The organism is Streptomyces sp. NPDC050121 (assembly GCF_044460385.1).
In the GTDB taxonomy this organism is placed as follows: Bacteria; Actinomycetota; Actinomycetes; order Streptomycetales; family Streptomycetaceae; genus Streptomyces; species Streptomyces soliscabiei.
This window is the reverse complement of sequence record NZ_JBITJV010000049.1, coordinates 1-56,260: the sequence shown is the minus strand read 5'-3', so window position 1 is coordinate 56,260 and position 56,260 is coordinate 1. Positions and strand designations below refer to the sequence as shown.

At 71.8% G+C, this 56,260-nt stretch carries 54 protein-coding genes, 1 pseudogene and 1 riboswitch (1 of these 56 cut by a window edge); of the genes and pseudogenes, 32 read left to right on the top strand and 23 right to left on the bottom strand.

What is annotated here, in order from left to right:
* On the bottom strand, positions 1-576 hold the 5' portion of the coding sequence (locus ACIBTS_RS43060; RefSeq protein WP_399326566.1) for a TetR/AcrR family transcriptional regulator. It extends 120 nt beyond the left edge of the window; only the first 576 of its 696 coding nucleotides appear in the window; it begins with the start codon at positions 574-576; its stop codon lies beyond the left edge, outside the window.
* 120 nt (positions 577-696) lie between these two features.
* On the opposite strand from ACIBTS_RS43060, the gene ACIBTS_RS43055 reads away from it, so the two are divergent.
* Complete coding sequence (locus ACIBTS_RS43055; RefSeq protein ID WP_399326564.1) at positions 697-1,884, top strand: cytochrome P450; 1,188 nt, start codon at positions 697-699, stop codon at positions 1,882-1,884.
* On the opposite strand, the gene ACIBTS_RS43050 is transcribed toward ACIBTS_RS43055, so the two are convergent.
* From ACIBTS_RS43050 to ACIBTS_RS43030, 5 genes are all read right to left on the bottom strand, one after another.
* Complete coding sequence (locus tag ACIBTS_RS43050) at positions 1,881-3,239, bottom strand: cytochrome P450 (protein ID WP_399326562.1); 1,359 nt, start codon at positions 3,237-3,239, stop codon at positions 1,881-1,883. The two genes, ACIBTS_RS43055 and ACIBTS_RS43050, sit on opposite strands and share 4 nt — an antisense overlap.
* 81 nt (positions 3,240-3,320) lie before the next feature.
* Entirely contained in the window at positions 3,321-4,682 is a 1,362-nt protein-coding gene (locus tag ACIBTS_RS43045; RefSeq protein ID WP_399326560.1) for a cytochrome P450, read from the bottom strand.
* A gap of 10 nt (positions 4,683-4,692) precedes the next feature.
* Positions 4,693-5,610, bottom strand: coding sequence for a terpene synthase family protein (locus ACIBTS_RS43040; RefSeq protein WP_079662857.1), 918 nt, complete (start codon positions 5,608-5,610; stop codon positions 4,693-4,695).
* The gene (locus ACIBTS_RS43035; protein WP_399326558.1) at positions 5,607-6,674 is read right to left on the bottom strand and encodes a polyprenyl synthetase family protein; all 1,068 of its coding nucleotides are present in this window, start codon (positions 6,672-6,674) and stop codon (positions 5,607-5,609) included. The genes ACIBTS_RS43040 and ACIBTS_RS43035 overlap by 4 nt, the downstream gene beginning before the upstream one ends.
* A gap of 242 nt (positions 6,675-6,916) precedes the next feature.
* Complete coding sequence (locus ACIBTS_RS43030; RefSeq protein WP_399326556.1) at positions 6,917-8,083, bottom strand: cytochrome P450; 1,167 nt, start codon at positions 8,081-8,083, stop codon at positions 6,917-6,919.
* Positions 8,084-8,322: 239 nt separating this feature from the next.
* Here ACIBTS_RS43030 and ACIBTS_RS43025 point away from each other — a divergent pair, with 239 nt between their 5' ends.
* Positions 8,323-9,474: an acyl-CoA dehydrogenase family protein gene (locus ACIBTS_RS43025; RefSeq protein WP_399326554.1), complete on the top strand. Its 1,152-nt coding sequence runs from the start codon at positions 8,323-8,325 to the stop codon at positions 9,472-9,474.
* Positions 9,475-9,594: 120 nt separating this feature from the next.
* Here ACIBTS_RS43025 and ACIBTS_RS43020 read toward each other — a convergent pair whose 3' ends face one another.
* A complete protein-coding gene (locus tag ACIBTS_RS43020; RefSeq protein ID WP_399326552.1) occupies positions 9,595-10,341 on the bottom strand; it encodes a rhomboid family intramembrane serine protease in 747 nt (248 codons plus the stop codon).
* 317 nt (positions 10,342-10,658) lie between these two features.
* Between ACIBTS_RS43020 and ACIBTS_RS43015 the strand changes: the two genes are divergently transcribed.
* The 8 genes from ACIBTS_RS43015 (at position 10,659) to ACIBTS_RS42980 (ending at position 19,427) form a co-directional block, all read left to right on the top strand.
* Positions 10,659-10,898 carry a hypothetical protein gene (locus ACIBTS_RS43015; RefSeq protein ID WP_319671884.1) on the top strand — a complete coding sequence of 80 codons (240 nt, stop codon included), beginning with the start codon at positions 10,659-10,661 and terminating at the stop codon, positions 10,896-10,898.
* A 37-nt stretch (positions 10,899-10,935) separates the two neighbouring features.
* Complete coding sequence (locus ACIBTS_RS43010) at positions 10,936-12,279, top strand: NYN domain-containing protein (RefSeq protein WP_399326549.1); 1,344 nt, start codon at positions 10,936-10,938, stop codon at positions 12,277-12,279.
* A gap of 212 nt (positions 12,280-12,491) precedes the next feature.
* On the top strand, positions 12,492-13,532 hold the full coding sequence (locus tag ACIBTS_RS43005; RefSeq protein WP_399326547.1) for an NlpC/P60 family protein: 1,041 nt from the start codon (positions 12,492-12,494) through the stop codon (positions 13,530-13,532).
* A 269-nt stretch (positions 13,533-13,801) separates the two neighbouring features.
* A complete protein-coding gene (locus tag ACIBTS_RS43000) occupies positions 13,802-14,821 on the top strand; it encodes an NlpC/P60 family protein (RefSeq protein WP_399326545.1) in 1,020 nt (339 codons plus the stop codon).
* 39 nt (positions 14,822-14,860) lie between these two features.
* Positions 14,861-16,051 carry a hypothetical protein gene (locus tag ACIBTS_RS42995; RefSeq protein WP_399326543.1) on the top strand — a complete coding sequence of 397 codons (1,191 nt, stop codon included), beginning with the start codon at positions 14,861-14,863 and terminating at the stop codon, positions 16,049-16,051.
* 378 nt (positions 16,052-16,429) lie between these two features.
* Positions 16,430-16,567 (top strand): hypothetical protein, encoded by a 138-nt coding sequence (locus tag ACIBTS_RS42990; RefSeq protein ID WP_399326541.1) that lies wholly within the window; start codon positions 16,430-16,432, stop codon positions 16,565-16,567.
* Positions 16,568-16,593: 26 nt separating this feature from the next.
* On the top strand, positions 16,594-17,736 hold the full coding sequence (locus tag ACIBTS_RS42985) for a glycosyltransferase family 4 protein (protein WP_399326539.1): 1,143 nt from the start codon (positions 16,594-16,596) through the stop codon (positions 17,734-17,736).
* Between the two features lie 104 nt (positions 17,737-17,840).
* Positions 17,841-19,427, top strand: a complete 1,587-nt coding sequence (locus ACIBTS_RS42980) for a GMC oxidoreductase (protein WP_399326574.1) — start codon at positions 17,841-17,843, stop codon at positions 19,425-19,427.
* Positions 19,428-19,470: 43 nt separating this feature from the next.
* Here ACIBTS_RS42980 and ACIBTS_RS42975 read toward each other — a convergent pair whose 3' ends face one another.
* Positions 19,471-21,267 (bottom strand): AMP-dependent synthetase/ligase, encoded by a 1,797-nt coding sequence (locus tag ACIBTS_RS42975; RefSeq protein WP_399326537.1) that lies wholly within the window; start codon positions 21,265-21,267, stop codon positions 19,471-19,473.
* A gap of 347 nt (positions 21,268-21,614) precedes the next feature.
* Between ACIBTS_RS42975 and ACIBTS_RS42970 the strand changes: the two genes are divergently transcribed.
* The 6 genes from ACIBTS_RS42970 (at position 21,615) to ACIBTS_RS42945 (ending at position 26,833) form a co-directional block, all read left to right on the top strand.
* Positions 21,615-22,370, top strand: a complete 756-nt coding sequence (locus tag ACIBTS_RS42970) for a metallophosphoesterase (protein WP_399326572.1) — start codon at positions 21,615-21,617, stop codon at positions 22,368-22,370.
* 139 nt (positions 22,371-22,509) lie between these two features.
* A complete protein-coding gene (locus tag ACIBTS_RS42965) occupies positions 22,510-22,953 on the top strand; it encodes an SRPBCC family protein (RefSeq protein ID WP_399326535.1) in 444 nt (147 codons plus the stop codon).
* A gap of 162 nt (positions 22,954-23,115) precedes the next feature.
* Positions 23,116-24,300 (top strand): ArsA family ATPase, encoded by a 1,185-nt coding sequence (locus tag ACIBTS_RS42960; protein ID WP_399326533.1) that lies wholly within the window; start codon positions 23,116-23,118, stop codon positions 24,298-24,300.
* Between the two features lie 97 nt (positions 24,301-24,397).
* On the top strand, positions 24,398-24,904 hold the full coding sequence (locus ACIBTS_RS42955) for a DUF5304 domain-containing protein (RefSeq protein WP_319671896.1): 507 nt from the start codon (positions 24,398-24,400) through the stop codon (positions 24,902-24,904).
* 67 nt (positions 24,905-24,971) lie between these two features.
* The gene (locus ACIBTS_RS42950) at positions 24,972-25,925 is read left to right on the top strand and encodes an ROK family glucokinase (RefSeq protein WP_399326531.1); all 954 of its coding nucleotides are present in this window, start codon (positions 24,972-24,974) and stop codon (positions 25,923-25,925) included.
* A gap of 161 nt (positions 25,926-26,086) precedes the next feature.
* The gene (locus ACIBTS_RS42945; protein ID WP_399326529.1) at positions 26,087-26,833 is read left to right on the top strand and encodes an endonuclease/exonuclease/phosphatase family protein; all 747 of its coding nucleotides are present in this window, start codon (positions 26,087-26,089) and stop codon (positions 26,831-26,833) included.
* Between the two features lie 196 nt (positions 26,834-27,029).
* Here ACIBTS_RS42945 and ACIBTS_RS42940 read toward each other — a convergent pair whose 3' ends face one another.
* Together ACIBTS_RS42940 and ACIBTS_RS42935 are read right to left on the bottom strand one after the other, a co-directional pair.
* Positions 27,030-27,680, bottom strand: coding sequence for a hypothetical protein (locus tag ACIBTS_RS42940; RefSeq protein ID WP_399326527.1), 651 nt, complete (start codon positions 27,678-27,680; stop codon positions 27,030-27,032).
* A complete protein-coding gene (locus ACIBTS_RS42935; RefSeq protein WP_399326525.1) occupies positions 27,673-28,461 on the bottom strand; it encodes an alpha/beta hydrolase in 789 nt (262 codons plus the stop codon). The genes ACIBTS_RS42940 and ACIBTS_RS42935 overlap by 8 nt, the downstream gene beginning before the upstream one ends.
* Positions 28,462-28,620: 159 nt before the next feature.
* Between ACIBTS_RS42935 and ACIBTS_RS42930 the strand changes: the two genes are divergently transcribed.
* The 4 genes and pseudogenes from ACIBTS_RS42930 to ACIBTS_RS42915 form a co-directional block, all read left to right on the top strand.
* The gene (locus tag ACIBTS_RS42930) at positions 28,621-29,499 is read left to right on the top strand and encodes a lysophospholipid acyltransferase family protein (RefSeq protein ID WP_399326569.1); all 879 of its coding nucleotides are present in this window, start codon (positions 28,621-28,623) and stop codon (positions 29,497-29,499) included.
* A 30-nt stretch (positions 29,500-29,529) separates the two neighbouring features.
* The gene (gene macS / locus ACIBTS_RS42925; protein WP_399326523.1) at positions 29,530-30,762 is read left to right on the top strand and encodes a MacS family sensor histidine kinase; all 1,233 of its coding nucleotides are present in this window, start codon (positions 29,530-29,532) and stop codon (positions 30,760-30,762) included.
* A complete protein-coding gene (locus ACIBTS_RS42920; protein ID WP_399326521.1) occupies positions 30,759-31,445 on the top strand; it encodes a response regulator in 687 nt (228 codons plus the stop codon). Before macS ends, ACIBTS_RS42920 begins: the two co-directional genes overlap by 4 nt.
* Positions 31,446-31,505: 60 nt before the next feature.
* Positions 31,506-31,972: pseudogene (locus ACIBTS_RS42915) on the top strand (6-phosphofructokinase); the annotation flags it as partial.
* Between the two features lies 1 nt (position 31,973).
* On the opposite strand, the gene ACIBTS_RS42910 reads toward ACIBTS_RS42915, so the two are convergent.
* A complete protein-coding gene (locus ACIBTS_RS42910) occupies positions 31,974-33,854 on the bottom strand; it encodes an anthranilate synthase family protein (protein ID WP_399326519.1) in 1,881 nt (626 codons plus the stop codon).
* Between the two features lie 101 nt (positions 33,855-33,955).
* Positions 33,956-34,012 (bottom strand): trp operon leader peptide, encoded by a 57-nt coding sequence (locus ACIBTS_RS42905; protein ID WP_071528813.1) that lies wholly within the window; start codon positions 34,010-34,012, stop codon positions 33,956-33,958.
* A gap of 96 nt (positions 34,013-34,108) precedes the next feature.
* On the opposite strand from ACIBTS_RS42905, the gene ACIBTS_RS42900 reads away from it, so the two are divergent.
* A complete protein-coding gene (locus tag ACIBTS_RS42900; RefSeq protein ID WP_399326517.1) occupies positions 34,109-35,461 on the top strand; it encodes a class II 3-deoxy-7-phosphoheptulonate synthase in 1,353 nt (450 codons plus the stop codon).
* A 122-nt stretch (positions 35,462-35,583) separates the two neighbouring features.
* Positions 35,584-35,823, top strand: coding sequence for a bacterioferritin-associated ferredoxin (locus ACIBTS_RS42895; RefSeq protein ID WP_079662885.1), 240 nt, complete (start codon positions 35,584-35,586; stop codon positions 35,821-35,823).
* 11 nt (positions 35,824-35,834) lie between these two features.
* On the opposite strand, the gene bfr is transcribed toward ACIBTS_RS42895, so the two are convergent.
* A complete protein-coding gene (gene bfr, locus ACIBTS_RS42890; RefSeq protein ID WP_399326514.1) occupies positions 35,835-36,314 on the bottom strand; it encodes a bacterioferritin in 480 nt (159 codons plus the stop codon).
* Positions 36,315-36,499: 185 nt separating this feature from the next.
* Between bfr and ACIBTS_RS42885 the strand changes: the two genes are divergently transcribed.
* Positions 36,500-37,132, top strand: coding sequence for a sulfite oxidase-like oxidoreductase (locus ACIBTS_RS42885; RefSeq protein ID WP_099937536.1), 633 nt, complete (start codon positions 36,500-36,502; stop codon positions 37,130-37,132).
* 46 nt (positions 37,133-37,178) lie between these two features.
* On the opposite strand, the gene ACIBTS_RS42880 is transcribed toward ACIBTS_RS42885, so the two are convergent.
* From ACIBTS_RS42880 to thiO, 5 genes are all read right to left on the bottom strand, one after another.
* Entirely contained in the window at positions 37,179-38,093 is a 915-nt protein-coding gene (locus tag ACIBTS_RS42880) for a deoxyribonuclease IV (protein WP_399326512.1), read from the bottom strand.
* Positions 38,094-38,127: 34 nt separating this feature from the next.
* Positions 38,128-40,071 carry a Stk1 family PASTA domain-containing Ser/Thr kinase gene (pknB, locus tag ACIBTS_RS42875; RefSeq protein WP_399326509.1) on the bottom strand — a complete coding sequence of 648 codons (1,944 nt, stop codon included), beginning with the start codon at positions 40,069-40,071 and terminating at the stop codon, positions 38,128-38,130.
* A 140-nt stretch (positions 40,072-40,211) separates the two neighbouring features.
* Positions 40,212-41,006 carry a thiazole synthase gene (locus ACIBTS_RS42870; protein ID WP_399326507.1) on the bottom strand — a complete coding sequence of 265 codons (795 nt, stop codon included), beginning with the start codon at positions 41,004-41,006 and terminating at the stop codon, positions 40,212-40,214.
* Between the two features lie 5 nt (positions 41,007-41,011).
* Entirely contained in the window at positions 41,012-41,212 is a 201-nt protein-coding gene (gene thiS, locus ACIBTS_RS42865; RefSeq protein ID WP_399326505.1) for a sulfur carrier protein ThiS, read from the bottom strand.
* Complete coding sequence (gene thiO / locus ACIBTS_RS42860; protein WP_399326503.1) at positions 41,209-42,375, bottom strand: glycine oxidase ThiO; 1,167 nt, start codon at positions 42,373-42,375, stop codon at positions 41,209-41,211. Before thiO ends, thiS begins: the two co-directional genes overlap by 4 nt.
* Positions 42,373-42,484, bottom strand: a riboswitch (TPP riboswitch). Its footprint overlaps the gene before it by 3 nt.
* 52 nt (positions 42,485-42,536) lie before the next feature.
* Between thiO and ACIBTS_RS42855 the strand changes: the two genes are divergently transcribed.
* From ACIBTS_RS42855 to ACIBTS_RS42830, 6 genes are all read left to right on the top strand, one after another.
* Positions 42,537-42,887 (top strand): hypothetical protein, encoded by a 351-nt coding sequence (locus ACIBTS_RS42855; RefSeq protein ID WP_399326501.1) that lies wholly within the window; start codon positions 42,537-42,539, stop codon positions 42,885-42,887.
* A gap of 32 nt (positions 42,888-42,919) precedes the next feature.
* Positions 42,920-44,167: an NAD(P)/FAD-dependent oxidoreductase gene (locus ACIBTS_RS42850; RefSeq protein ID WP_399326499.1), complete on the top strand. Its 1,248-nt coding sequence runs from the start codon at positions 42,920-42,922 to the stop codon at positions 44,165-44,167.
* A 59-nt stretch (positions 44,168-44,226) separates the two neighbouring features.
* The gene (locus ACIBTS_RS42845) at positions 44,227-44,592 is read left to right on the top strand and encodes an Rv2175c family DNA-binding protein (protein ID WP_079662893.1); all 366 of its coding nucleotides are present in this window, start codon (positions 44,227-44,229) and stop codon (positions 44,590-44,592) included.
* 76 nt (positions 44,593-44,668) lie between these two features.
* Positions 44,669-45,316, top strand: a complete 648-nt coding sequence (gene thiE / locus ACIBTS_RS42840) for a thiamine phosphate synthase (RefSeq protein ID WP_399326497.1) — start codon at positions 44,669-44,671, stop codon at positions 45,314-45,316.
* 107 nt (positions 45,317-45,423) lie between these two features.
* A complete protein-coding gene (metF, locus tag ACIBTS_RS42835; RefSeq protein ID WP_399326495.1) occupies positions 45,424-46,347 on the top strand; it encodes a methylenetetrahydrofolate reductase [NAD(P)H] in 924 nt (307 codons plus the stop codon).
* Between the two features lie 56 nt (positions 46,348-46,403).
* The gene (locus ACIBTS_RS42830; protein WP_399326493.1) at positions 46,404-47,465 is read left to right on the top strand and encodes a hypothetical protein; all 1,062 of its coding nucleotides are present in this window, start codon (positions 46,404-46,406) and stop codon (positions 47,463-47,465) included.
* A 46-nt stretch (positions 47,466-47,511) separates the two neighbouring features.
* On the opposite strand, the gene ACIBTS_RS42825 is transcribed toward ACIBTS_RS42830, so the two are convergent.
* The 5 genes from ACIBTS_RS42825 to ACIBTS_RS42805 all read right to left on the bottom strand — a co-directional run bounded on the left by ACIBTS_RS42825 (position 47,512) and on the right by ACIBTS_RS42805 (position 53,621).
* Positions 47,512-48,984, bottom strand: coding sequence for a phytoene desaturase family protein (locus ACIBTS_RS42825; protein WP_399326491.1), 1,473 nt, complete (start codon positions 48,982-48,984; stop codon positions 47,512-47,514).
* 60 nt (positions 48,985-49,044) lie between these two features.
* Positions 49,045-49,671: a DUF4126 domain-containing protein gene (locus ACIBTS_RS42820; RefSeq protein WP_319676864.1), complete on the bottom strand. Its 627-nt coding sequence runs from the start codon at positions 49,669-49,671 to the stop codon at positions 49,045-49,047.
* 416 nt (positions 49,672-50,087) lie between these two features.
* A complete protein-coding gene (locus ACIBTS_RS42815) occupies positions 50,088-50,714 on the bottom strand; it encodes a TetR/AcrR family transcriptional regulator (RefSeq protein WP_319677383.1) in 627 nt (208 codons plus the stop codon).
* A gap of 44 nt (positions 50,715-50,758) precedes the next feature.
* A complete protein-coding gene (locus ACIBTS_RS42810; RefSeq protein ID WP_399326489.1) occupies positions 50,759-52,843 on the bottom strand; it encodes a YhgE/Pip family protein in 2,085 nt (694 codons plus the stop codon).
* Positions 52,815-53,621, bottom strand: a complete 807-nt coding sequence (locus ACIBTS_RS42805; RefSeq protein WP_399326487.1) for an ATP-binding cassette domain-containing protein — start codon at positions 53,619-53,621, stop codon at positions 52,815-52,817. The genes ACIBTS_RS42810 and ACIBTS_RS42805 overlap by 29 nt, the downstream gene beginning before the upstream one ends.
* Before the next feature lie 176 nt (positions 53,622-53,797).
* Between ACIBTS_RS42805 and ACIBTS_RS42800 the strand changes: the two genes are divergently transcribed.
* The 3 genes from ACIBTS_RS42800 to ACIBTS_RS42790 all read left to right on the top strand — a co-directional run bounded on the left by ACIBTS_RS42800 (position 53,798) and on the right by ACIBTS_RS42790 (position 56,106).
* Positions 53,798-54,421, top strand: a complete 624-nt coding sequence (locus tag ACIBTS_RS42800) for an SAV_6107 family HEPN domain-containing protein (RefSeq protein ID WP_399326485.1) — start codon at positions 53,798-53,800, stop codon at positions 54,419-54,421.
* Between the two features lie 212 nt (positions 54,422-54,633).
* Positions 54,634-55,425 (top strand): methyltransferase, encoded by a 792-nt coding sequence (locus ACIBTS_RS42795; RefSeq protein WP_399326483.1) that lies wholly within the window; start codon positions 54,634-54,636, stop codon positions 55,423-55,425.
* Positions 55,426-55,701: 276 nt separating this feature from the next.
* Positions 55,702-56,106: a DUF3040 domain-containing protein gene (locus tag ACIBTS_RS42790; RefSeq protein ID WP_334580880.1), complete on the top strand. Its 405-nt coding sequence runs from the start codon at positions 55,702-55,704 to the stop codon at positions 56,104-56,106.
* Positions 56,107-56,260: the final 154 nt, after the last annotated feature.

Sequence of the window (56,260 nt, the reverse complement as noted above, 5' to 3'; positions counted from 1 at the left end):
GGGGTGGGCGGCCGCGGGACGCAGACCGTCCAGCATCAGGGCCAGGTGGCGCCGCCAGGACCCGGGGGCGGCGGGCGTGGCCCGGCCCAGCGCGGCCAGTAGGAACAGCAGGTCCTCGACGGTGAGGTCGGGGCGGATCGTGCGCTGTTCCTGGCCGCGGCGCAGCAGCGTCTCCAGCGTGTGCCGGTTCTCCTCGCGCAGGGCGTCGAGGGTGGGCACGCCCCGGATGCCAGTGGTCATCAGATCACCGGCGCCGCGGTCGGCGGCCAGCAGCGTGAAGACCCGGTCCAGGTAGGCGGTGAGGCCGCTCCAGGCGTCCGCCCGCTTCCGGGTCTCGCGGGCCGCGTCCAGGATCGGGGTCAGCGCGTCGTGGAAGACGGTCTCGATCAGTGCGGCGCGGTCGGTGAAGTGCCGGTAGAGCGTCGCGTTGCCGACCCCCGCCCGGCGGGCGATGTCGTCCAGCGGCGCGTCCACCCCGCGTTCGGCGTAGATCTCCCGGGCGGCGGCGATCAGCGTCTCACGGTTGCGGCGCGCGTCACTGCGCCGAGGTGTCCGCCGTTCGTCTCCGCCGTCCATGCGCGGCACCCTAACAGCAAAACCGGGGAGAGCTCCCCGTTTTGTTGCTAAGGTCGCGCCGTCCACCGGGGGAGCACTCCCCGCTCAGCCGCACCAGCGAGTCCGAAGCGAGGAACACCGTTGTCCGTGACGGGATTCGAAGATCTGACAGCACTCGGCCGGCCTTTCGTCGACGATCCGTATCCGGTCTACGAGCGGATGCGCGCGCGGGGGCCCGTGCACCGGGTCCGCACCGCCGCGTCGGGGGAGTTCTGGCTGGTCGTGGGCCATGCGCAGGCGCGGTCGGCGCTGGCCGACGCGCGGCTGTCCAACGACATCAGGCACTCGGCCGGGTGGCAGGACGACGGCGGCAACTCGATCGGCCTGAACATGGTGCAGACGGATCCGCCGCAGCACACCCGCCTGCGGGGGCTCGTGGCGAAGGAGTTCACCTCCCGGCGCATCGAGGCGCTGCGTCCGAAGATCCAGCGGATCGCGGACGAACTGGTGGACGCCATGCTGCCGTTGGGCCGCGCGGACCTGGTCGAGTCGTTCGCGCTGCCGTTGCCGCTCGCCGTGATCTGCGAACTGCTCGGCGTGCCGGCGAGCGACCGCAAGACCTTCCACGACTGGTATCTGGAGAGCACCGACTTCACCCGGCCCGAGGTCGCCGCCGCCGCGGCCCAGGCCATGGCGGGGTACCTCGCCGAGCTCATCGCGGCCAAGCGGCGCGAGCCCGGCGAGGACCTGTTGAGCGCGCTGGCCGGCCGCCTGGGCGAGGAGGACGGCCTCACGCCCGAGGAGATGCTGGGCATGGCCTTCGTGCTGCTGGTCGCCGGCTATGAGACGGCGGCCAACCTGCTGTCCAGCGGAACGCTCGCCCTGCTGCGCCACCCCGATCAGCTGGCGGCGCTGCGCGGCGACTGGTCGCTGTTGGAGAACGCCGTGGAGGAGATGCTCCGCTACGAGGGGCCGGTGGAGACCACGGCGTTCCGCTACGCGAAGGAGCCCGTGGAGATCGACGGCACGGCGATCGGCGCGGGCGATTCCGTGGCCGTCGTGCTGGCAGCCGCGTCCCGTGATCCGAAGCGGTTCGCCGAGCCGGACCGGTTCGACATCCGCCGCGACACCCGCGGGCACACCGCCTTCGGCTACGGCATCCACCACTGCCTGGGCGCCCCGCTGGCCCGCATGCAGGGCGCGATCGCCTTCCGCACCCTGCTGGAACGCTGCCCCGGCCTTGCCCTGGACACGGACCCCGCCGACCTGCGGTGGCGCCCCAGCCTGATGCTCCGCGGCCTGCACGCGCTCCCCGTCACCTTCCGCTAGCGCGATTCGGGCGTCATCGGCAGCGGCCCGGCCGTCAGGCTCATCTCGGCCCGGGGCGTGACGGTGGCGCCCGGCACGGGCTGCAGACGCCAGCGGGAGGCGAGGGCGGCCAGCGCGAGCGTCGCCTCCGTCATCCCGAAGACGTCGCCGATGCACTTGCGGCTGCCCGCCCCGAACGGCAGATACGAGCCACGGGTGACGTCCTTGGCGCGCTCGGGCAGCCACCGGTCCGGGTCGAAGGCCTGAGGGCGCGGGAAGAACTCCGGGATGCGGTGGATGACGTAGGGGCTGATCAGGATGTCCGTCCCGGCCGGCAGCCGGTGGCCGGCCAGTTCGGTGGGCTGGGTGGTCATCCTGGTGTACATCCAGGCCGGCGGGTACAGGCGCAGGGTCTCGGTGAAGATCCGCTGGGTGTGGGCGAGCCTCGGCACGTCGGCGTACGTCGGCGGCCGACCGCCCAGCACCTCGTCGACCTCGGCGTGCAGCCGCGCCTCCGCCTCGGGATGGGCGGCCAGCAGATGCCAGGCCCAGGTCAGGGCGCTCGCGGTGGTCTCCACGCCGGCCAGCAGCAGGGTCATGACCTGGTCGTGGACCTCCCGGTCGGTCAGCGCGCCGCCGTCCTCGTCGTCCCGCGCGGCCAGCAGCGCCGACAGCAGGTCGCCGCGGTCCTCGCCGGAGCGCCGGTAGTCCCCGACGATGCCGTCGATGAGGGTGTGCAGCCGGCCGAGGGCGGCGTCGAACTCACGGTTGGCCGCCAGCGGCAGCCTGGCGATCAGACCGGTGGGATCGAGCGCCCGGCGGAACGCGCCGCGCACCATGACGGGCAGACTGCGCTGGATCTCCGCGACGGAGTGCGGCGCCATCTCCGTCGAGAACAGCGCGCGTGCCGTCACCCGCGCGGTCAGCGCCTGCATCGCGTCACCGACGTCGACCGGCCGGCCCGGCCGCCAGGTCTCCGCGTGCGCGGCGCACTCCTCGCGCATCACCTCGGCGTACGTCGCGATGCGCGTGGCGTGGAAGGCCGGCTGGACCATCCGCCGCTGTCTGCGGTGGTCGGCCCAGTCGGAGGTGATCAGCCCGTTGCCGAGGATGGGGCGGGCCTTTTCCTTCACCGGGCCTCCGGTGTCGTAGACCCGCGCGTTCAGCAGCACGTCCTGCACCAGCTCCGGATGGCAGGGCAGATAGGTGAGCCGGGTGCCCAGCCGCAGCTCGACCAGGTCGCCCAGGGCGGGCAGCGACGAGAGGTACTCCAGCGGGCGGCGCGCCAGGTGCAGCGCGTGGCCCGCCAGCGGAAGCCGGCCCGGCGCCTTGGCGATCCGCCACCTGCGCCTGACCGGGTCGGATTGGGTCTTCATGCCGGATGCGCCCCCTGAGACGGTACGGACGGAGAGACGGGAGAGACGGGAGAAGAAGGGGGGAAGAAGGGGAAAGGCGGGTCAGCGGCGTTCCAGGACCATGGGCAGCGGGCCCGCCTCCAGGGTGGCCTTCGGCTCGGGGCGCAGCCGGCTGCCGGGGGCCGGCCGCAGCCGCCAGCGCGCGGCGACGGTCGCGACGATCAGCGCCGTCTCGGTGAGCGCGAGGACGTCGCCGATGCACTTGTGGCTGCCCGCGCCGAACGGCAGCAGCGCCCCGCGCGGCACCTGGGCCGCCCGCTCGCCCTCCCAGCGCTCCGGGTCGAAGGTCTCGGGGTCCGGGAAGAGCTCGGGATTGTGATGCAGGGCGTAGGCGCTGTACAGGATCATCGTCCGGGCGGGGATGGTCCGGCCGCCGAGTTCCACGTCCTCGGCCGCGACCCGCATCGCCATCCACGACGGCGGGTACAGGCGCAGCGCCTCGGTGATGACGTTGCGGGTGTACGGCAGCGCGGGCAGGTCGTCGTAGACCGGTGTCCGGCCCTCCAGCGCGCCGTCCACCTCGGCGTGCACCCGCTGCTCCACCTCGGGGAGCGTGCCCATCAGGTGGAAGACGAACGCCAGGGTGGAGGCGGTGGTCTCGCTGCCGGCGACCAGGAAGGTGACGACCTGGTCCAGGATCTGCGCGTCGTCCAGCTTCTCCCCGGTCTCGGGGTGCTCCGCCCGCAGCAGGGTGGACAGCAGGTCGCCGTGGTCGGTGTCGGACCGGCGCCGCAGCGCGATCATGTCCGCCACGATCTGCCGCAGCCGCGTGTTGGCGTGGTCGTAGGCGCGGTTTCCCGGTGTGGGCAGCTTCTCCAGGACGCCGAGCGGGGCGACGGTTCGCCGGTAGATGCCGTGCGAGACCGTCCGCAGACACTGCCGGGCCTCCTCGACGGTGTCCTCGTCGAGCCCGGTGGAGAACAGGGTGCGGGCGGCGACCCGCATCAGCAGGGCGTGCATGGCGTCGCCGATGTCCCGGGTCTCGCCGGCCCGCCAGCCGTCGGTGACGGTACGGGTGTCCGCGGCCACCGCAGTCGTATAGGCGGCGATCCTGGTGGTGTGGAACGCGGGCTGGATCAGCCGCCGCTGGAAGCGGTGCTCCTCGCCGCGGGATACCGACAGGCTGTTGCCGAGGAGCTGGCGCGCCTTGTCGAAGACGCCGCCCTTGTCGAAGACACGCGGGTTGAGCAGGACGTGCCGGACCAGTTCGGGGTGGGCGGCGAGATAGGCGCGGGTGGGACCGAGCCGGACTTCGACGAGGTCGCCGTGCGCCGGGAGCGAGGCGAGGAACTCCAGCGGGCGGCGCCACAGCGCGGGGACGTGTCCGAGCAGCGGAAGGGCGCCGGGCGCGGCGCCGATCCGCCAGGACCGTTCCACCGAGGGCGACCTGGGAGTGGTGGGCATCCCGGGTCCCCTACTGGATCCGTGAGTTGACGTCGTTGACCGCGGCCTGGTAGCGCCGGTCCTGGGTGGTCCACACGAAGTTGCCCTGGATGAGGTCGAGCAGCACGTCCCGGGTGAGCGGGTCGAACGCCTTGATGCACTCCATGTCCTCGGCCATGTCGTCGAGCCGGGCCTGGAAGAAGGCCTGGAAGTCGGCCTCGTCGGACATGTCGCACAGCCGGAAGCAGTTGGTGATCTGCCCGAGGGCCTGCTCGCGTTCGTAGGAGTAGAAGTCGTTGACTATGGCCAGCCCACGGGCCGTCATCCGGGCGGCCAGCCCCGTCTTGGAGTGCTCGGTCAGCTCGGGGTGGCGGTAGATCGGGTACGACATCCGCATCCAGAAGTCCACGCCGACGTCGGTGACGCGGAAGCGGAAGTACTGCTCGGGCGAGGTGCCGCAGAGCACCGTCTTGAGCTCCGAGTCACGGAACATGTGGTCGCTGGTGACGAAGGCGCGGGCGCCCTCGTAGGCGAACTCCGCGTCCTGCGGGGTGTAGTACCGCTCGCACACCGCACGCAGCTGGGGCAGGAAGAGGTCGAAGTCGTGCAGGGCCGGGTCCATGTCGTCCCACACGAAGGTCACGCAGTTGAGCACGCAGACGGCCTTGAACGCCTCCATGTCCTTGATGTGGCGGGCGCTCTGCGACCAGCGCACGACGTCCATGTAGGAGATCCAGCGCTTGTCCGAGACGCTCTTGCCGAGCGGGGCGACCGCGCGGTTGCAGGCGTCGATGACCTCGCGCAGCTCGGCGTCCGTCATCGGCGCCTTCTGGGCCTCGTACCCGACGTGCCGGTCGAAGAGGGCGGCGAACCGGTCGGTGCACTCCTGCCAGTGGCGGGCCGTCCCCGCCGGGGCCGGTGCGGCCGGTGCGGTCAGATCCGTGGTCATGAGTTCCTCCTGGTGGCCGTGGCGGAGAGGTGTTTGAGGGCGGTGACCGCGTCGGCGGTGAAGGGGGCGGCTTCCAGCACGCCCAGCGCCCGCCGGTAACGGTCGTCGATCATGCGTTCGACGGTGTCCCGGGCGCCGGTGGCCGCGAAGATCGCGCGGACCTCCTCGGCGCCGGTCTCGTCCAGGCCGGGATCGCCGATCAGCGTGCGCAGCCGGGCGCGCTGGGCCGCGTCGCCCGCGCGCAGCGCCAGCGCGACCAGAGTGGTGTTCTTGCCGGCCCGCAGGTCGTCCAGGCGGGACTTGCCGGTGTCCCGGATCTCGCCGTACACGCCCAGCAGATCGTCGCGGAGCTGGAAGGCCTCCCCGAGGGGCAGCGCGAACGCCGTGCAGGCGGCCAGGGTCGGGGCGTCGGCGCCCGCGAGGGCGGCGCCGATGTGCAGCGGCCGTTCCACCGTGTACTTGGCGGTCTTGTAGCGGTTGACGGTCAGCGTGGCGTCGACGTCGTCGGTGAGCTCGCCGGTCGCCCGCAGGTCCAGGTACTGGCCGAGCATGACCTCGGTGCGCATCTCGGTGAGGATCGGCAGCACCGCCGCCGACTGCGCGGGGGTGAGGTCGGCCGTGTGCAGCAGGTCGTCCGACCAGGCGAAGGCGAGGTCGCCCAGCAGCACGGCGCCGCCCATTCCGAAACGCTCGGTGCGGTCGTCGCCGCGTTTTCCGGCGAGTATCCGGTGGATGGTCGGACGACCGCGCCGGGTGTCGCTGTCGTCCATGATGTCGTCATGGATGAGTGCGAACGCGTGAAACATCTCGAGTGACGCGGCCACACGTACCACGGTCGTCAAGTCGTTTTCTCCGCCGGCCGCCTGCCAGCCCAGCACGGTGAGAATCGGCCGTATTCGCTTGCCGCCCACCATGAATTCTTCAAGCAATTTCACAAGATGGGTCAACTGCCGTTGCCCGGAGTTCTTTCGGTGATTGTCCAGGAAATCGAAGATGACGGTGTCCACGGCGGCCCTCGTGGCGACCGGGTCCAGTATGTCGGGAGATATGGTGTGGGTGCTCATGTTTCTGCGCTACATCCCCACTCGTAGGGCACGTCAAATCGGTTCCGCGCACAGGACGGCATACGTCGGCATCCCCGCGCCGCGCCGAGCGCTGGGCGCCCACGGCGGCAGGGGAGACGGCGTTCGGACGGAATACCGACGACGGGCCGGATGATGGGCGGGCAAAGGGACGGTCGGCCGCCCGCCGGGAAGGTCTCGGTCGGCCTGACGGGGTCCGCGGGGCCGACAGGGCCCGGCGCGCGTCAGGGGATCAGATCGACGCGGAGTTCTCTGAGTCCGCGGATGTTGACCTGCGGGCGCCAGACGACGTCCTCGCAGGCGGGTCTGATGTCGCGGTGCCGACGCAGCAGCTCGGTGAAGACCAGGCGGGCCTCGGCCTTCGCCAGCAGTGCGCCGATGCAGTAGTGCGGGCCGCCCCCGAAGGACAGCGGGCGGATGTCCGCGCGCCGCAGGTCGAGGCGGCCGGGATCGGCGTAGCGCCGCGGGTCGCGGTTGGCGGCGCCGAGCAGGATCATCACCTTGGCGCCGGCCGGGATCGCGGTGCCCCCGACCTCGATGTCACCGGTGGTGATGCGGGCCACCAGCTGGATGGGCGCGTCGTAGCGCAGCAGTTCCTCGACGGCGTTGTCGACGAGGCCGGGCTCCGCGCGCAGGGCGCGCAGCTGGTCGGGGTGGCGCAGCAGGGCGAGCATGCCGTTGCCGATGAGGTTGACGGTCGTCTCGTGACCGCCCATGAAGAACATCATGACGTTGGCGATGATCTCGTCGTCGGAGAGCTTCCCCCCGTCGAAGTCCGCCAGCAGCAGGCGGGAGATGATGTCGTCCCGCGGATCCGCGCGCCGTCGCGCCAGATGTTCGGCGATGTACGCGCCGAACTCCTCCGCCGCGTCGTTCATGGCCCGGCGGGTGGTGTCGTCGGTGGCCGGGTCGATGACATGGCCCAGCGCGTCGGTCCACTTCCGGCACAGGTCACGGTCCTCGACCGGCAGGCCGCCCAGGCCGCAGAAGACGGTCACGGGCACGAGGGCCGCGAGGGACCCGATGAGGTCGACGTCCCGGCCGTCGCCCATCTCGTCCATGATCCGGTGGACGATGCCGGTCATGCGGGGAGCCGTCTCGCGGATGGCCCGGGCGGTGAACACCGGGTTGGCCAGGCCGCGCAGCCTGCGGTGCGCCTCCCCGTCCCGCATCAGCATCCAGCTCCGGGTGGCCTGCACGATCGGGCTGTCCTGTCCGCCCCGTTGTGCCGCCCATTTCGGGTCTTGTGGATATTCACTGGATAACTCGGGCTTTCGCAGGATCGCGGCGACCTCGTCGTATCCGGAGACCACCCAGTGGCCGTACGGCGTCCGATGGACCGGTTCCGCGTCCCGGAGGCGTTTGTAGAGCGGATACGGGTCGGTGCGCAATCGCGGATCGCGCGCATTGAATAGAGGTTCGTTGCCCGGTGGTTCCATGCCAGTCTCCCCCATGAAATCGGCAGGCAGGACCGCCGGTCCGCCGAAGCGGCCGAGATCCCGGTGGTCGAATACTAGGCACATGGCGGCCGTGGGTGACAAGGCCCGCCCTCCCTGGACACTGCCCTCGACTCCGTATTACGTTCGAGTCGTTGGCGAGGACACCGATCAGAGCAGCAGGGGGATGAGCGGTGCGACGCACTGTTTTCCGGGACGAGCACGAAGCCTTCCGTACTCAGGTGCGCGAGTTAATCGAGGCGGAGGTCGTACCCGTTTATACGGAATGGGAAACCGCCGGCCGGGTGCCGCGTGATTTCTATCGCAAACTGGGCAAACTCGGCATTTTCGGGTTCGGCATCCCGGAGGAGTTCGGCGGGGCCGGCCCCAAGGGCTTCAAGTTCAACGCCGTCATCGCCGAGGAGTGCGCGCGGGCCGGGGTCACCTTCGGCGGAGCCAGCGCGCACCTGGCGCTCCCGGCCACCCTGGTGGACTACACCACCGAAGAGCAGAAGCGGCGCTGGCTGCCGGGGTTCGTCACGGGCGAGTTGATGACGGCCATCGCGATCACGGAGCCGGAGGCCGGCTCCGACGTGGCCGGCATCCGGACGGCGGCCGAGCTGTCCGAGGACGGCACGCACTACGTGCTCAACGGCAGCAAGGCCTATGTGTCCGGGGGCGCCCAGGCCGATCTGGTGCTCGTCGCCTGCCGCACCGCGGCCGACGGGACCGACCGGCGCGGCGGCATGTCCCTGCTCGCCGTGGACACCGGTGCCCCGGGCGTGACGGTCGACTCGGAGCCGGCCACGCTCGGGCTGCGTTCGTCCGACATCGTCGGGATGACCTTCACGGACGTGCGCGTCCCCGTCGGCGACGTGGTGGGCGAGCCGGGTGACGCCTTCGCCTGTCTGGCCGGCATCTTCCCGCAGGAGCGGCTGGGCATCGCCGTCGGCGCGTACGCCCACGCCGCCGCGGCCGTCCGGCTCACCACCGCCTTCGTCCGCGAGCGCACCGCCTTCGGCAAGCCCGTCGCCGCCTTCCAGAACACCAAGTTCGTGCTCGCCGACTGCAAGGTCACGGTGAACGCGCTGCAGGCGGTCGTCGACCAGGCCCTGGAGGCGTTCGACGCCGGGGAACTGACCGCGGAGGAGGCGGCCGCGACCAAGCTGTACTGCACGGAGGCGGCGACCGGGGTGCTCGACAAGTGCCTTCAGCTGCACGGCGGTCTCGGCTTCACGATGGACCACCCGATCACCCGGCTGTACGCCGACAACAGGGCCGGTCGGATCTTCGGCGGCACCAGCGAGATCATGCGCACCATCGTCGCCAAGTCCATGGGGCTCTGATCCAGGGCGGAGACGGTCGCGGGCGCGCGAGACGCGATCGTCGGACGTGGAAGACGTAGGAGTGGAAGACGTAGGCGTAGGAGGGGAGCGGCGACGCTCCCCTCCTACGCCTTCCACGTCTCATCCCGCGCCGGAGCCGGGCACCGCCCGGGTGGTCCTGCGGCCGAACCGGGCCCAGGCGTAGACGAGCCCCAGGCCGAAGCCCACCAGGTGCGCCAGGTACGCCACCCCGGGTCCCTGGGCGGCCTGCCCCGCCGCCACCCACTGCAGGGCCGCCCAGAACGGCAGCACGACCCACGCGGGGAAGCGCAACGGCAGGAAGAACAGGAACGGCAGGAGACTGGTCACCCGCGCCCGGGGAAACAGATACAGAAACGCGCCGAGGACCGCGGAGATCGCCCCCGAGGCGCCGACCAGGGACTGCGACGACTCGGCGTTGGCGGCGGCGTAGCCCAGCAGGGCGAGGTAGCCGCAGCCGAGGTAGAAGAGCGTGAACTCGACGCGGCCCATCCGGTCCTCCGTCATCGCCCCGAAGACGTAGAGGAAGAGCATGTTGCCCAGCAGGTGCACCCAGCTGCCGTGGACGAAGAGCGCCGTGGCCGGCGTCAGGGCGCCTCGCGACGAGCCCTCGAAGATCTCGGCGGGCACGACACCCCAGCGCCGGAAGTAGGCCCGCTGCGCCGCCGGCAGCTCGTCACCGGATCCGTACGCCGGATCGAGCCCCGACGCCGGCCCGATCACGAAGATCAGACAGCACAGGGCGATCACCGCGTAGGTCACCGGCGCCGAGGGTCTGCGGAGGGCTCTGCGGACGGTCCCGCTCCAGTCACTGATCACGAACACAGAGCATGTCGTAACAGGACGCATCGGAACGGACCGCCTCGCCGCCGGGGCCCGTCCGGCGGGTCGGCCCGGAGGGGCGAGACGGCGCCTCATCGGCGCTGGTGAGCGGGGTATGGTGCGTCCGGCTGGACGGCGGAGGACGGAGTCGGCGCGGTGCGGGAGGGTCTGCCGTACCCCGTGTCCGCGACGGGATCCACCGCACAAGGCCCGGTGGACGGACGGGCGTCGAGTACCCGCCAGGCCGTAGGGTTACGAGCCATGTGCACGGGGGAGCCTTGGGCCCGACCCGGACACTGGCAGCACGACGGAAGCACCACACTAGAAGGAAGCGGAAAGTCACGATGACGGTTCCCCTGCCGACCGCCACGACGCGGTGGCGCTGCACGCTCTGCGGCAACCTCACGCGGTTCGACGTGACGCGCTCGTCGAAGGTCGTCGAGTACGTCCACCTCGACCTCGCGGGCGAGCCGAAGGTCGAGGAGCGCGAGGTGGTCGATGAGACCATCGAGTCGGTGCGGTGCCGCTGGTGCAATGCCGTGGACCAGGTGGAACTCGTGGATCGGCCGGGTGCCGGCTCCTGACGGGAGGCGGGCCCGCACAGGTATTGGGGTGTGACGGATGGTGGAGAGCGCAGGCGGGGGGCCGGGCGACGGCGCCGCCGAGATGCTCGACCGTCCGCTGCCGGACGGCGTGCGGCGCAGGGTCGTCACGATCGTCTCCGACGGCTTCGGCGGGCTGACCGTCGGCGAGCTGCCCGCCCAGCTGCGGCAGTACGCCCGGTTCGCCCCGAACCGGCGGGCCAAGTTCGCGGGCAACGCGATGGCGGCCGCGCTGGAGACCGATCCGCTGTTCCGGCAACGTATCGCCGAGAAATTCAGAGAGGCCCAGCCGGAGCTGTCCGGCGCGCTCGACTCCGGCTCGCCGACCCCGGCCGCGGACCCGCTCGACGTGGCGGCCGCGGCCTATGTGCTGCGGCCCACGGGCTGGGTGAAGCTGGTCACCGCGGCCGGCGAGGAGGCCCAGCGGGCGGACGCCGAACGCGCCGACGAGGAGAGCCGGGCCGAGCTGGAGCGGCTGCGCGAGGAGCTCGACCGGGCCCGTGAGCAGACCCGGGCGGACACCGAGCGGCTGCGCGCCGACCTGGACGCGGCGAAGAAGGAGGCCGAGTCGCTGCACCGTAAGCTCCGCTCGGCCCTCAGCGACGTCAAGCGCGGCGAGGCCGCGCTGCGCAAGGTGCAGAGCGAGATGGAGACGGTGCGCGCCGAGGGGCAGACGCAGGTGTCCGCCGCGGAGAGCGAGAGCCGGCGGCTGAAGGCGCGGCTCGGCGAGGTGGAGGCCACCCTGGAGGCCACCCGGCGGGCGGCGCGCGAGGGCCGCAGCGTCGAGGACATGCGGGTGCGGCTGCTGCTGGACACCGTGCTGGACGCGGCCCAGGGGCTGCGCCGGGAACTGGCGTTGCCGCCGGTGTCGGTGCGGCCGGCGGAGACCGTCGACGCGGTCGAGCCGGGGCGGATGACCCCGAAGGACATCGCCGCCCGCGCCCTGTCCGAGCACGATCCGGCCATTCTCGACCAGCTCCTCGCGCTGCCCCAGGCGCATCTCGTCGTCGACGGCTACAACGTCACCAAGACCGGCTATCCGCAGATGCCCCTGGAGAAGCAGCGGCTGCGGCTCCTCGGGCAGCTCTCGCAGCTCGCCGCGCAGACCGGCGCCGAGGTCACCTGTGTCTTCGACGGCGCCGAACTCGCGGCTCCGGTGCTGCTGGCGCCGCCGCGCGGGGTGCGGGTGCTGTTCTCCAAACCGGGGGTCACGGCCGACGAGCTGATCCGCCAGCTGGTGCGGGCCGAGCCGCCCGGCCGGCCGGTCATCGTGGCCTCGACAGACCGGGAGGTGGCCGACGGGGTCGCCAAGGCGGGTGCCCGGCCGGTGGCTTCCGCGGTACTTCTGAAGCGACTGTCCTGAAGGTCGAAGTTGCAGGTTTAATGACCGAATTGGCGTAATCGTCACGCAACGTAGTGTCAATCGCGCATCACTGCACGTGATTTGTATGAAAAAACTGCGCTGCGTGATGGGATTTTTTCGCCTGAGGATTTGAACTGATCACGGCGAGGTCACTAAGGTCTGGTGCTCGAACCTCCACACGGGTGATCACTCAAAAGAAGGAGCCCGTTTCCGTGGCGTCCCACCGTCGACCGAAGCAGCCCAGTCGCGCACGCGTGACGGTGCTGACCACCGCAGCCGCCGCTGCTGTCGTTCTGAGCTCGCAGGCCGCCAACGCGGCACCCAGCCAGAAGCTCACCAAGGACGAGGTCAAGAGCAAGGTCGACAAGCTCTACGAAGAGGCGGAGCAGGCCACCGAGGCGTTCAACGGCGCCCAGGAGAAGCAGGAGAAGCTCCAGAAGGAGATCTCCACCATCCAGGACAACGTGGCCCGGGGGCAGGCGGATCTCAACGAGCTGCGCGACTCCATGGGCCTGGCGGCCGCCGCCCAGTACCGCACCGGGTCCATAGACTCCTCCCTGCAGCTCCTCCTCTCCTCGAACCCGGACGACTTCCTGGACAAGGCGTCGGCCGCCGACCAGTTGAGCGCCCAGCAGGTCGAGGCGCTGAAGAAGATCCAGGAGAAGCAGCGCGAGCTCGCACAGGAGCGCACCGAGGCCTCCGGCAAGCTCAAGGACCTCGCCGCCACCCGTGCCGCGCTGGGCAAGAACAAGAAGGAAGTCCAGGCCAAGCTCGCCGAGGCGCGCAAGCTCCTCAACACGCTGACGGCCAAGCAGAAGGCCGACCTCGCCGCCGCCGACGCCCGCGCCAGCCGGGACTCCGGTGGACGTGTCGACCTCGGCGACGCCCCCGTCGGCTCCGGCCGGGCCATGGCCGCCTTCCAGGCCGCGCAGAGCCAGCTCGGCAAGCCGTACCACTACGGCTCCACCGGCACCGCCATGTACGACTGCTCGGGCCTCACCTCCTGGGCCTACGCGCAGGCCGGCGTCGGCATCCCGCGGACCTCGGAGTCGCAGGCCAACATCGGGACGCGCATCTACTCGCAGAGCGACCTCAAGGTCGGCGACCTGGTGTTCTTCTTCAACGACCTGCACCACGTCGGTCTGTACGCGGGCAACGGCCAGATCATCCACGCCCCGCGCACCGGAACCGTCGTGCGCTACGAGTCGATGAGCACGATCGGCGGCCCGTTCATGTTCGGCGTCCGGGTCTGACCCCGGCGCGACCTCGGGACCAGGTTCACCCCGAGATCGGGATCCGAGTCGCTCCGAGGCCGGGACCTGATCAACTTCAAGATCAGGACACCACGCCGCCCGAACGGGCGAATCATGACGACGAGAAGTGACCCCACGCCCCGCCGGTGACCTGCGTCAGCGGCGGGGCGTCACTGTGCGTGCCCGCCGAGGTCTTTGGCCGGTGCCCCACCGCGGGGCTACTGTCGGCCGCGTTTCCCTGTCCACCAGTGGAAGGAGCGCGGCTTCCCGTGGGGTCCCATCGCCGCCTTGCACATTCCGGGTTCGACCGGGGCGCCCTCAGCGCCCTGAGCGTGCTGTCCCTCGCGGCCGCCGCACTCGGCGCCGTCTCCGCAGTACCGGCCACGGCCGCGCCCGACGGCACCCGTGCCGAGGTGGACCGTCTCTACGAGGAGGCCGAGAAGGCCACCGAGGCCTACAACAAGGCCGACGAACGCGCCGACACCCTGCGCGAGCAGGTCGGCGAGGCCCAGGACCACATCGCGCGGCAGCAGGCGCGCATCAACGGCCTGCGCGAGCAGCTCGGTTCGCTGGCCGGCGCCCAGTACCGCTCCGGCGGCCTCGACCCCTCCCTGGCGCTGCTGTTCTCCGACGACCCGGAGGACTACCTCGACAAGGCCTCCGTCCTGGACCGGATCACCGCCCACCAGGCCGGCGAACTCAGGGAACTCCAGGGCGCCATGCGCGAGCTCACCCAGGAGCGCGCCGAGGCCGCCGCCAAGCTCACCGAGCTGGACAAGAGCCGCAAGGCGGTGGCGAGTCACAAGCGGACCGTGGAGCAGAAGCTCGCCAGGGCACGGCAGTTGCTCAACTCCCTGCCGTTCGCGGACCGCGCCGCCTACGACCGGGCCTCCCGCTCCGGCCGCGACGACCTGCCCGACCTCGCGGGTGCCGTCCCGGCGTCCGGCCGTGCGGCCGCCGCCCTCGCCGCCGTCCGCTCCGCGCTCGGCAGACCCTACGTCTGGGGCGCCAACGGCCCCTCCGGCTTCGACTGTTCGGGCCTCATCCAGTGGTCGTACGCGCGCGCCGGGGTCTCCCTGCCGCGCACCTCGCAGGCCCAGGCGCACGCCGGCCGACGGGTTCCGCTGTCCCAGGCCCGGCCCGGCGACATCGTCACCTACCGCTCGGACGCCAGCCATGTCGGCATGTACGTCGGCAACGGCCAGGTCATCCACGCCCCGTACCCGGGCGCGGCGGTGCGCTACGACCCGGTCGGGATGATGCCGGTGTCGTCCGTCACCAGGCCCTGACCGCAGCCCGCGCGGGGCCGCCGCCGTACGATCGGGAGAATGGCTGGTCGAAGGCGGGCGCGTGGATCCGGGGTCCTGGGGCTCTGTCTGCTGCTCGTCTCCCTGGTCGGCTGCGGCGGGCGTCCGGCGACGGACAGCGTGCGGGCCGATGTGCAGCGGGTTCTCGACCGGCGGGCCGCCGCGGTCCTCGCCCATGACGCGAGCGGCTACGCGGCCACCGGCTCCGCGGCCGGGTACGCCGCGGTACGGGCCGTCCCGCTCGCGGCCTGGTCGTACCGCGTGACGGCCGTCCACCGGGACGGCGACTCGGCCACCGCCGACGCCGAACTGAGCTACCGGGTCGACGGCTACGACAAGGCCCCGGTGACCACGCCCCGCACCCTGGGCCTGAACCGGGACGCGGACGGCCGGTGGTCGGTCACCTCGGAGAAGCCCGCGAAGAAGACCGGCGAGCAGCTGTGGGACCAGGGCACGGTGGACGTCGTCCGGGGCGAGCACAGCATCGTGCTGGGGGTCGGCCAGTCCGGCGAACGGCTGCGGGCCTTCGCGGACCTGGCCGACGACGCGGTCCCGGCGGTGTCGGCGGCCTGGGGCACCGACTGGGCCGGGCACGTCGTCGTCCTCGTACCGCACTCGCTGGACGGCATGGCGGGGCTGCTCGGCTCGCCCGCCTCCTCCTACCGGGGGATCGCCGCGGTGACGACGGGCGAGACGGGCGGCGGTCCGAAGGCGCCCGCGGACCGGGTGATCGTCAACCCCGACGCGTACGGCATGCTCGGCCGCGTCGGCCGGCAGGTGGTCCTCACCCACGAGACCACCCATGTCGCCACCCGTGCCCACACCAACGCCGCCACCCCGCTGTGGCTGTCGGAGGGCTACGCCGACTGGGTCGGCTACCGCGACACCGGCCGCACCCCCGCCGAGGCCGCCCCGGAACTCCAGCACACGGTCACCGTCGGGAGTGTCCCGGCGGGGCTGCCCGCCGACGCCGACTTCGGCTTCTCCGGCGACGCGAGCCGGCTGGCCGCCGCGTACGAGGGCGGCTGGCTGGCCTGCCGGATGATCGCCGGGCGCTGGGGCGAGGTGAAGCTGGACGCGTTCTACCGGGCCGTGGGCGAGCACGAGAAGCGGCCGGGGGCCGTGGAGGGCGCCCTGAAGAGTGTGCTGGGCACGACTTTGCCGCAGTTCACGGCGGACTGGCAGGCATATCTGCGGGCCCAGCTCGACTGAGTCGCCACGAGCTCACCGGCGACGACAAGACGGGTACGGGGCTGCGCCGGTTTGAGTCGTTGGGGCGGAGCTGGTCCCACCCCAACACCCTCCTCCGGTCGGCCGTCGGGCTCGGGCCACCCTTCCCGCCGGCGACCGGGCTGCCGATGTCCGCCGACTTCACCGTCCGGCCGGCCGGGGCGCTCGGGCCGCCCGGGGTCTGTCTTGCGCCGGCGCTCGCGATGGCGATGCAGGTCGCGGCGGTGGGCGCGGTGCTGCGGCGGGTGCGGCGGGAGTGTCAGGGGAGACGGCGGGTTCGCCGGTGCGGGCGGCCTGATCGGGGACGGTGTCGGGGGACAGCACGGGAGCGGGGGACAGGAGCGGGGGACAGGAGCGGGGATGGGATCCGGGACGGGCGCGTGGGCGGCGGGTTGCGGCGCCGTCGAGCGCCAGAGACGTACGGCCGTCGCGTCCGTCGTCTTCATGGCGCACATGATCTCCCGCCGGCCTGTGAGCCGCCGCCCCGCACAGCTGTGAACCGCGTTTGGATAAGGTCGGCTGCGATGCACAAGACCCTGATCGTGACGAACGACTTTCCGCCCCGGCCGGGCGGTATCCAGGCGTTCCTGCACAACATGGCCCTCCGGCTCGACCCGGACCGTCTCGTCGTCCACGCCTCCACCTGGAAGCGGTCCCGCGAGGGCGTCGAGGCGACCGCCGCCTTCGACGCCGAGCAGCCCTTCACCGTCGTACGGGACTCCACGACGATGCTGCTGCCGACGCCCGGGGCGACCCGGCGGGCCGTCGGGCTGCTGCGCGAGCACGGGTGCACGTCGGTGTGGTTCGGGGCGGCCGCGCCGCTCGGGCTGATGGCGCCGGCGTTGCGCAGGGCGGGCGCCGAGCGGCTGGTGGCGACGACGCACGGGCATGAGGCCGGGTGGGCGCAGCTGCCCGCCTCCCGGCAGCTCCTCGGCCGGATCGGCGAGAGCACGGACACGATCACCTACCTCGGCGAGTACACGCGCTCGCGGATAGCGACCGCACTGAGCGCCGAGGCGGCCGGACGGATGGTGCAGCTGCCGCCGGGCGTCGACGAGAAGACCTTCCACCCGGGCTCGGGCGGCGACGAGGTGCGGGCGCGGCTCGGGCTGGCCGACCGGCCGGTGGTCGTGTGCGTCTCGCGGTTGGTGCCGCGCAAGGGGCAGGACACGCTGATCCTCGCCATGCCCCGGATCCTGGCGGCCGAGCCCGAGGCGGTCCTGCTGATCGTCGGCGGCGGCCCCTACGAGAAGGACCTGCGCAGGCTCGCGTCCGAGACGGGGGTGGCGGACTCCGTGCGGTTCACCGGGTCCGTGCCCTGGTCGCAGCTGCCCGCCCACTACGGCGCCGGCGACGTCTTCGCGATGCCGTGCCGGACGCGGCGGGGCGGGCTGGACGTCGAGGGCCTCGGGATCGTCTACCTGGAGGCCTCCGCGACCGGACTGCCCGTCGTCGCCGGGGACTCCGGCGGCGCGCCCGACGCCGTGCTCGACGGGGAGACGGGCTGGGTCGTGCGGGGCGGCTCGCCCGCCGAGGTCGCCGAGCGGATCGTCGTGCTGCTCGGGGACGCCGAACTGCGCCGCCGGATGGGGGAGCGGGGGCGGCAGTGGGTCGAGGAGAAGTGGCGCTGGGACCTGCTCGCTCAGAAGCTGAAAACATTGCTCTAGACTTTTCTCCTTTTGCTCTAGGCGGAGGGTGAAAATCCGCTGATGCTGCGCACATGACAGCCAAACTGATGCAGCGTCAGCTGACGAGACGTCAAATCCTTGGTATGGCCGCCCTGCAGACGGCGGCCACCCTCGGCTTCACCCGTGTAGGACTCCAGTCCGTCCAGGCGGCCGAGCCCGCCGCCGTCGAATCCGCCCCAGCCGTCGTCGTCGGCTCCGGCTACGGCGCCGCGGTCGCCGCCCTGCGCCTGGGCCAGGCCGGCATCCGCACCCTCGTCCTGGAGATGGGCCGGTTGTGGAACACGGCCGGCGCCGACGGAAAGGTCTTCTGCAACACCGCCAACCCCGACCAGCGGTCCATGTGGTTCCGCACCCGCACCGAAGCGCCCCTGGCCACCTTCCTGTGGCTGGACGTCGTCAACAAGGACATCAGCCTCTACCCCGGCGTTCTGGACCGGGTGCACTTCGACAACATGTCCGTCTTCGTGGGCCGCGGCGTCGGCGGCGGCTCCCTGGTCAACGGCTCGATGGCCGTCACGCCGCTCCAGTCCTACTTCGTCGAGCAGTTCCCCACCGTCGACGCGGGCGAGATGTACGCCACGTACTTCCCGCGCGCCCGCGCCATGCTCGGCGTCAACAGCGTCGACCCCGCCTGGTTCGAGTCGACCGAGTGGTACCAGTTCACCCGCGTCTCGCGGAAACACGCGGCGAACACCGGCCTGAAGACCACCTTCGTGCCCAGCGTCTACGACTTCGGCTACATGCAGCGCGAAGCCGCCGGAACCGCCGTCAAGTCCGCCCTCGGCCAGGAGGTCATCTACGGAAACAACTACGGAAAACGCAGCCTCGACAAGTCCTATCTGGCGTCGGCGCTCGGCACCGGCAACGTCACGATCCACACCATGGAGAAGGTGCGCGGGATCAGCCGGGCGAGCGACGGTACGTACCTCCTCACCGCCGACCGCATCGACGTCACCGGCAAGGTCGTCGAGACCAAGCAGTACGGCTGCACCTACCTCTTCCTCGGCGGCGGCAGCCTCGGGACCAGCGAACTCCTCGTCCGGGCGCGGGACACTGGCACACTGCCCGCGCTGGACGCGTCCGTCGGCGCGGGCTGGGGCCCCAACGGCAACGTGATGCTCGGGCGGGCCAACCATCTGTGGGACACCGTCGGCGCCAACCAGTCGACCATGCCGGTGATGGGCATCGACGACTGGGCCAACACCGCCAACCCCGTCTTCGCGGAGATCGCACCGCTGCCCACGGGACTCGAACACTGGGTCAGCCTCTATCTGGCGATCACCAAGAACCCGCAGCGGGCGGCGTTCACGTACGACGCCTCCTCCGGCGGGGTGAAGCTCGGCTGGAGCGCCGCACAGAGCGCCGTCTCCGTGAGCATGGCGAAGAAACTGTTCGACCGGATCAACTCGGCGAACTCCACCATCTACCGGTACGACCTGTTCGGCTCCGGAAACAAGGTCTTCGCCGACGACTTCACCTACCACCCGCTCGGCGGCTGCGTGTTGGGCAAGGCGACCGACGACTACGGCCGGGTGAAGGGGTATTCGAAGCTGTACGTCACCGACGGCTCACTGGTGCCCGGCAACATCGGGGTGAACCCGTTCGTCACGATCACCGCGCTCGCCGAACGCACGATGGCGCGGGTCCTCGTGGAGGACACCGCGCCATGACGTTCCGTCAGCAGGCCTTCCGTCAGCAGGCCTTCAGGGTCCGCTACTTGGCGTAGATCGCCTCGATCTCGCCCGCGTAGTCCTTCGCCACCACGTTGCGCTTGAGCTTCAGCGACGGCGTGAGATGGCCCGAGTCCTCCGTGAACTGGGAGGAGAGAATGCGGAACTTCCGCACCGATTCCGCCTTCGAGACCGCGGCGTTGCCGTCGTCGATCGCCGACTGGATGGCGGCCTGAAGGTCGGCATCGTCGCGCAGCGACGCCGCGGTCGAATCCGTCGGCTTGCCGTGGTCGGCGGCCCAACGGCCCAGAAACTCCTCGTCGATGGTGACCAGCGCGCCCACGAACGGCCGCCCGTCGCCCACCACCATGCACTCCGCGACCAGCGCATGCCCGCGGATGCGGTCCTCGATCACGGCCGGAGCGACGTTCTTGCCGCCCGCGGTGACGATGATCTCCTTCTTGCGGCCGGTGATGCGGAGGTAACCGTCCTCGTCGAGGGTGCCGATGTCACCGGTGTGGAACCAGCCGTCGGCCAGCGCCTCGGCGGTCGCGCCCGGGTTGTTCCAGTACCCCTTGAACAGGTGCTCGCCGTGCAGCAGCACCTCGCCGTCGTCCGCGATCCGCACCACCGAGCCCGGCAGCGGCTGCCCGACCGTGCCGATCTTCTGCCGGTCCCACGGGTTGAACGCCGTCGCGGCACAGGACTCCGTCAGGCCGTAGCCCTCCAGGACGGTGAAGCCGATGCCGCGGAAGAAGTGACCGAGGCGCTCGCCCAGCGGGGCGCCGCCGGAGATCGCGTACTCGCCCTTGCCGCCGAGGACCGCGCGCAGCTTGCTGTAGACCAGCTTGTCGAACACCTTGTGCTTGATCTTCAGAGCGAGTGGCGGGCCCGCCGGGAGCTCCAGCGCCTTGCTGTACGCGATCGCGGTGTCGGCCGCCTTGTCGAAGATCGCGCCCTTGCCGTCCGCCTGCGCCTTGGCGCGCGCTGAGTTGTACACCTTCTCGAAGACCCGCGGCACGCCCAGGATCAGCGTCGGCCGGAAGGACGCCAGCTCGTCGGTGAGGTTCTTGATGTCCGGGACCGTGCCCAGCTTGATCGGCGCCATCATCGGGGCGATCTGTACCAGCCGGCCGAAGACATGCGCGAGCGGCAGGAAGAGCAGCACACTGCACTCACCGGTGCGGAACAGCGGCCGCAGGCGTTCCACGACGTTTCCGCACTCGGCGAAGAAGCTGCGGTGCGTCAGCACACAGCCCTTGGGCCGGCCGGTCGTGCCGGAGGTGTAGACGATGGTCGCCGGGTCGTCGGCCTTGGCCTGCGAGCTGCGCTCCTCGACGGCCGTGTCGGAGAGGTCCTGGCCGAGCCGCCCGAGCTCCTCGACCGCGCCCGCCTCGATCTGCCACACATGCTTCAGCGCCGGCAGCGAGTCACGCACCGACTCGACGGCCGCCGCGTGGTTGTCCAGCTCGACGACGATCGCCGTCGCACCCGAGTCGGAGAGGATCCACTGCACCTGCTCCGGCGAGCTGGTCTCGTAGACCGGCACGGTGACCGCGCCCGCGCACCAGATCGCGAAGTCGAGCAGCGTCCACTCGTAGCGGGTGCGCGACATCAGCCCGACCCGGTCGCCTGCCTGCACGCCGGAGGCGATGAGGCCCTTGGCCGCGGCGTGCACCTCGGCCAGGAAGGCCGTCGCCGTCACGTCCTGCCAGGCGCCGTCCACCTTGCGGGCGATGACGGCGACGTCGGGATGCTGCGCGGCGTTTCTGCGGACGATGTCGGTCAGATTGCCGTCCGCAGGGACCTCGTACAAAGCCGGAAGGCTGAACTCGCGCAAGACTGCTGCTCCTCATAGGGCGCCGGCGCCACGACGTTGTGCGATGCGACGGTGCGGTCCAAGGCTCGGGCGGGTGCTCAGGACTCGGTGGATCTCGATGGTTGAAATCCAGAGCACGACTGGACTGCCCGGACGTTACCCGCCGGTATGGCCTCTTCGACAGGGGGGTCCGACGAGATGTTCGCTGCGTCACACAGATTGGTGTTTCCCGGCTGACAGTAGTCCACCGCTTTACTGACTGGCCAGTAACCGGTATCCCGGCCGCCACTGTTCACGTTTGCCGCACACGCCTACCCTTGATCGCCATGGCATCCACACCCTCCGGAAACCACAGAACACGCATCCATGTGGTCAGCGACGTGCACGGCAACGCGCGCGACCTGGTCCGGGCCGGGGAGGGCGCGGACGCGCTGATCTGTCTGGGCGACCTGGTGCTGTTCCTGGACTACGCCGACCACTCGCGCGGCATCTTCCCCGACCTCTTCGGCGAGGAGAACGCCGACCTCATCGTGGAACTGCGCACCGCCCGCCGCTTCGAGGAGGCCCGCGAGCTCGGCACCCGGCTGTGGAGCGGCGTCGGCGGCGACCGGGTCGCACTCATCGAGAAGGCCGTCCGCAAGCAGTACGCCGAGATGTTCACGGCGTTCCCCAATCCGACGTACGCGACCTACGGCAACGTCGACATCCCTCAACTGTGGCCCGAGTTCGCCGGACCGGGCACGACCGTCCTCGACGGAGAGCGGGTGGAGATCGGCGGCCGCGTCTTCGGCTTCGTGGGCGGCGGACTGAAGACGCCCATGCGCACCCCGTACGAGATCAGCGACGAGGAGTACGCCGCGAAGATCGAGGCCGTCGGCGAGGTCGACGTGCTGTGCACCCACATCCCGCCCGAGGTGCCCGAACTCGTCTACGACACGGTGGCGCGCCGCTTCGAACGGGGCAGCCGCGCCCTGCTGGACGCCATCCGCCGCACCCGTCCCCGCTACTCGCTCTTCGGCCATGTCCACCAGCCGCTCGCCCGCCGGATGCGCATCGGGGCGACCGAGTGCGTCAACGTGGGGCACTTCGCGGGCAGCGGCAAGCCCTGGGCGCTGGAGTGGTGACCGCGACGGTGCCCCCACGGTCCCCGACGTTCCCCCGACAGCGAGCCGACTCCGGGTGAAGGCGGCTGGTCGGGCGCGCGGTAGCCTTCACGCTGCACACACGTACACGTACCGGCCCGCATCTGGAGGAGCCACCGCGATGGCGGAACACACCAGCTCGAGCATCACGATCGATGCGGCACCGGCCGATGTCATGGCGGTGATCGCCGACTTCGCCCGCTACCCGGACTGGACCGGAGAGGTGAAGCAGGCGGAGGTCCTCCAGACGGACGAGCGCGGCCGCGCCGAGCAGGTCCGCCTGGTCATGGACGCTGGCGCCATCAAGGACGACCAGGTCCTCGGCTACACCTGGACCGGCGAGCACGAGGTGTCCTGGACCCTGGTGAAGTCCCAGATGCTGCGCCAGCTCGACGGCTCCTACCTCCTCAAGCCGGCCGACGCCGGCGCGACCGAGGTCACCTACCGGCTGACCGTGGACGTCAAGATCCCCATGCTGGGCATGATCAAGCGCAAGGCCGAGAAGGTCATCATCGACCGCGCCCTGGCAGGCCTGAAGAAGCGCGTGGAGTCGGGGGAGAAGTAGCCGGCTCCGCCTTCGGTTCCTTTTGGATCCCGGCCGAGCACCATCAGCCCGTCGGGGGTGCCCCCTCTGGGGGAGCTTGAGGACGAGGCCCCTCCTCAAGGGCCGAAAGGGGGGTCTGGGGGCGCAGCCCCCAGGACGACACGACAGGTACCGTTCACCCCCATGCGCACCCTCCTGATCACCGGCCCCGGCGGTAGCGGCCGTACGACGATCGCGGCCGCCACCGCACACCACGCAGCCGCCGGAGGCACCCGCACGCTCGTTCTCAGCGCCGACCGCACCGACACCCTCGGCGCCGCGCTCGGAGTACGCACCGGGGCGCAACCCACTAGGGTCACCCCCCACCTCACCGCCTGGCGCCCCGACGCGGCGGCCGGCTTCCGGGACGACCTGGCCGGCTTCCAGGACCGCGCCACCACCGTCCTCGACCTGCTCGGCGCCTCCCGGCTCGACCCGGAGGAGGTCACCCCCCTCCCCGGCGCCGAGGAGCTCACCCTCCTGCGCGCCCTGCGCGACGCCGTTCTCGCCGACGGCGAGGGCCGTCACGAACTCCTCGTCGTCGATCTGCCGCCCGTCCCGCAGGCCCTCGCCCTGCTGGCCCTCCCGGAGGAGCTGCGCCGCTACCTGCGCCGCCTGCTCCCGCCGGAACGGCAGGCCGCCCGCGCCCTGCGCCCCATGCTCGGCCGGCTCGCCGGCGTGCCGATGCCCGCCGAGTGGCTGTACGAGACGACCGCCCGCTGGGACCTGGAGCTGGCCGCGGTCGAGGCCGTCCTCGCCGACCCCGCCACCGCCGTCCGCCTCGTCGTCGAGCCGGGACCGGCCGGCGCCGACGCCGTCCGCGACGCCCGGCTCGGCCTCGCCCTGCGCGCCCTGCCCATCGAGTCCCTCGTCGCCAACCGCGTCCTGCCGGAGGCGGCCGCGGCCGACGGTCCCCTCGGCCCGCTCGGCAGGCTCGTCACCCAGCAGCACAAGGCCCTCGGGGAGTGGGGCGGGACGGCGCGGCCCGTCGCCCACCTCGGCCACGACCCCCGCGGCGCCGACGACCTCACCGCACTCGCGGTGCCCGCCGTCAACCCGACGACCTCCCCGGTCGAGTGGCCCGTCACCGACCGGCTCGCCCAGGACGGCGTACTCGTCTGGCACCTCCCGCTGCCCGGCGCCATACGCGATGACCTCGACCTCGTGCGCCGCGGCGACGAACTCGTCGTCACCGCCGGACCCTTCCGCCGTATCGTCGCGCTGCCCTCCGTCCTGCGCCGCTGCACCGTCGACGGCGCCGCCCTGCGCGACGGCGAGCTGTGCGTCCGGTTCGCCCCCGACCCCGACCTGTGGCCACAGGCACGATGAACCGCGGGCACGATGAACGACGTACCGCCGTTCGGGTAACGTCGTAAGAACGAGCCGTCATCAGGCGTCGTCCACCAGGAGTCGTCAGGAGTCCGCCATGAGCGAAGAGCGTCCCACGCCCGACGCCGCCGGGGAGCCCGCCGGGACAGAGCACATCGACGACGGACCCCGCGCCAGCGACGCCGACGCCTGGGCCACCGCCGCCGCCGAGGACCTGGCCGAGGAGAAGGCCCGCCGCCGCGCCCAGTACGGCCCGCCCCAGGGCTCGGCCGCCGAGGAACTGCGCAGGCTCGTCGACGCGGTCGGCGAGAAGCTGTCGTCGATCCAGTCCCCGCTGCTCGGAGCGGTCGCCGGGCCCGCCGCCCAGCAGGTGGTCCGCCAGGTCGTCCAGCAGGCCAAGGCCGCCGTGGAACCCGTCATCGAGCGCAACCCGGACGTCTTCGACCATCTCGCGGCGGCCGGCACCGAACTCCTCGCCGCCTACCGCTCCGCCGTCCAGACCCAGGAACGGCGCTGGACGACCGGAGCGGACGACCCGCGCGAGGACCCCCGCCGCGACGGCGGCGACGACGCCGGTCCCGGCCAGCGCATCGACTTGGACTGAGGCCCTTCCACGGCAGGGCCTCGGGTACGGTTGGCCGTAGCGGGGCTCGACCGAAACTGAGGGATTCATGGGACTCACCATCGGCGTCGACATCGGCGGCACGAAGATCGCGGCCGGCGTGGTCGACGAGGAAGGCAACATCCTCTCGACCCACAAGGTGCCGACCCCGGGCACGCCGGAGGGCATCGTGGACGCCATCGCCTCGGCGGTGGAGGGCGCCCGCGTCGGGCACCAGATCGTCGGCGTCGGCATCGGCGCCGCCGGTTACGTCAACCGCCAGCGCTCCGAGGTCTACTTCGCGCCCAACATCCACTGGCGCAACGAGCCGCTGAAGGCGAAGGTCGAGGCCCGCGTGGGCCTCCCCGTCGTCGTGGAGAACGACGCCAACGCCGCCGCGTGGGGCGAGTACAAGTTCGGCGCGGGCAAGGGCCACCGCAACGTCATCTGCATCACCCTCGGCACCGGCCTCGGCGGCGGCATCATCATCGGCAACAAGCTGCGCCGCGGTCACTTCGGCGTGGCCGCCGAGTTCGGCCACATCCGCATGGTGCCGGACGGCCTGCTGTGCGGCTGCGGCTCGCAGGGCTGCTGGGAGCAGTACGCCTCCGGCCGCGCCCTCGTCCGCTACGCCAAGCAGCGCGCCAACGCCACCCCGGAGAACGCCGAGCTCCTGCTCGGCCTGGGCGACGGCAGCCCCGAGGGCATCGAGGGCAAGCACATCTCCATGGCCGCCCGGCAGGGCGACCCGGTCGCGGTCGACTCCTACCGGGAGCTCGCCCGCTGGGCCGGCGCCGGCCTCGCCGACCTGGCCTCGCTCTTCGACCCGTCGGCCTTCATCGTCGGCGGCGGCCTCTCCGACGAGGGCGAACTGGTCCTCGACCCGATCCGCAAGTCGTACAAGCGCTGGCTGGTCGGCGGCAACTGGCGCCCGGTCGCCGAGGTGATCGCCGCCCAACTCGGCAACGAGGCCGGTCTGGTCGGCGCAGCGGACCTGGCGAGAGAGCCCGACCCCATCATGTGACGGCCGCCCAGGGGCGCGGGGCTGTCATGCAGGTGCGGCTCCGCCGCGGTGGGCGCGAGCGACCGCGACGAACCGGAAGCCGCGCACCGACCTCGCGCCCCTGGGGTCTGTCGTGCCGATCCGAACGGCGGGTCCCGGCCATCCGGCGTAAATTGATCACCATGACGCTGCTCCCCAACTCCCGCACCGAGCCCGACGGTTCCTCCGTCATCCGCGTCCTGAGCTACAACATCCGCTCCATGCGGGACGACACCGACGCACTCGCCCGCGTCATCACCGCCTGCGCCCCCGATCTGGTCCTCGTCCAGGAATCGCCGATCTTCTTCCGCTGGCGCAAGAAGCTGGCCCGTCTCGCCTCGGCCACCGGCCAGGTGATTCTCACCGGCGGCGGCACGGCCGCGGGCCCTGCGATCCTCTGCTCGCTCCGGGCGACCGTCGAACGCACAGAGGACGTCCTGCTGCCCCTCACCCCCGGTGAGTTCCGCCGCGGTCTCGCCACCGCCGTGGTCCGCTTCGGGGGCGCCCGCCTCGGCGTCGTCAGCTGCCACCTCAGCCTCCGCGAGGACGAGCGCTACGACCAGGGCGGCATGCTTCTCGACCGGCTCGCCGGGATGGGCGTGGAGCACGCGGTCGCGGGCGGCGACATCAACGAGAGACCCCAGGGACGCACCTTCGCCCGCCTGTCGACCGCCCTCAGGGACTGCTACCCCGCCGCACCCTGGGGCGCCGAGCACACCTTCCCGGCCACCGGGCCGACCCGCCGCATCGACGCAATCTTCGTGACGAAGGGCGTGGAGGTGCTGGGCTGCGGGGTGCCCCTCGGCCTGCCGGGCATCACCGAGAACGACGTGAGGACAGCCACGGACCACCTCCCGGTCCTCGCCGCCCTCAAAATCCCCACCACATAGCCCCCACCCCGACGCAGACACCTCGCCTCAAACCCCCGGCCTCAGACACCCCAAGCCGGCGCCCCCGCGTCGACGCCCCCGCGTCTGACCACCGGCCTCAGGCGTCCCGCCTCAGCGCCCTCGCCTCATGCGTCCCGCGTCAGGCGCCCCGCCTCAGGCGTCTCCGCGTCAGACGCCCCGCGTCGAACGAGCCGGGTCAGACGACGGCGCCCCGTCCTGGGTCGCCTTCGTCCTCGTCGTCCGTGCGCATGCGCATCACCAGGGTGGCGAAGCCGCCGAGGAAGCCGCCGATGCCGACGGTCGACAGCCACCACGTCATCTCCCAGCCCAGCAGCACCGCGACCAGCAGCAGCACGGGCCCGCCGATCACCCCGAGCCAGGCGAACTTGGCCGTGGTGTCGGCGGCGGGCAGCGGCGGTGGCTCCGGCGGGACGAAGTGACCCTCGTCGTCCTCGTCGAAGTCCTCCTCCGCAGGCTCGGGAGCCGTGTAGTCGCGCGGGCCGACACCGGGCGCGAAGGCGATCGAGCTGCCCAGCGGCTTGGCCGGTTCCTTCTCCTCGCCGGGCTCCTTCTCGGGCTCTTTGCCGGGTTCCGTCCCGGCGTCCGCGGCCGGCTCCTCGTCGTTCGTCCCGACCTCGAGGAGCGCCAGGTCCTCGATCGACTTGAACGGCTTCGCCCCCGGCGGGTCCGGCGGCTCCTCGCCGTACCCCGCGACGATCGCCGCCCACGCGGCGTCCTCGTCGAAGGGCACGCTCTGCTCCTGCGACTCGCGGCCCTCCCGGCCCTCCAGGCCGTCCCGCTCGTCCCGGTTCTCCCGGTCCTCGCGGTCGGAGTCGTGCTCAGCCACCTACGGCCGTCCCTTCCTTGCCGACACTGGGCGCGATCCGGGCGATGAACGCGTAGCTCTCCTCGAAGATCCGGTCCGCATCGAGGTCCAACGTTGCCACGTGGTAACTCTGTTCCAGCAGGATCTCGGTCACGTCCGTCGACGAGACCCGGCTGAGGATCCGGGCCGAGTCGGCCGGCGGCACGACATGGTCGCGCACGCTGTGCAGGAGCAGCAGCGGCTGGGTGACCTGCGGAAGCTCGGTGTCGACCAGACGCAGGAAGGTGCGCAGGGAGTGCGCCGAGTGCAGCGGCACCCGGTCGTAACCGGTCTCCAGGACGCCCTCCTTCGCGATGTCGCTGGTGATCCCCTTCGTCGTGCGGACGACATGGCGGGCCACCGGAAGGGCGTACGGGGACAGGCCGTGCAGCTTGTTCGACGGGTTGACGACGATGACGCCCTCGATCCCGCCCGCGCCCTCGCCGTGCTTCGCGGCCAGCCGCAGAGCCAGCGTGCCGCCCATCGACAGGCCCGCCACGAACACACGCGTGCAGCGGGCGCGCAGGGCGCGAAGCTCGCGGTCCACCTCCGCGTACCAGTCCTGCCAGCCGGTGAGCGCCATGTCCTGCCAGCGCGTGCCGTGTCCCGGCAGCAGGGGCAGCGAGACGGTCAGGCCCTGCCCGGCCAGGTGGCGGGCCCAGGGGCGCAGCGACTGCGGGGAACCGGTGAAACCGTGACAGAGGAGGACCCCGACCTCCCCGCCCTCATGGCGGTACGGCTCGGCTCCAGGAAGGACCGGCAACTTCGGTCTCCTGTTCTTCGTCTGTTCTTCGTGGGAGGGACGTGTGCTTCACCGTACGCGACCCCACTGACACCGACCAGGGTCGTCGGAGCCTTTGCCGGGACTCCGGGATAAGGTCTGATGACACACACAGGAGGCACTCGGTTGTTGTACGGCGCGATGAAGGTCGCTATCGGGGGACCGTTGAAGGTCACCTTCCGGCCCTGGGTGGAAGGCCTCGAGAACATTCCCGCCGAGGGCCCCGCGATCCTGGCGAGCAACCATCTGTCCTTCTCGGACTCGTTCTTCCTGCCCGCGGTCCTCGACCGCAAGGTCACGTTCATCGCGAAGGCCGAGTACTTCACCACGCCCGGTGTGAAGGGGCGGCTGACGGCGGCGTTCTTCAAGGGCGTCGGCCAGCTCCCGGTGGACCGCTCGGGCGCGCGCGGCGCGGGTGAGGCCGCCGTCAAGAGCGGCATCGAGGTGCTGGAGCGCGGCGAGCTGTTCGGCATCTACCCGGAGGGCACCCGCTCGCCCGACGGCCGTCTCTACCGCGGCAAGCCGGGCGGCCTCGCGCGCGTGGCGCTCGCCACCGGCGCACCCGTGATCCCGGTCGCCATGATCGACACCGAGAAGATCCAGCCCCCGGGGAAGGTCCTGCCGAAGGTCATGCGGCCCGGCATCCGCATCGGCAGGCCGCTGGACTTCAGCCGCTACCAGGGCATGGACCACGACCGCTTCGTGCTGCGCGCGCTGACCGACGAGGTCATGTACGAGATCATGAAGCTCTCCGGCCAGGAGTACGTCGACATGTACGCGACCGCGGCGAAGCGCCGGATAGCGGATGCGGCGAAGGCCGACAAGGAAGCGGAGAAGGCCGCGAAGGCGGCCCTCGCCCAGGCCGAGAAGGAACAGGCCGCGAAGGAACAGGCCGAGTTGGAACGGGCCGAGGAAGAGCAGGCCGAGTTGGAACGGGCCGAGGAAGAGCAGGCCGAGGACGAGTCGGCCGACGAAGAGCAGGCAGAGGAAGAGCGGGCCGAGAAGGAACAAGAGCGGTAGTCGGCGCTCCGGGGGCGGGGGACTGGACGGATGGCCAGGCGCGAAAAAGTCATGAGGATGTCGGTCGAGCTGCCGCTGTGGCGTGCGCTCACCGCCTACCGGGTGCTGACGATGCTGTACGCGGTCGGCCTGTTCGCCACCGCCTACGACGACTACGACCGGCCCGGCATCGCCATCGCCTACTACGTCGTCCTGCTCGGGTGGACGCTCGCCACGCTGCCCCGGGTGCAGAACGCGGCGGCCTGCACCAAGCGTTTCCTCACCCTCGACCTCGCCGTCGCGCTCATCGGGATCGTCCTGACCCCGCTGGTCGTCAACGACCAGCACATCCAGGACGGCGGCCCCACCCTGCCGTCGATATGGACGGCGGGGTCGGTCCTGGCGTTCGCCATCAAGGGCGGCTGGCGCTGGGCCGCGTTCGCCTCCACGCCCGTCGCCGCCGCCAACCTGATCGAGCGCGGTCACCCGGCCCGCGACACCGTCCACAACGTGATCCTCGTCTGGGTGGCCTCCATCGCCATCGGCTACGTCGTCGAGGTCGCCCGCGCCTCCGAGCGCACCCTCGCCCGCGCCCTGGAGATCGAGGCCGCCACGCGGGAACGCGAGCGGCTCGCCCGGGACATCCACGACGGCGTGCTCCAGGTGCTGGCGATGGTGCAGCGGCGCGGCGCGGTCCTGGGAGGTGAGGCGGCCGAGCTGGGCCGGATGGCCGGCGAGCAGGAGGTCGCGCTGCGCACGCTGGTCTCCGGCGGCCTTGTGCCGGTCTCCAGGGTGTCGGAGGACGAGGCCGAGGGGGCCGTCGTCCGCGTGGTGGACGAGGACACCGACGACGACGCGGGCGCGCCCGTCGACCTGCGCGCACTGCTCGCCCCCTTCGCCGCCGCCCGCGTCAACCTCGCCGAGCCCGGCGCGCCGGTGCTGCTGCCCGCGCCGGCCGCACGGGAGCTGGCCGCCGCCGTGAGGGCCGCCCTGGACAACGTCCGCCGGCACGCGGGGGAGGACGCCCGGGCCTGGATCCTGGTCGAGGACGAGCCGGACGAGGTGATCGTCACCGTGCGGGACGACGGGCCCGGCATCCCGGAGGGGCGGCTCGCGCAGGCCGAGGGCGAGGGGCGGCTCGGGGTCGCCCAGTCGATCCGCGGCCGGCTGCGCGACCTCGGCGGCAGCGCCGAGCTGATCTCGACACCGGGGCAGGGCACGGAGGTCGAGCTGACGGTGCCGAAGGAAACGAACGTGAAGCGGGGGAAGGCGGGACGGCGATGAGTGAGGACAAGCGCGCAGAACAGGGCCTGATCAAGGTCATGGTGGTCGACGACCACCCCATGTGGCGCGACGCGGTCGCCCGGGACCTGGCCGAGTCCGGCTTCGACGTGGTCGCCACCGCCGGCGACGGCGAGCAGGCCGTGCGCCGGGCCAGGGCCGCCATGCCCGACGTGCTGGTGCTGGACCTGAACCTGCCCGCGAAGCCGGGCGTCCAGGTGTGCAAGGAGGTCGTCGCCGCCAACCCGGCCCTGCGGGTCCTGGTGCTGTCGGCGAGCGGCGAGCACGCCGACGTGCTGGAGGCGGTGAAGTCCGGCGCGACCGGCTACCTGCTGAAGTCGGCGTCCACGGAGGAACTGCTGGACGCGGTGCGCCGTACGGCCGTCGGCGACCCCGTCTTCACGCCGGGTCTGGCCGGACTGGTCCTCGGCGAGTACCGTCGGCTGGCCTGCGACCCCGGCCCCGCCGCCGGTGACGAACCCGACGCGCCCCGCCTCACCGACCGCGAGACCGAGGTGCTGCGCCTGGTCGCCAAGGGCCTGAGCTACAAGCAGATCGCCGAACGTCTCGTCATCTCCCACCGCACGGTCCAGAACCACGTCCAGAACACCCTCGGCAAGCTGCAGCTGCACAACCGGGTGGAACTGGTTCGGTACGCCCTTGAGCGCGGTCTCGACGACGAGTGAGGGGCGCGCGACACCGACTCCTCGTCAGGCGGTCATGGCTCACGGTCATGACTCACGGCGAAGGGATTCGTCCGCAAGGGCGTGCAGAGCTACGGCCATGAGTCCATCGGCTTCCAGGACGGCTGGCGGGGCCTCCTCGGCGGGAGGACGGTGCCCCTCGGCTTCCCGCCGTGCGTGGGCGCCCTCGTCACCATCGGCGGCGAGGACACCCTCGGCGTCGCCGCCCGCCTCTGCGACGAGTTCGCGGTGCCCTGCGTCGGCGTCCCGAAGACCATCGACGATGACCTGTCGGCCACCGACTTCACCTTCGGCTTCGACACCGCCGTCGGTATCGCGACACTGCCTGAACGGCGTGGGGGACCCCCATCGGCCTGCACGCCGTCGACGCCGTCCACGAGGGCGACTTCGGCAAGATGGTCGCCCTGCGCGGCACGGACATCGTCCGCGTACCGATCGCGGAGGCGACGGCCAGACTGAAGACCGTCGACCCGAAGCTGTACGCGGAAGTGGGCGTGTTCTTCGGCTGACCTACCGGGCGCGCAGGTGTGTCGCGCGCACCTGCGCCACCAACTCCCGTACGACGGACGCCCCGTTCAGCGTCAGCACCGACTCCGGATGGAACTGCACGCCCGCGAACCCGGGCCCGCGCATCGCGTGCACCTCGCCGTTCGCGGCCCGGCTCACCTCCACGCCGTGCGCGGCCAGCTCCCGCCGCGCGTCGTCGTCGCACCGCGCCACGAAGCTGTTGTAGAACCCGACGGTCTCCGCCCGCCCGAACAGGTCCACGACGGTCTGCGCCCCCTGATACGGCACCTCCTTCCGTACGATGTCCAGGCCCAGCTCCGCCGCGATCAGCTCGTGCCCGAGGCAGACCCCGAGGACACCGTCCCGGTGTTCCCGCAGGACGTGGGCCGTCAGCTCCCGCAGGAACCGCATCTTCGGGTCGGCCAGGTCGCACGGGTCGCCGGGACCGGGGCCCAGTACGAGCGGCCCCTCGTGCGCGAGCACCGCCTCCCGCAGCCCGGGCTCGTCGTATCGCCGCACGCTCACGTCGAGGCCGCTCGACCGCAGTACGTGCGCGAGCATCGCGGTGAAGGTGTCCTCGCCGTCGACGACGAGCGCGTGCCCGGACAGTTCCTCGGTCCGCTCCTGCATCCGCAGCCAGAACGGCGCCAGCGAGGCCCGGCGCCCGTCCAGCGCGGCCCGCACCCGGGGGTCGTCGGCCAGCGGGGGGCGGGTGTGCTCCGCCCGGGGCCTGCCCGGCCGTACGCCGAGCGCGGCCAGGACGCCCGCCGCCTTCGCGTGTGTCTCGGCGACCTCGCCCGCCGGGTCGGAGCCCCGCACCAGCGTGGCCCCGACCGGCACCCGCAGCCGTCCGGCCGCGTCGATGTCGGCGGTCCGGATGAGGATGGGGGAGTCGAGGGTCTGGGCCCCGCCGGCGTCCCGGCCGAGCAGCGCCAGCGCACCCGCGTAGTAGCCCCGGGCGACGCCGTCCCGCCCGAGGGGCTCGTGGCGCTCGATGACCCGGCAGGCGTTCTGCACCGGGGAGCCGGTGACGGTCGCCGCGAACATGGTCTCCTTCAGGACCTCCCGCACATCCAGGGAGGACTTCCCGCGCAGCTCGTACTCGGTGTGTGCGAGATGCGCCATCTCCTTCAACCGGGGCCCGATCACCACCCCGCCCATGTCCCCGACGGTGCACATCATCTTGAGCTCCTCGTCGACGACCATCGACAGCTCCTCGATCTCCTTGCCGTCGGCGAGGAAGCCGAGCAGCTGCTCGGGGGTGGGCCCCTCGGCCGGATACCGGTACGTCCCGCTGATCGGGTTCATGACGACCGTGCCGCCCGACATCCGGACATGCACCTCGGGGCTGGCCCCGACGAGCGTGCGGTCCCCGGTGTGCACGACGAACGTCCAGTACGCGCCCCGCTCGCCCTGCAGCAGCCGGCGGAACAGCGCGAGCGCGTCGGCCCGGCCGAACCCCTCGATCGCGCCCTCGTACGTCCGCCGGATCACGAAGTTCGCGCCCTCGCCCCGCCCGATCTCGTCCCGCAGGACCCGCCCGACGATCTCCGCGTACTCCTCGTCGGCCACGTCGAAGCCGCCGTCCCGTACGTCGACGTCGTGAGCGGGGAGCTGGGCGAGAGCCTCGGCGAGCGGGAACTCGTGCGACTCCTCGGGGGTGAGGAACGCCAGCGGGGTGCCGTCGTCGCGGACGTCGAAGCCGCGCTCGCGGATCTGCCGGAACGGGATGAGCGCCAGGCCCTCGTCGGGGAGGTCGGCGAGCCGGTCGTGGGTGGAGACCGGGCCGAGGAACACCTCGACGGTGTTCTCGTCGCGCCCGGGGGTGCGGCGGCGCAGCAGGGCGAACGGGCGGGGATCGTCGAGCAGGTCGAGCAGCTGCATGGGTCCGTTTCCTTCTCGCTGTGAGGTGGAGAGGAACGGACCCCGACAAACGCCGAAGGCCGCCCCTCGGGCGGCCTTCGCGAAGTGTTGCGTACGCGCAGTCAGTGGGCCGCCGGATGAGCGGTCCACCACCAGTTCTGGGTCGAATGCGCGAACATGCGACGCACCCTACCCCATGCGCAGGTGAGCAGGAGCGTGTCTCACCTGTCGAGCCGGGCGAAAACGACTCGACACGACCCCGTAATGTGGAGGTCGTGACCGTGAACGCTAAGACCAGCGCGAGCGCTGGCAACACCTGGCGAGACCTGCCCGCGGCGCAGCAGCCCGAGTACCCCGACACCGAGGCTCTGCGCGCAGTCGTTGCGGAGCTTCAGTCGTATCCGCCGCTCGTCTTCGCGGGCGAGTGCGACCAGCTGCGCGCCCGGATGGCGGCCGTCGCCAAGGGAGAGGCGTTCCTCCTCCAGGGCGGCGACTGCGCGGAGGCCTTCGACGCGGTGTCCGCCGACCACATCCGCAACAAGCTGAAGACGCTGCTGCAGATGGGCGCGGTGCTGACGTACGCGGCGTCGGTGCCGGTGGTCAAGGTCGGCCGGATCGCCGGCCAGTACTCCAAGCCGCGCTCCAAGGGCACCGAGACCCGTGACGGGGTGACGCTGCCGACGTACCGGGGCGACTCGGTCAACGGCTTCGACTTCAACGAGGCGGCCCGCATCCCGGACCCCGAGCGTCTGAAGCGGATGTACAACGCGTCCGCCTCCACGCTCAACCTGGTTCGTGCCTTCGCCACCGGCGGCTATGCCGATCTGCGTCAGGTGCACGCCTGGAACCAGGACTTCGTGAAGTCGTCCCCGTCCGGGCAGCGCTACGAGCAGCTCGCCCGCGAGATCGACCAGGCGCTGAACTTCATGCACGCCTGCGGGGTCGACCCGGAGGAGTTCAAGACGGTCGAGTTCTACTCCTCGCACGAGGCGCTGCTGCTGGACTACGAGTCCGCGCTGACCCGTGTCGACTCGCGCACCGGCCGGCTGTACGACGTCTCGGCGCACATGGTGTGGATCGGTGAGCGCACCCGGCAGCTGGACCACGCGCACATCGAGTTCGCGTCGAGGATCCGCAACCCGATCGGCATCAAGCTCGGCCCGACGACGACGGCCGAGGAGGCGCTGCAGTACATCGAGCGTCTCGACCCCGACCGGGAGCCGGGCCGGCTGACGTTCATCGTCCGCATGGGCGCCGACAAGGTCCGCGACAAGCTGCCCGAGCTGGTCGAGAAGGTCACGGCGTCGGGTGCGACGGTGGCGTGGGTGACCGACCCGATGCACGGCAACACCTTCGAGGCGGCCTCCGGTCACAAGACCCGGCGGTTCGACGACGTGCTCGACGAGGTCAAGGGCTTCTTCGAGGTCCACAAGGGCCTCGGCACCCACCCGGGCGGCATCCATGTGGAGCTGACGGGTGACGACGTCACCGAGTGCGTGGGCGGCGGCGACGAGATCTTCGTCGACGACCTCCACCAGCGCTACGAGACGGCCTGCGACCCCCGCCTGAACCGCAGCCAGTCCCTCGACCTGGCGTTCCTCGTCGCGGAGATGTACCGGGACCAGTAGTCGTCGGTCATGGCAATGGGGCGCGGATCACATACGATCCGCGCCCCACTCCACTTTTGCGGTCTCTGAGCGCCGGGTAAGGTTAGGTTAGCCTTATCGATCTCGGCGGGAGGTGAATCCGCGTGTACGTCTGCAGCTGCTTCGGAGTGACTGAAGCGCAGGTCCAGCAGCATGTGGACGGCGGTGCCTGCACGCCCCGCCAGATCGCCTCCGCCTGCAAGGCGGGGACCGACTGCGGCTCCTGCGTCCGCCGGATCCAGGCGATCCTCGGCCGGGGCGCCTGCTCGCGCCGGGACCTCACCGTCGCCGACCGCGGTGAACCGGCCCTCGCCGAGCTCCCCGACCTCAGGGAAGCGGCCTAGCCCTCGAGGGGCTAGCTCTCCGGCTGTTCGATCAGCTGCGCGATGTAGAGGGCGTCACCGAGCTTGTCCACCAGCTCCAGCTGGGTGTCGAGATAGTCGATGTGGTGCTCCTCGTCCTCGAGGATCGACTCGAAGATGTTCGCGGAGGTGATGTCGCCCTTTTCGCGCATCACCTTGATGCCGCGCTTCAGGCGGTCGATCGCCTCGACCTCGATCTGCCGGTCGGCCTCGAACATCTCCTTGACCGTCTGGCCCACGCGCACATGGAACAGCCGCTGGTAGTTCGGCAGCCCCTCCAGGAACAGGATCCGGTCGGTCAGTACCTCCGCGTGCTTCATCTCGTCGAAGGACTCGTGCCGCGTGTACTTCGCGAGCTTCGTCCAGCCGAGGTTCTCCTGCATCTTGGCGTGGAGGAAGTACTGGTTGATCGCGGTGAGCTCGCCGGTGAGCTGCTCGTTGAGGAACTCGATGACCTCGGGGTCGCCCTGCATCGCAGAGGCTCCTTCCACGTGGGGGATCGGGGAGGTTGCCGCCGCATGATTTCACCGGTGCCGAAGATCGTCCAGTAAGTGCGTACTTAGTAAGTTAGTGCATGCTTGGTAGCAGTTGCCCGATTCGGGATATGGGTGGTCATGGCTGGTCATGTGCACCGTCCGGGGTCTGTCAGGATGGAGTCATGGGTCATCCGGTGGAGCGCGCGTCTGGAGGAGAAGCGGTGTCCGAGCTTCCGCCGGGACAGCGACTGCAGCGGGGCTGGCCCGTCACGCACTACGGTCCGGTGCCCAGGTTCCGGCCCGAGCGCTGGGAGTTCAGGGTCTTCGGCGCCACCGCCGACGGTGAGAAGCGTTGCTGGAACCACGAGGAGTTCACGGCCCTTCCGTACGCGTCCGTCCTGGCCGATCTGCACTGCGTGACGAAGTTCAGCATGCTCGGCGCCGAGTGGGGCGGGATCCCGGCCCGGACCATCCTGGAGCTCGCGCCGCCCGCGCCGAGCGTCACCCATGTGATGGTGTGGGCCGAGTACGGGTTCAGCTCCAATCTGCGGCTGGCCGACTTCGCCGCCGAGCGCACGATCTTCGCCACCCACAAGGACGGCGAGCTGCTCACCGCCGAACACGGCTTCCCGCTCCGCCTGGTCGTCCCGCACCTCTACGCCTGGAAGGGCCCCAAGTGGGTCCGCGGCGTCGAGTACATGACCGCGGACCGCCGCGGCTTCTGGGAGGAACGCGGCTACCACAACATCGGCGACCCCTGGAAGGAACAGCGCTACTCCTACCAGGAGGGCCCGGGGGACGGGCCCGAGCTCTGACCCACGGGGGTCTTGGCGACGGGTGCGAGAACGAGGACCGACCGCCTCAGCCGTCGCGCAGTTTCTTCAGCCGCTCCACGTCCGCCGCGTGTCCCTCCTTGCCGCCGGGGGTCTCGATGATCAGGGGGACGCCCACGGTCGCGGGGTGGGTCATCAGCGCCCGGAACGGGTCCTCGCCGATGTGACCTGCGCCGATGTTCTCGTGCCGGTCCTTGTGGGCGCCGACGACGTCCTTGGAGTCGTTGGCGTGGATCAGCTTCAGCCGGCCCTCGCCGACGGTGTCCACCAGCAGGTCCAGGGTCTGGTGCATGCCGGCCGGGCCGGTCAGGTCGTGCCCGGCCGCGAAGATGTGGCAGGTGTCGAGGCAGACGCCCAGCTTGGGATGGGCGTCCAGCGCCTCGAAGTACGGCCCGAAGTCCCAGGTCCGGGAGCAGAGCGAGGCGCCCTGGCCGGCGGTGGACTCCAGCAGCAGGAACGGGTCGTCGTCGTGGGTCAGCTCGTCCAGCAGCGGCAGCAGGCGCTCGCGGACCTGCTTCAGCGCCACGGACCGGTCCCGGCCGCCCGTCGCGCTCCCCGTGTGCACGACCACGCCCAAGGCGCCGATCTCCCGCCCGCGGCGCAGCGAGTGCCGCAGCGACTCCACCGACTTCTCCACCGTCGCCTCGGTGTGCGAGCCGAAGTTGATCAGGTAGGGCGCGTGCACGTACGCCGGGACCGACTCCGCCGCGCACACCTCCCGGAAGGCCTCGTCCTGCCGCGGGTTCCCGACCGGCGTGGCCCAGCCGCGCGGGTTGGCGACGAACACCTGGACCGTCTCGGCCCTGAGGTCATGGGCGTACGACATGCCCACGTCGTGCAGCCCGCCGGCCACGGGGACATGACCGCCGACGGGGTTGCGGAAGGCGAAAGGGGACGCGGAGGAGGTGGCGGCGGGGGAGGGGCAGGGGGCTTCAGGACTCACCCGTTCAGGGTGTCATGCCCGGCCGCCCCGCCGGTCAGCGGATGGTGATCGTGATCGTCGACCCCTTGGGCGCGGTGTCGCCCGCGTCCACGGACTGCTTCTTCACAGTGTCGCCGAACAGCCCCAGCAGCCCACGGTCCTCCTCGACCTTGAACCCGGACTGTTCGAGGAGCGACTTCGCGTCGCCGACGCTCGCCCCCACCACGTCCGGGACCTCGACCATCTCCGGCCCCTTGGACAGCGTCAGCGTCACCGTGTCGCCGGCGGCGGCCTTGCCGTCCGCCGCCGGGGACTGCGCCGCGACCTGCCCCTTGTCGAACTCGGAGTTGACCTCGCCGGCGGAGACCTTCACCTTCAGGCCGGCCCCCTCCAGCTCCGCCCTGGCGTCCTCGAGGTCCTCGCCGGTGACGTCCGGGACGTCGATCGGGCTGCCCTTGCTGACGACGAGGGACACGGCGGTGCCCGCGCGGCGCTTCACCCCCGCCTGCGGGTTCGTGCTGATCACGAAGCCCTTGATGACGTCCTTGCTGAACTCCTGGGTGACCAGACCCGGCTCCAGGCCGTCCGTCTTCAGCAGCTGCTCGGCCTTGTCCAGCCGGGAGCCCTGCACGTCCGGCACCTTCACCATCTCGGGGCCGTCGGAGACGGTGAGCGTCACGGAGTCGTGCTTGCGGATGCGGGCGCCCGGCTCGGGGTCGGTGTCCATGACGGTGCCGCGCCTGACGGTGTCGCTGTACTCGTGCCGGACCTTGCCGACCTCGATCCCGGCCGCCTCCAGCCGCTTCCTGGCCTCGGCCTCCTTCTGCGTCAGCACCGCCGGCACCCTGGTGAACTGCCCGGAGTTGATGTACCAGACGCCCGCGCCCACGCCGAACACCAGCAGGGCCACGGTGACGAGCGCGAGCACCCCGCGCCGGGGCCGCCGCACGGAACGGCGCCGGGGCGGCAAGGGCGGCGGACTCTGGAACCGGGAGGTCCGGTTCAGGGCGGCCTCGTCGGCGGCGGTGTCGTCCTCGTTGACGGGCAGCGGCCGTGGCACTGTCAGCGAGCGCGGGATGACGCTCGTCCGGTCCTCGGCGATGTCGTGCCCGGCGGAGACGGCCTGCGGCGGCAGCGCGTCCAGCTGGTCCTCGGTGAGCGGGGCGCGCGCCTGTCGCACCTGCGCGAGCAGCGCGACGGCGTCGTGTGGCCGGACGTCGGGTGTGCGGGCGGTGGCCGAGGCGACCAGCTCGTCCAGCTCGAACGGCAGCCCGGGGACGAGGGCCGACGGCGGCGGAACGTCCTCGTGGAGGTGCTTGTAGAGCACGATCGCCGGGGAGTCCCCGTCGTGCGGCTTCTCACCGGTGAGCATCTCGTAGAGCACGACCCCGCACGCGTACACGTCGACGCGGGGATCGGCGGCGCCGGGCTGCTCGATCTGCTCGGGAGCGAGATAGGCGACGGTCCCGAGGACGGCCCCGGTGGTGCTGGTCACGGTGTCCACGGACCGCACCAGCCCGAAGTCGGCGACCTTGACCCGCCCGTCATCCCCTATGAGCACGTTCTCGGGCTTCATGTCCCGGTGCACGAACCCGGCCCGGTGCGCGGCGCCGAGCGCGGCGAGCACCGGCTCCAGGATGTCCAGCGCGGCCCGCGGCTGCAGCGCCCCGCGCTCACGCAGCACGTCACGCAGCGTGCAGCCGGCGATGTACTCCATGGCGAGATAGACATACGACGCGTCCGCACCCTGGTCGAACACCTGAACGACATTCGGGTGGGCGAGCCGCGCGACGGACTTCGCCTCCCGGATGAACCGCTCGACGAACACCTCGTCGGCGGCGAGCGCCGGGTGCATCACCTTGAGCGCGAGCACGCGGTCCAGGCGGGTGTCCACGGCCCGGTAGACCGTGGCCATCCCGCCGACCGCGATCCGCGCCTCGACGCGATACCGGCCGTCGAGCACCTGCCCGACCAGAGGGTCCTGAAGGGTCGTGTCCACGCAGGCGAGTGTACGAGCCACGACCGACACCACCGCATCCTCCGGCCCGATCACCCCTGACTGCAGCCGACCTGTAACGCGATCGAGGAGAGGCCGGGGGGAGCGGGGCGGTGGAGAGGCCGGGGGGAGCGGGGCGGTGGTCAGAAGGCGGGACGCTCGGGGTCCAGCGCCGCCCGGCCCGCGGTGGGGGACGACGCCTCGGCGAAGTAGCGGCGGGGGATCCGGCCCGCCAGGTGGGCCAGCCGTCCCGCCTCGACGCCGGCCCGCATCGCCGACGCCATCCGCTCGGGATCCCTCGCCCGCGTCACCGCCGACGCCAGCATCACCCCCGCGCACCCCAACTCCATCGCCAACGCCACATCCGACGCCGTACCGGCCCCCGCGTCCAGAATCACCGGCACACGCGCGTGCTCGACGATCAGCTGGAAGTTGTGCGGGTTGCGGATGCCGAGCCCGGAGCCGATCGGCGAGCCCAGCGGCATCACCGCGGCACACCCCGCATCCTCCAGCTTCCGTGCCAGCACCGGATCGTCGTTCGTGTACGGCAGCACCGTGAACCCGTCGTCCACCAGCGTCTCCGCCGCCTCCAGCAACTCGACCGGATCCGGCAGCAGCGTCCGCTCGTCGGCGATGACCTCCAGTTTGATCAGATCGGTACCCAGCGCCTCCCGCGCCAGCCGCGCCGTCAGCACCGCCTCCCCGGCCGTGTAACACCCCGCGGTGTTCGGCAGCACCCGGATGCCGAGCCGCTCGAGCACCGACAGCACGGAGCCGTGCACGGAGGGATCGACGCGCCGCATCGCGACCGTCGTCAGCTCGGTCCCGGAGGCGACCAGCGCCCGCTCCAGCACCTCCAGGCTGGGTGCACCCCCCGTACCCATGATCAGCCGGGACGAGAAGGACGTACCCCCGAGGACGAAGGAATCGTCGGCCATGGCGCTCAGCCTCCCTGTACGGCGGTCAGGACTTCCACCCGGTCGCCCTCGCTGAGCGCCGTCGCCGACCACCGCGCGCGGGGGACGACCGTCTCGTTGAGCGCGGCGGCCACCCCGGAGGGCGCCGGCGTCAGGGACCGTACGACGCTGTCGAGAGCCGTGCCGGGAGCGACCTTTTGCCGCTCGCCGTTCACCGAGATGTTCATGCGGGCTGCTCCGAGAGTGCGGCGGCGCCGAAACGCCGGGGTGTGAAGGGACGGGCCTCGTCCGGGAGCTCCCCGGTGGCCAGGACATGCGCCATCGCGTCACCGGTCACCGGCGTCAGCAGCACCCCGTTGCGGTAGTGCCCGGTGGCCAGCAGCAGCCCGTCCAGGCCGGTCGGCCCGAGCAGCGGCGCGTTGTCCGGGGAGCCGGGGCGCAGCCCCGCGCGCGTCTCGGTCAGCGGCAGCTCGGTGATCCCCGGCACCAGTTCATGGGCGTCGCGCAGCAGCTCGTACACGCCCCCTGCCGTCACCGTCGTGTCCCAGCCCAGTTCCTCGCTGGTCGCGCCCACGACCAGCTCGCCGTTCTCCCGGGGCACCAGATAGACCTGGCTGCCGCGCACCACGGCCCGCACCGTCCGGCTCAGGAACGGCGCGTACCGCCGTGGCACGGTCAGCCGCAGGACCTGCCCCTTCACCGGCCGCACCGGCGGCAGCACGTCCTGCGGGACCCCGGCCAGCCGCCCGCTCAGACTGCCGCCGGCGAGCACCACCTGTCCCGCCCCCAGCGCCGTCCCGTCCCGGGTGACGACCCCCGCGGCCCGCCCGCCCACCACGGACAGCCGCTCGGCCCACGCCCGCCGGAACACCACGCCCGCCCGCTCGCACGCGGTCACCAGCGCCGCGGCCAGCCGCCGCGGATCGACCTGGTGGTCGCCGTCCACCCGCAGCCCGCCGCGAACTCCCGGCGCGAGCATCGGCTCAAGACGGCGGCACTCACGCCCCGACAGCCACTCCGACGCCAGCCCCGACTGCCGCTGCAGGGCGTGCAGCTCGCGCAGATGGGCGCGGTCGTCGGCGTCCAGCGCGACCGCGAGCGTGCCGCACCGCCGGTAGCCGAGGTCGTGGCCGGTCAGCTCCGTCAGCTCCGCCGCGAAGTCCGGATAGCGGCGCGCGGAGGCGAGATTCAGGCCGAGCAGGGTCTGCTCGCCGTGGTGCAGTTCCGTGACGGCGGCCAGCATCCCGGCCGCCACCTGGGCGGCCCCGCCGCCCGGTTCCGGGTCGACCACCGCCGTGGCGAGGCCGCGCTGCGCGGCCCGCCAGGCCGTGACCAGCCCGATGATCCCGCCCCCGATGACGAGGACGTCTGACGTACGTGGAGACGACATGGGCGTCCAGCCCCTCCCTTCGCCGGCATGACCCGGATCAGGTTCGTACGGTCGGAGGCCGCCAGCCTCCCTCTCAGCCCGGTGCGTCCGGGCTCCCGCGAGTGCTCTACGTTGGCCACCCTAGCCCGATGCCGTATGTCTCAGTAAGGGAGCCTCCGCCCGTGCCCCGTTCGCTCGACGGTCTCGTCCTCGCCCCCGTCGCCGACCAGGCCCCGGGCCAGGTCGGCACCCGCACCCGCTTCGCCTACCGCGAGCAGGACGGCGTGATCTGGGCGGACTACGCGGGCGGCGACGTCGTACGCGGCCATCTGGTGGGTACCCGGCAGGGGGACCGGCTCGACTTCCGCTACGTCCAGCTCAAGCAGGACGCGACGACGTCCTCGGGGCACTGCGTGTCGACGGTCGTGGAGCTGCCCGACGGGCGGGTCCGCCTGGAGGAGACCTGGGAGTGGGAGTCGCAGACGGGCAGCGGCACCAGCGTTGTGGAGCAGGTCACGGAACACGACGGCTGACTGACGAATAGTCAGTTGTCTAAGGTGATCAGGTGAGTGAGCGCAGGCAGGAAGAAGGCGGCCCGGCCGGGCGGCGCGTGGTGGTCGTCGGCGCGGGCATGGCCGGGGTGCAGACCGCGGTCGCGCTGCGCGAACAGGGCTTCGACGGCACGGTGACGCTGATCGGCGCCGAACCCCACCAGCCCTACGACCGGCCACCGCTGTCCAAAGCCGTCCTGCTCGGCAAGTCCGAGGGCTCCGCCTTCGACGTCGACTTCGACGGCCTCGGCATCGAACTGGTCCTGGGCCGCGAGGTCCTCGGCCTGCGCCCCGCCGACCACGAGCTGGACACCGAGGCCGGGCCCGTCCCGTACGACGTCCTCGTCCTCGCCACCGGCGCCGAACCGATCCGGCTGCCCGGCGCCGAGGGCGTGCCCGGCGTGCACCTGCTGCGCACCCTGGACGACGCCGAACGGCTGCGGCCCGTGCTCGCCCGGCAGCACGACGTCGTGGTCGTCGGCGCGGGCTGGATCGGCGCGGAGTTCGCCACGGCCGCACGCGAGGCCGGCTGCGCGGTCACCGTCGTGGAGGCCGCCGACCGGCCGCTGGCCGGGGCGCTGCCCGCCGAGGTGGCCGCCCCGATGGCCGCCTGGTACGCCGACAGCGGTACGGCCCTGCGCACCCACGCGCGCGTGGAGCGCGTCGAGCCCGGAGCGGTCGTCCTCGACGACGGCTCGCGGCTGCCCGCCGACGCCGTCGTGGTCGGCATCGGCGCCCGCCCCGCCACCGCCTGGCTGGCCGGCTCCGGCATCGAGCTCGGCGCGCACCGCGAGGTCGTGGCCGACGCCTGTCTGCGCACCTCCCTGCCGGACGTGTACGCGGTCGGCGACTGCGCCTCCTTCCCTTCGGGCCGGTACGGCGAGCGGCTCCTCGTCCACCACTGGGACAACGCCCTCCAGGGGCCGCGCACGGTCGCGGCGAACATCCTCGGCGAGGTCACCGGCGAGCCCCCGGCCGTCTACGACCCGGTGCCGTACTTCTGGTCCGAGCAGTTCGGCCGCTTCGTCCAGTACGCGGGCCATCACACCGGCGCCGACCGCACCCTGTGGCGCGGCGATCCGTCGGGACCGGCCTGGACGGTGTGCTGGCTGCGCGAGGACCGTCTGGTCGCCCTGCTGGCCGTGGGGCGCCCCCGTGACCTCGCCCAGGGCAGACGGCTGATCGAGGCCGCCACACCCATGAACCCACGGCTTCTGGCGGACCCGGCACGCCCGCTGAAGGCGGCGACGGCCTCCGCGTGAGCACCTGGTCGGACCGGCCCGGCTTCCGACTGTCAGTGGCAGATGGCAGGCTTGTTCCCGTGACCGAGATTGACGCAAAGATCGATGCTCTCGTCCCCGCCTGGCTCACCGTGCCCGACATCGCGGAAATGCTCGATGTCGAGGTGACGCGCGTCCGGCAGCTGGTCAAGGAGGGCCAGCTCATCGCCGTACGCCGTGGCGAGAACCGCGCGCTGCACGTTCCCGCCGCCTTCATCGACGGGGACAAGGTGGTGAAGGGCCTGTCCGGGACCCTGACCCTGCTCAGGGACGACGGCTTCACGGACGAGGAGATGCTCGAGTGGCTCTTCACCCCCGACCCGAGCCTGCCCGGCACGCCGGCCCAGGCCCTGAGTGAGAATCGCGGCACGGAGGTGAAGCGCCGCGCCCAGGCGCTCGCCGTCTGAGCCGAGGATTCGCACCATCACCCGGCGTACGGGGGCTCGCCCGCCCTCGTACGCCACCACCCTGGGGGGACTTCGTATGCCCGACACCGCCCGCGGCCGCCTGGCCGACACCCGTCTGTACCTGTGCACGGATGCCCGCACCCGTCAGGGCGACCTTCCCGAGTTCCTGGACGCGGTCCTCGCGGGCGGCGTCGACATCGTCCAGCTGCGCGACAAGGGCATGGAGGCGGCCGAGGAGCTGGAGCATCTGAAGGTGTTCGCGGACGCCTGCGCCCGGCACGGCAAGCTGCTCGCGGTAAACGACCGCGCCGACGTCGCGCATGCCGCCGGCGCCGCCGTCCTCCACCTCGGACAGGGCGACCTGCCGGTCCCCGCGGCCCGCGCGATCCTCGGCGAGGACGTCCTCATCGGCCGTTCCACGCACTCCGAGGCGGAGGCCGAGGCCGCCGCCGTCCAGGAGGGCGTGGACTACTTCTGCACCGGCCCGTGCTGGCCCACCCCCACCAAGCCCGGCCGGCACGCCCCCGGCCTGGACCTGGTCCGGCACACGGCCTCGCTGGGCGCCGACCGCCCCTGGTTCGCCATCGGCGGCATCGACCTCGGCAACCTCGACGAGGTGCTGGCGGCGGGCGCCCGCCGGGTCGTCGTCGTGCGGGCGATCACGGAGGCCGACGATCCCGGCGCCGCGGCCGCGGAGTTCGCCAAGCGGCTGAGCTGCGCGTAGCGCACGGTGGACGCACGGCTGTCCAAGGGATGGACAACAAGTCGACAATTCGGGCAAATTTGCCCCATCCGGTTGGGGGACCGCCCACCCCTGGCTAACCTGCGGGTATGGCCCTAGGAACCGCATCCACCAGGACGGACCGCGCGCGCACCGTGCGCGACATCCTCGCGACCGGCAAGACGACGTACTCCTTCGAGTTCTCCGCGCCGAAGACGCCCAAGGGTGAGCGGAGCCTGTGGAACGCGCTGCGCAGGGTCGAGGCCGTCGCCCCCGACTTCGTGTCGGTGACGTACGGCGCCGGCGGCTCCACGCGGGCGTCCACGGCCAAGGAGACCCAGCAGATCGTCGTGGACACCACGCTCACGCCGGTCGCGCACCTCACCGCCGTGGACCACTCCATCGCCGAACTGCGCAACATCATCGGCCAGTACGCCGACGCCGGGATCCGCAACATGCTCGCCGTGCGCGGCGACCCGCCCGGCGACCCGATGGGCGCCTGGGTGCCGCACCCGCGCGGCCTGACGTACGCCGCCGAACTCGTCCGGCTCATCAAGGAGTCGGGCGACTTCTGCGTGGGCGTCGCCGCCTTCCCCGAGATGCACCCGCGCTCCGGCGACTGGGACACGGACGTCGCGCACTTCGTCGACAAGTGCCGGGCCGGCGCCGACTACGCCATCACGCAGATGTTCTTCCAGCCCGAGTCGTACCTGCGGCTGCGCGACCGGGTCGCGGCGGCCGGTTGTGTGACTCCGGTCATTCCCGAGGTTCTTCCGGTGACGAGCGTGAAGATGCTGGAACGCCTGCCCAAGCTCAGTAACGCCCACTTCCCGGACGCCCTGAAAGAGCGGATCCTCAACTCCAAAGACGATCCGGCCGCTGTACGCTCCATTGGCATCGACTTCGCCACGGAGTTCTGCGCCCGGCTGCTGGCCGAGGGAGTGCCCGGACTGCACTTCATCACGCTCAACAACTCCACGGCGACGCTGGAAATCTACGAGAACCTGGGCCTGCACCAACCGCCGCAGGCCTAGACCGGTCGCACCGATATACGACACACTGCGTAGCGGCCACTGGGAGAGGGGCGTACATGGGCTGGACGGTCCTCTACATCGCGTTCGGCATCGTCGCGTTGTGGCTGCTCGGTGAGGTGCTGCTGCAGTACAAGGCGCGGTTGCGCTGGCGACTGCTGGCCTTCGTGGGCTTCCTCGGCGTCGTCCTCGGTGTCCTGATCCCGTCGGTCGTCGTCATCGCGCTGGGCGCTGTCGCCTTCGCGGTCGGGCAGACGTACGTCACGCTGTCGTTCCGGCGCGGGTTCGCCGAGGGCTGGGCCTTCCGGCGCACCGACACGGCCCCGGATGCGGGGGCGGACGGCGGTGGCGCGAGCGGCCTCGTCGGCAAGCTGCCCAAGCGCCGTCGTGGCAAGGCCGAGCGCCAGGACCCGGCCCTCGAGGCCACCGGTATGGAGGCGGCCGGGGCCGGCCCCGGCTCCGACACCCCGTACGGCACGGACAGCGACGCGTTCGGCCGGGACCAGAACGCCTTCGGCGACCGGAACACGTTCGACGACGACTACGACCACGACGACGTCTTCACGCCCGCCGCCCGGGGCGGCGACCAGACGGCCGCCGAGACGACGTCCGTCTACGAGCCGCAGCCCCTGCCCGACGAGACCGGCTCCTACGGCATATACAGCGATGCCGCGTACGCCGCCGCGAACGGCCAGGCCCAGCCCCAGCCCCAGGACCAGTACGCGGCGGCCGGCCAGGGCGCGGACCAGAACTACGGCTACGACACGTACGCCGGATACCACCAGCAGCAGTACGGCTACGACGCCACCGGCGAGCAGCAGTACGCCGCCTACTCCGACCCGTACATCGGCACCCAGACCTACGGCGGCGGCTCCTACGACGCCGGCTACCAGCAGCAGTACGGGCAACAGGGCTACGGCCAGGACCAGTACGGCAACGGCGGCTACGGGGAGACCCCGGCCGGCGGCGTCTGGGTCCCGCAGCAGCGCAACACCGACGACCCGCTCGGCGGTGAACTCCCCTCCGAGCAGCACCCGTACCCCTATCAGGGCGACGGCCGGCAGCAGGGTCAAGGTCAGGGCCAGGGGAACGGCTTCGACGAGCAGCAGTATCGGTTCTGACGGCCGCGTTCGCCTCGGGACGCCCCGCCCGACGGCGACCGGGGGCTCACTGTGAGCCCCGGAACTCCGGTCCCTCCACGATCAGGCCGGACACCAGCGCGCCCGACATGCCCGCGTGCGGGAGTCCGCCGCCCGGGTGCGACCAGCCGCCGACGGTGAACAAGCCCTGCAGGCCCGTGGAGTTGGCGGGATGCAGCAGGCGCCCCCCGGCCGCGGCCAGCGCCGGCGCAGGGACGGCCCCGCCCGCCGCGCCCGTCTCCCGCGCGATGTCGGCGGGTGTGCGCACCTCCCGCCACAGGACGCGGTCCCGCAGACCGGGGACGGCTCGCTCGGCGACGGCGAGCAGCGCCTCCACGTGTGCGTCGCGTATCTCCGCCCCGGCGGGGACGACGGCACTGAGCGTGACCGCCTCATGGCCGCCGTCGGGCACCAGCCCGGGGTCGTCGGGCCGCAGGACCGTCACCGTCGGCCGCGCGGGCACCGTCGGCGCCGCACCGAACAGGCTTTCCAACTCCCCCTCGCGGTCCGCCGTGTGCACCACCGTCCGGTGCGCGGTCCCCGCCGACCGGGCGCCGCGCAGCGCGAGCAGCACGGTCAACCGACTGGGCAGACCCTGCTGAGGCACGACTTCGCCGTCCGCGCGCGCCGGCAGACCCTCGACGCTGCCGGGGGCGACCACGAAGTCAGCCTCCGCCACCGCGCCGTCGGCCATTTCCACACCCGCAGCGCGGCCGTCCTTCTCCAGGACGCGGGTGACCTCGGCGTCGAACACGAACGCCACCCGGCGCGCCAGACACCGCTCGTACACCGCGCGGGCCAGCTCCCGCATCCCCCCGCGCACGTACCACGTGCCGAAGGCGTGCTCCAGGTACGGCAGGACGGCCGCGCTCGCCGGGGTGACCCGCGGGTCCAGGCCGTACGCGAGCGCGTGGCCCTCCAGCAGTGCGGTGAGCCGGGGATCGCGCAGCTCCCAGGCGCCGACCTCGGCGAGGGTGCCCGCCTGCCGGGTGCGCAGCAGCCGCTTGTGCGGGACCGCCGGGTAGGGCTCGCGGTCGGCCAGCACCGACCAGTTCGGCCACAGGGGCTCCTCCAGGAGCGGGCGGCGGGTGCGGTCCCAGGCCTCGCGGGCCCGCACCAGGAAGTCGCCCCAGCGCTGCCCGGCCCGCGCCCCCAGTGCCTCGTCCAGCGCCGAGACGACCCCCGCGCGCGAGGCGTTCGGCAGGGACACCTCGGTGCCGTCCGCGAACACATGCCGGGCGGACGGGTCGACCTGCACCAGCTCGACGCAGGCCTCCAACGGCTCCTTGCCGGTCTTGACGAACAGGTCGCGGTAGACGGCGGGGAGGGGGAGCAGACCCGGGCCGGTGTCGAAACCGAAGCCGGCCCGCTCGAAGCGGCGCACCGCACCGCCGTACGTCTCCGTCCGCTCGTACACCGTCACCCGGTGGCCCGCCACGGCCAGCCGGGCGGCCGCCGCCAGCGCGCCCATCCCGGCGCCGATCACCGCAATCCGTCCCATGCCCGCGACTTTATCGGCCGCCACTGACAGCGCCGTCGCGGGCCCGTGACCAGCGGCGTCTCACCAGGGCGGGGACTCCGTCCGCCCTGGCAGGCGGCGTTCCTCCCGGCGTTCCTCCCGGCGCTGCGCCCGGCGGCGCAGAAAGCGGCGGATCCGGGAGACGAGGAAGAACAGGACCGTCAGTCCGGCCAGCAGCAAGGCGCCCGCGATGATCGCGGCCGCGCCCGGGTGGAACATCGCGAACGTCACGATCCCGCCGACCCCGAGATCCTCGGCGAGGCTCACGATCACGTTGCTGAAGGGCTCCGGCGAGGCGTTGACCGCCATCCGGGTGCCCGCCTTGACGGTGTGGCTGGCCAGCGCCGTCGAACCGCCGAGCAGCCCCGCCGCCACGTCCGAGAGCGAACCGCTGTGCCCGGCGAGCAGCGTCCCCACCCAGGCCCCGGCCAGCGGCCGGACCACCGTGTGCACCGAGTCCCACGCCGAGTCGACGTAGGGAATCTTGTCGGCGACCGCCTCGCACAGGAACAGGACACCCGCGGCGACGAGCACCTCGGGGCGTTGCAGCGTCTGCGGGACGTCGTCGCTCAGGCCGGTCGCACCGAAGACGCCGAGGAGCAGCACCACCGCGTAGGCGTTGACGCCGCTGGCCCAGCCGCTGGTGAACACGAGGGGGAGTACGGACACGGACGCGATCGTAACCAGTCGGCACCGCGGCGTCCTGGGGATGAGCGCGCAGGCCTGAGTACGCGTACCTAGGGGGTGAGTTGAGTACGCGCGCGGATGGGGGGCGACCTGCGCGAACGGGAGAGTGGAGGCACGGAGAAGGGGCGCGGCTCAGGTACCGGCGACACGGGGTGCCGGAACGGAGCGGCCCTTGATCCGCTCCTTCCGCCGGCCAGTTCGGCGGGAGCGAGGCACGGGGGGCACCCCGGGGGAAGACCGAACGGGGGAGGCACGGGGGAAACGGGGGAGCACGAGGAAGCGCCGGTTCGAGGGGGCCCACGGGGGACGTGGCCACCACGGACCGGCGCTTTCGTGTGCCCGCGCGCGTGCCGTTCCCGGCGTTTGCGGGGCGCAGGGCACGCGCGCGTGCGGCCCTGTCAGCGGTGGCCGCTGACCCGCCCCTGCAGCAGCCGCGACAGCGCCGAGTGGACGTCGTCCAAGGACCGCTCCGGCTGGAAGGCCTGCCAGTCCAGGGCGGCCACCAGCACCATGCCGACCAGCGCGGCCGCCGTCAGCTGCACGTCGATCTCGTCGCTGAACTCGCCGTTCTCGACGCCCTCGCGCAGCACCCCCTCCACGACGGCCACCGCCTCCTGCCGAACCACCATGAGCGTGGACTGCCAGGCCCGGTTGGTGCGCCACAGCTCGGCCACATAGAGCTGTGTGAACGACGGGTAGCGGTCGATGAAGACGAGGCCCGCGCGGACCATCGCGTCCAGCGCGTCGACCTTGCTGCCGCCCTCCCGTGCCGTCCGCTCGGCGGCCTCCCGCAGCGAGGCGGTGAGGAGACCGACTCCGTGCCTCAGCAGCTCCTCGAAGAGGACCGACTTGCTCGCGAAGTTGTAGTAGACCGTGCCCTTCGCCACGCCGGCCCGTTCGGCGATCTCGTCCACCGTGGTCGCGGAGAAGCCCTGCTCGGCGATGAGGGTGACGGCCGCCTCGTAGAGCTTCTGCCGGGTGGTCTCGCGGCGGGTGCGGCCGCCCGGGGTGGTGCTGCTTTCCATGGTCCTGATTGTCACAGGAACGCGGCCTCCCGGACGCCGGATCTTCACAGGCTCAGCTCCGGGTGCAGCCGGTCCATCGTCCAGACCTGGCGGCGGCGCGCCGACAGGGCGGTCAGCGCCAGGGCGCCCGCGGTGAAGGCGACGAGCACCACGCACGCGTGCCACACCGGTTCCAGGCCGCCGCCCGAGATGAGCCTCCTGAGGGCCTCGACGACGTAGCTCATCGGCAGGAAGGGGTGGATCGCGTTGAAGAAGCCGGGGCTGGTCTGCACGGGATACGTGCCGCCCGCCGACGTCAACTGCAGCATCAGCAGCGCGAGTACGAGAATGCGGCCCGCCGCTCCGAAGCGCGCGTTGAGCCACTGCACGAGGGCCGCGAAGCACGCCGTCACGAGGAACAGGAAGCCCACCGTGCCGGCCGCCCGTGCCGTCTCCAGGCCGATCGCCCAGTGCAGCACGGCCATCAGCGCCGTCGTCTGCAGTACCCCGACCGCGACCACCGGCAGCCAGCCCGCCAGCGCGATCCGCCACGCCGGGGCGCCCGCGGCGAGGGCGCGCCGGTTCATCGGCGCGATCAGCATGTACGCCACCATGGCGCCCACCCACAGCGACAGCGGGATGAAGTACGGGGCGAAGCCGGTGCCGTAGTTGGGGGCCTTGTGCAGATCCTGGGAGGCGAGTCGCACCGGGTCGGCCATGACGGCGGTGCGCGCGTCGCGCTGTCGTCGGTCGTAGTCGGGGATCTGCGCGACGCCGTCGTGCAGGCCGTCGGCGAGCTTCCCGGAGCCGTCGGAGAGCTTGAACATGCCGCCGTTGAGGTCCTGGGCGCCCGTCTCCAGCTTGCCGACGCCCGCGTCCAGGTCGACGGACCCCGTCTTGGCCGTGCCGAGCCCGGTGTTCAGTTTCTTGGCGCCCTTGGCGACCTTCGCGGCGCCGGTGTTCAGCGCGTTGACCTTGGACACGGCGTCGGCGAGGTCCTCGGACAGGTGCGGGGCGCTGTCGGCGAGCGCCTGGGCCTGCGTCCGCAGGGTGGTGAGGTTGGTGCGGAGCGTCTTCAGGTCGCCGTCCTGGTCGGCGATCAGCGTGTTGAGGTCGTCGGCGACCTTCGCCACGTCGGCGGCGGCGTCCTTGGCCTTCGCCAGGTCGGCGCAGGCGGTGTCGGGCAGCAGCGGCGTCTCGCAGCGGGCCTTGTGGACGGCGGCGAGCGTGTCCGAGGCCGTGTGGGCGCCCTCGGCGGCGGTCGGCGCCGCCTTCACCAGGGTCTCCAGGTTGTCGCCGATCACCTTGGCGGAGTCGGCGACCAGCTGAGCGGTGTCCCCGATGGTCTTCTCGTTGTCCTTCAGGTAGGGCCCCACCGCGTCGGCGACCCCGTTGACCTTGTCGGCGAGCGTCTGGGTGCCGTCCGCGACCTTCTGCGAGCCGTCCTGGAGGTCGTCGGCGCCCGTGTCGAGCTTCTTCAGGCCCTTCGCCAGTTTGCCGCTGCCGTCCTTGGCGTCGCTCAGCCCGTCGGCGAGGTCCTTGGAGCCCGCCTCGGCCTTGCCGATGCCGCCCTTGAGGTCGTCGGCCCCGTCGGCGGCCTTCGCGGTCGCGCCGTGGATGTCGGAGAACGACACGAAGATCTTGTCCAGGAAGGACCGCGACGCCTTCGTGGACGCGGCGGTGCGCACCTCGCTGAAGACCGTCCGCGAGATCTGCCCGACGATGTAGTTGTTCGCGTCGTTCGTGCGCACCTGAAGGGCGCTCGTCTCGGGGGAGGCGCCCGCGCTGGAGGCGATGCGCCGGCTGAAGTCGGCCGGCATGGTCAGCGACAGGTAGTACCGGCCGTCCTCCACCCCCGCGCGTGCCTCGGCGGCACTGACCTCGTGCCAGTCGAACACCTCGCTGTCGCGCAGGCCCTTGGTGAGGTCGTCCCCGGCGCTGATCCGCTTCCCGTCGGCGCTCGCCCCCGTGTCGTCGTTCACGAGCGCCACGGGGATCCGGTCGAGCCTGCCGTACGGGTCCCAGAAGGACCACAGGTACAGCGCGCCGTACAGCAGGGGCAGCAGCATGAGCGCCACGAGCGCGGCCCGGGGGAGTCGGCCCCGGCCGAAGCGCCGGAGCTCAAGCGCGGCCAGTCTCGGCGAGCGCATCCGTGTTCTCCTCTTCCTGCTCGGGTTCCTGTCGCTGCTCGGGTTCCTGTCCGGCAGCGGTGGCGGTCTCCTGGACGGCGGGGACGGCGTCCGCGTGCGTGGCGATCGGGACGGTGCCCTCGGGAGCCTCGCCGCACACCGCGAGGACCGTCGTGCCCGCCTCGGCGAGGGACCTGAGCAGTGCCCAGGCCTCCTCCCGCTCGGCGCTCGTCAGCTTCAGGTCGACGTCGTCGACGCCGAGCAGCCCGGGACGCCCGATGAGCGCCAGCGCCACGGACAGCCGCAGGGCTTCGAGGCGCTCCAGGTCCCGGACGGCGGTCCGCGTTCCCTTGGGCAGGGTCTCCTCGGGGTCGAGCCCGGCGGCGGCGAGCGCGGTCTCGATCCGCAGCTGCGCCCGCGTCGCCCGCTCCGCGCGCGGGCGCAGCAACTCCCGTACGGAGCCGCCGAACCGTCGTTCCAGCAGCGCCCGCTCGTGCAGGTGCTCCCCGACGGTCAGGGCCGGTTCGAGGTCGGTCACACCGGCGACGTGCGCCAGCCCCGCGACGCGCCGCACGGCCGCCAGTTGCCTCGGCAGCCGTGCCCCGCCCACGGTCGCCGTTCCCTCGGTGGCCTTCATCCGTCCGGTGAGGGCGAGCAGCAGGCTCGTCCGGCCGGAGCCGGACGGTCCCTCGATCGCGATCAGCGAGCCCGGCTCCGCGTCGACGCCGATGCCGCGGAACGCCCACCCGCGGGGGCCCCGGAGCCCGAAGCCGTCGGCCGTGACACCGACTCCGTCCACTGGTCCCCCTGAGAACCCGAATTTGAACTGACTGGTCAGTGCAAAAACTAGCCCGAACCTTCGATCGAAGCAAAAGCCCAGGTCAGAACGGATTGTCAGTGGCATACCGCACGATGAGTACATACGGGACCCCCGTATGAGGACCCGTGCCGTCAACTGACGACAGGAGGCTCGTCATGGCCCACCACCACGCAGCCGCCGCACACCGGCGCCGCGCCACCGGCCCTGCCCCCTCACTGACCGGCCCCGCGAGCGATGTGCACCCCGTGCTGCGCCGCACCACGGCCCCGCCCGCCGCCCTCGACCTCCTCGCCCAGGCCCGCGCCGGGCTGGAGGAAGCGGCCCTCCTCGAAACCCCCAACGAGCGCTACGCCACGGCCCACCTCGCGGCCCTGCGCACCGCGGCGGCCGTGCTCGCCGCCCGGGGTCGCCCCGAACCCTCCCCCCGCCGCCGGGCCCGCATCCGCAGCGCCTGGGAAGTGCTCCCCGAGATAGCGCCCGAACTCATCGAGTGGAGCGCGCTGTTCGCCTCCGGGGCCCGGCGCCGCGCCCGGGCCGAGGCAGGCATCCAGGACGCGGCGAGCCGCCGGGACGCCGACGACCTGATCCGTGACGTGGCGATGTTCCTCCGCCTCGTCGAACGCATGCTGGTGCTCCAGCCGATCCTGCCCCAGCCCCGCCAGGAGGGGCACCGGGAGGGGCGCGGGGAAGGGCGAGGGGAGGGGCGAGGGGACGGGCGCCGGGAAGAGGACGGCCCGGGCGGCTCCGGCGCGGAGCGCGACCTGCCGGACGCGGGCTGAGGCGCCCGCCGGACACGGGCCGGCGTGGCCCGCCGCCGTGCCGCGCCACCAGGGCCGGGCAGGGCGCCGGAGCCGATACGGAGGCAATAAGGTGGAAGGCGCCTGAAGCCTTCCCGCGGCCCGCCCCGAACCCCGGGCCGGACCGGTTGCGGGGAGGCAGCCCGTTCGCTCCGCCGCGCAAGAGGCGGTGCCGCGCCGAGGAGTCAACTGCCGTGTCGGACCCGATGCGCCCGCCCGCCTCCCACCCCCGACCCCGCGCCTCCCTCCGTACCGCCGTGGTCTGGGAGGTCCTTCAGGACGCCCTCGAACGCCGGGTCAAGGCGACCGGCCGCGAGTCACTGGACGTCCTCGACACCGGCGGCGGCAGCGGCAACTTCGCCGTGCCCGCCGCCCTGTTGGGGCACCGCGTCACCGTCGTCGACCCCAGCCCCAACGCGCTGTTCGCCCTGGAGCGCCGCACCGCCGAGGCCGGCGTCGCCGACCGCGTGACGGGAGTCCAGGGCGACGCCCACGGACTCTTCGACGTGGTCGACCGCGGCGGCTACGACGCAGTCCTGTGCCACGGCGTCCTGGAGTACGTCGACGACCCGGCCGAGGGCGTCCGCAACGCCGTGGCCGCCCTGCGCTCCGAAGGCGTCCTCAGCCTCCTCGCCGCCGGACTCGGCGGCGCCGTGCTCGCGCGGGCCCTCGCCGGTCACTTCACGGAGGCCCGCCAGGCCCTCACCGACCCCGACGGCCGCTGGGGCGCGGGCGACCCCGTGCCGCGCCGCTTCACCGCCGAGCAGCTCACCGAACTGGTCGAGGCCGCGGGCCTTCGGGTCGGCGCCGTCCACGGTGTGCGGGTCTTCGCCGACCTCGTCCCCGGCGTGCTCGTGGACACCGAGCCGGGAGCCCTCGAAGCCCTGCTGAAGCTGGAGGAGGCGGCCGCCGAACTCCCCGCATTCCACTCCGTGGCCACCCAACTCCATGTGCTCGGGGAGACGCGGGGGACCGAAGGGGCCTGAGCGCCTCCCGGGGCGCCCCCCTGATCAGGGCCTTGGCTGGGCATGGAGTACGCCACAGGCCCCCCGTTCCGGCGCTGTGCGCCGTATGATCGAGGGAGACCGCCCGGCATGACGGGTCGGCCGCCGGGGAATGGAAACCTCAGCGAGCCGGGACGTCCATGACGGGCTCCGGTTGGCCAATTGGCGTAGAGGGGCGGGTTTCACGGGGGCGATTCCCTGCCTATCCTGAAGGGACCCCCCGGGTCGCCCCGGCGACTGCACGATGAGGAGGACTCCGTGCCGCTCTCGGAGCACGAGCAGCGCATGCTCGAGCAGATGGAGCGAGCGCTGTACGCCGAAGATCCCAAGTTCGCGTCGGCGCTCGAGGGAAGCGGGCTGCGTACGTACACCCGGCGGCGGGTCTACCAGGCGGTCGCTGGCTTCCTCGTGGGAATCGCGCTCCTCATGGCCGGTATGGTCGCGAAACAGGTCTGGCTGAGCGTGGTGGGCTTCCTCGTCATGCTGGGCTGTGCGGTGCTCGCCGTGACCGGCTGGCGCAAGGCGCCCAAGCCGGGCGAACAGCCCGCAGCCGGTGCCTCGGGCGCCCCGCACACCCGCGGTCAGGTTCGGCAGAAGCGCTCGATGATGGACCGGATCGAGCAGCGCTGGCAGCGCCGCCGTGACGAGCAGGGCGGCCACTGACACCGCCCGTACACGAACCAACGTTGAGGGGGGGCCCCCCCGCCCGGGGGGGGCCCCCCCAAGGTGTTGTGGGCCGCGGGGGCCGCCGCCACCCCCCGCCCGCCGGGGCGGGTTGGCGGGCCGCGCACCACCCCCCTGGGGGGCCGGCGCCCGG

Coding starts and splice junctions, on each gene's coding strand:
- ACIBTS_RS43035 (WP_399326558.1), bottom strand. CDS start 6,674: ATGAGCACCCACACCATATCTCCCGACATACTGGACCCGGTCGCCACG.
- ACIBTS_RS42980 (WP_399326574.1), top strand. CDS start 17,841: ATGGCCGCCCTGCAGACGGCGGCCACCCTCGGCTTCACCCGTGTAGGA.
- ACIBTS_RS43020 (WP_399326552.1), bottom strand. CDS start 10,341: ATGCGTCCTGTTACGACATGCTCTGTGTTCGTGATCAGTGACTGGAGC.
- ACIBTS_RS42930 (WP_399326569.1), top strand. CDS start 28,621: ATGAAGGTCGCTATCGGGGGACCGTTGAAGGTCACCTTCCGGCCCTGG.
- macS (WP_399326523.1), top strand. CDS start 29,530: ATGGCCAGGCGCGAAAAAGTCATGAGGATGTCGGTCGAGCTGCCGCTG.
- thiE (WP_399326497.1), top strand. CDS start 44,669: ATGCCCGACACCGCCCGCGGCCGCCTGGCCGACACCCGTCTGTACCTG.
- ACIBTS_RS42830 (WP_399326493.1), top strand. CDS start 46,404: ATGGGCTGGACGGTCCTCTACATCGCGTTCGGCATCGTCGCGTTGTGG.
- ACIBTS_RS42995 (WP_399326543.1), top strand. CDS start 14,861: ATGGCTGGTCGAAGGCGGGCGCGTGGATCCGGGGTCCTGGGGCTCTGT.
- ACIBTS_RS42910 (WP_399326519.1), bottom strand. CDS start 33,854: ATGCAGCTGCTCGACCTGCTCGACGATCCCCGCCCGTTCGCCCTGCTG.
- ACIBTS_RS42885 (WP_099937536.1), top strand. CDS start 36,500: ATGGGTCATCCGGTGGAGCGCGCGTCTGGAGGAGAAGCGGTGTCCGAG.
- ACIBTS_RS42815 (WP_319677383.1), bottom strand. CDS start 50,714: ATGGAAAGCAGCACCACCCCGGGCGGCCGCACCCGCCGCGAGACCACC.
- bfr (WP_399326514.1), bottom strand. CDS start 36,314: ATGCAGGGCGACCCCGAGGTCATCGAGTTCCTCAACGAGCAGCTCACC.
- ACIBTS_RS42920 (WP_399326521.1), top strand. CDS start 30,759: ATGAGTGAGGACAAGCGCGCAGAACAGGGCCTGATCAAGGTCATGGTG.
- ACIBTS_RS42825 (WP_399326491.1), bottom strand. CDS start 48,984: ATGGGACGGATTGCGGTGATCGGCGCCGGGATGGGCGCGCTGGCGGCG.
- ACIBTS_RS42950 (WP_399326531.1), top strand. CDS start 24,972: ATGGGACTCACCATCGGCGTCGACATCGGCGGCACGAAGATCGCGGCC.
- ACIBTS_RS43040 (WP_079662857.1), bottom strand. CDS start 5,610: ATGACCACGGATCTGACCGCACCGGCCGCACCGGCCCCGGCGGGGACG.
- ACIBTS_RS42965 (WP_399326535.1), top strand. CDS start 22,510: ATGGCGGAACACACCAGCTCGAGCATCACGATCGATGCGGCACCGGCC.
- ACIBTS_RS42945 (WP_399326529.1), top strand. CDS start 26,087: ATGACGCTGCTCCCCAACTCCCGCACCGAGCCCGACGGTTCCTCCGTC.
- metF (WP_399326495.1), top strand. CDS start 45,424: ATGGCCCTAGGAACCGCATCCACCAGGACGGACCGCGCGCGCACCGTG.
- ACIBTS_RS43045 (WP_399326560.1), bottom strand. CDS start 4,682: ATGCCCACCACTCCCAGGTCGCCCTCGGTGGAACGGTCCTGGCGGATC.
- ACIBTS_RS42870 (WP_399326507.1), bottom strand. CDS start 41,006: ATGGCCGACGATTCCTTCGTCCTCGGGGGTACGTCCTTCTCGTCCCGG.
- ACIBTS_RS43010 (WP_399326549.1), top strand. CDS start 10,936: ATGGTGGAGAGCGCAGGCGGGGGGCCGGGCGACGGCGCCGCCGAGATG.
- thiS (WP_399326505.1), bottom strand. CDS start 41,212: ATGAACATCTCGGTGAACGGCGAGCGGCAAAAGGTCGCTCCCGGCACG.
- ACIBTS_RS42955 (WP_319671896.1), top strand. CDS start 24,398: ATGAGCGAAGAGCGTCCCACGCCCGACGCCGCCGGGGAGCCCGCCGGG.
- ACIBTS_RS42800 (WP_399326485.1), top strand. CDS start 53,798: ATGGCCCACCACCACGCAGCCGCCGCACACCGGCGCCGCGCCACCGGC.
- ACIBTS_RS42810 (WP_399326489.1), bottom strand. CDS start 52,843: ATGCGCTCGCCGAGACTGGCCGCGCTTGAGCTCCGGCGCTTCGGCCGG.
- ACIBTS_RS43015 (WP_319671884.1), top strand. CDS start 10,659: ATGACGGTTCCCCTGCCGACCGCCACGACGCGGTGGCGCTGCACGCTC.
- ACIBTS_RS42990 (WP_399326541.1), top strand. CDS start 16,430: ATGGGATCCGGGACGGGCGCGTGGGCGGCGGGTTGCGGCGCCGTCGAG.
- ACIBTS_RS42960 (WP_399326533.1), top strand. CDS start 23,116: ATGCGCACCCTCCTGATCACCGGCCCCGGCGGTAGCGGCCGTACGACG.
- ACIBTS_RS43050 (WP_399326562.1), bottom strand. CDS start 3,239: ATGAAGACCCAATCCGACCCGGTCAGGCGCAGGTGGCGGATCGCCAAG.
- ACIBTS_RS42985 (WP_399326539.1), top strand. CDS start 16,594: ATGCACAAGACCCTGATCGTGACGAACGACTTTCCGCCCCGGCCGGGC.
- thiO (WP_399326503.1), bottom strand. CDS start 42,375: ATGTCGTCTCCACGTACGTCAGACGTCCTCGTCATCGGGGGCGGGATC.